Source organism: Methanosarcina sp. 1.H.T.1A.1 (genome assembly GCF_000979295.1).
Classification (GTDB): domain Archaea; phylum Halobacteriota; class Methanosarcinia; order Methanosarcinales; family Methanosarcinaceae; genus Methanosarcina.
Genome location: NZ_JJQY01000159.1, coordinates 1 through 57,671, shown reverse-complemented (window position 1 = coordinate 57,671; position 57,671 = coordinate 1). Strand labels below are relative to the sequence as shown.

At 41.8% G+C, this 57,671-nt stretch carries 32 protein-coding genes and 1 CRISPR repeat array (1 of these 33 running past the window's edge); of the genes, 18 read left to right on the top strand and 14 right to left on the bottom strand.

The genetic code is table 11. The features are described from left to right. Nucleotides 1-295, top strand: the 3' portion of a protein-coding gene (locus tag EO95_RS16440; protein ID WP_235283074.1) for a cytochrome B. It extends 500 nt beyond the left edge of the window; only the last 295 of its 795 coding nucleotides appear in the window; its start codon lies beyond the left edge, outside the window; its stop codon occupies nucleotides 293-295. 483 nt (nucleotides 296-778) lie between these two features. On the opposite strand, the gene EO95_RS16435 is transcribed toward EO95_RS16440, so the two are convergent. Continuing rightward, a complete protein-coding gene (locus tag EO95_RS16435) occupies nucleotides 779-3,253 on the bottom strand; it encodes a PAS domain S-box protein (protein ID WP_082106094.1) in 2,475 nt (824 codons plus the stop codon). A 248-nt stretch (nucleotides 3,254-3,501) separates the two neighbouring features. Here EO95_RS16435 and cgi121 point away from each other — a divergent pair, with 248 nt between their 5' ends. Continuing rightward, nucleotides 3,502-4,032: a KEOPS complex subunit Cgi121 gene (gene cgi121, locus EO95_RS16430; protein ID WP_235283073.1), complete on the top strand. Its 531-nt coding sequence runs from the start codon at nucleotides 3,502-3,504 to the stop codon at nucleotides 4,030-4,032. 110 nt (nucleotides 4,033-4,142) lie between these two features. On the opposite strand, the gene EO95_RS16425 is transcribed toward cgi121, so the two are convergent. Next, a complete protein-coding gene (locus tag EO95_RS16425; RefSeq protein ID WP_048136484.1) occupies nucleotides 4,143-4,871 on the bottom strand; it encodes a type 1 glutamine amidotransferase in 729 nt (242 codons plus the stop codon). Nucleotides 4,872-5,267: 396 nt separating this feature from the next. Here EO95_RS16425 and glpX point away from each other — a divergent pair, with 396 nt between their 5' ends. The 5 genes from glpX to EO95_RS16400 all read left to right on the top strand — a co-directional run bounded on the left by glpX (nucleotide 5,268) and on the right by EO95_RS16400 (nucleotide 16,586). Further along, nucleotides 5,268-6,356 (top strand): class II fructose-bisphosphatase, encoded by a 1,089-nt coding sequence (gene glpX, locus EO95_RS16420; RefSeq protein WP_048136483.1) that lies wholly within the window; start codon nucleotides 5,268-5,270, stop codon nucleotides 6,354-6,356. A 240-nt stretch (nucleotides 6,357-6,596) separates the two neighbouring features. Beyond that, nucleotides 6,597-7,904 carry a tRNA (N(6)-L-threonylcarbamoyladenosine(37)-C(2))-methylthiotransferase gene (locus EO95_RS16415; RefSeq protein ID WP_048136482.1) on the top strand — a complete coding sequence of 436 codons (1,308 nt, stop codon included), beginning with the start codon at nucleotides 6,597-6,599 and terminating at the stop codon, nucleotides 7,902-7,904. A gap of 873 nt (nucleotides 7,905-8,777) precedes the next feature. Continuing rightward, nucleotides 8,778-11,693 (top strand): Ig-like domain-containing protein, encoded by a 2,916-nt coding sequence (locus tag EO95_RS16410; protein WP_156164090.1) that lies wholly within the window; start codon nucleotides 8,778-8,780, stop codon nucleotides 11,691-11,693. A gap of 206 nt (nucleotides 11,694-11,899) precedes the next feature. Next, nucleotides 11,900-15,970 (top strand): hypothetical protein, encoded by a 4,071-nt coding sequence (locus EO95_RS16405; RefSeq protein ID WP_048136480.1) that lies wholly within the window; start codon nucleotides 11,900-11,902, stop codon nucleotides 15,968-15,970. Beyond that, the gene (locus EO95_RS16400; protein ID WP_327037178.1) at nucleotides 15,927-16,586 is read left to right on the top strand and encodes a sarcinarray family MAST domain-containing protein; all 660 of its coding nucleotides are present in this window, start codon (nucleotides 15,927-15,929) and stop codon (nucleotides 16,584-16,586) included. The genes EO95_RS16405 and EO95_RS16400 overlap by 44 nt, the downstream gene beginning before the upstream one ends. An 80-nt stretch (nucleotides 16,587-16,666) precedes the next feature. Here the strand turns inward: EO95_RS16400 and EO95_RS16395 are convergent, their stop codons facing one another. Beyond that, nucleotides 16,667-16,924: a ferritin family protein gene (locus EO95_RS16395; protein ID WP_235283072.1), complete on the bottom strand. Its 258-nt coding sequence runs from the start codon at nucleotides 16,922-16,924 to the stop codon at nucleotides 16,667-16,669. A 405-nt stretch (nucleotides 16,925-17,329) separates the two neighbouring features. Here EO95_RS16395 and EO95_RS16390 point away from each other — a divergent pair, with 405 nt between their 5' ends. The 6 genes from EO95_RS16390 to EO95_RS16365 all read left to right on the top strand — a co-directional run bounded on the left by EO95_RS16390 (nucleotide 17,330) and on the right by EO95_RS16365 (nucleotide 32,223). Beyond that, on the top strand, nucleotides 17,330-19,888 hold the full coding sequence (locus tag EO95_RS16390; RefSeq protein ID WP_048136479.1) for a CRISPR-associated helicase/endonuclease Cas3: 2,559 nt from the start codon (nucleotides 17,330-17,332) through the stop codon (nucleotides 19,886-19,888). Further along, entirely contained in the window at nucleotides 19,881-22,109 is a 2,229-nt protein-coding gene (gene csx17 / locus EO95_RS16385; protein ID WP_048136478.1) for a type I-U CRISPR-associated protein Csx17, read from the top strand. Before EO95_RS16390 ends, csx17 begins: the two co-directional genes overlap by 8 nt. Before the next feature lies 1 nt (nucleotide 22,110). Further along, on the top strand, nucleotides 22,111-23,157 hold the full coding sequence (gene cas7u / locus EO95_RS16380) for a type I-U CRISPR-associated RAMP protein Csb1/Cas7u (RefSeq protein WP_200895062.1): 1,047 nt from the start codon (nucleotides 22,111-22,113) through the stop codon (nucleotides 23,155-23,157). A 4-nt stretch (nucleotides 23,158-23,161) separates the two neighbouring features. After that, a complete protein-coding gene (gene csb2, locus EO95_RS16375) occupies nucleotides 23,162-24,796 on the top strand; it encodes a type I-U CRISPR-associated protein Csb2 (RefSeq protein WP_048136477.1) in 1,635 nt (544 codons plus the stop codon). A 183-nt stretch (nucleotides 24,797-24,979) separates the two neighbouring features. Beyond that, nucleotides 24,980-26,893: a CRISPR direct-repeat array (repeat unit 35 nt; unit sequence TTTCCACAATCGCAAGGTTGTGGCAGAATTGAAGC). Between the two features lie 162 nt (nucleotides 26,894-27,055). Beyond that, nucleotides 27,056-29,002 carry an exonuclease SbcCD subunit D gene (locus EO95_RS16370; protein WP_048136476.1) on the top strand — a complete coding sequence of 649 codons (1,947 nt, stop codon included), beginning with the start codon at nucleotides 27,056-27,058 and terminating at the stop codon, nucleotides 29,000-29,002. Continuing rightward, the gene (locus tag EO95_RS16365; protein ID WP_048136475.1) at nucleotides 28,999-32,223 is read left to right on the top strand and encodes a DNA double-strand break repair ATPase Rad50; all 3,225 of its coding nucleotides are present in this window, start codon (nucleotides 28,999-29,001) and stop codon (nucleotides 32,221-32,223) included. Before EO95_RS16370 ends, EO95_RS16365 begins: the two co-directional genes overlap by 4 nt. Before the next feature lie 7 nt (nucleotides 32,224-32,230). Here the strand turns inward: EO95_RS16365 and EO95_RS16360 are convergent, their stop codons facing one another. From EO95_RS16360 to EO95_RS16335, 6 genes are all read right to left on the bottom strand, one after another. After that, complete coding sequence (locus EO95_RS16360) at nucleotides 32,231-33,025, bottom strand: C15orf41 family protein (protein WP_048136497.1); 795 nt, start codon at nucleotides 33,023-33,025, stop codon at nucleotides 32,231-32,233. A gap of 496 nt (nucleotides 33,026-33,521) precedes the next feature. After that, the gene (locus tag EO95_RS16355; RefSeq protein WP_048136474.1) at nucleotides 33,522-34,274 is read right to left on the bottom strand and encodes a hypothetical protein; all 753 of its coding nucleotides are present in this window, start codon (nucleotides 34,272-34,274) and stop codon (nucleotides 33,522-33,524) included. Between the two features lie 60 nt (nucleotides 34,275-34,334). Then, complete coding sequence (locus tag EO95_RS16350) at nucleotides 34,335-35,186, bottom strand: ribose-phosphate diphosphokinase (protein WP_048136473.1); 852 nt, start codon at nucleotides 35,184-35,186, stop codon at nucleotides 34,335-34,337. Between the two features lie 97 nt (nucleotides 35,187-35,283). Beyond that, the gene (gene moaC, locus EO95_RS16345; RefSeq protein ID WP_048136472.1) at nucleotides 35,284-35,751 is read right to left on the bottom strand and encodes a cyclic pyranopterin monophosphate synthase MoaC; all 468 of its coding nucleotides are present in this window, start codon (nucleotides 35,749-35,751) and stop codon (nucleotides 35,284-35,286) included. Nucleotides 35,752-35,854: 103 nt separating this feature from the next. Continuing rightward, nucleotides 35,855-36,040, bottom strand: coding sequence for a hypothetical protein (locus tag EO95_RS16340; protein ID WP_048136471.1), 186 nt, complete (start codon nucleotides 36,038-36,040; stop codon nucleotides 35,855-35,857). A gap of 287 nt (nucleotides 36,041-36,327) precedes the next feature. After that, the gene (locus EO95_RS16335; protein WP_048136470.1) at nucleotides 36,328-37,830 is read right to left on the bottom strand and encodes a bifunctional ADP-dependent NAD(P)H-hydrate dehydratase/NAD(P)H-hydrate epimerase; all 1,503 of its coding nucleotides are present in this window, start codon (nucleotides 37,828-37,830) and stop codon (nucleotides 36,328-36,330) included. Nucleotides 37,831-38,839: 1,009 nt separating this feature from the next. Here EO95_RS16335 and EO95_RS16330 point away from each other — a divergent pair. Further along, nucleotides 38,840-40,306, top strand: a complete 1,467-nt coding sequence (locus EO95_RS16330; RefSeq protein WP_048136469.1) for a DHH family phosphoesterase — start codon at nucleotides 38,840-38,842, stop codon at nucleotides 40,304-40,306. 196 nt (nucleotides 40,307-40,502) lie between these two features. On the opposite strand, the gene EO95_RS16325 is transcribed toward EO95_RS16330, so the two are convergent. Continuing rightward, nucleotides 40,503-42,998 (bottom strand): oligosaccharyl transferase, archaeosortase A system-associated, encoded by a 2,496-nt coding sequence (locus EO95_RS16325; protein WP_235283071.1) that lies wholly within the window; start codon nucleotides 42,996-42,998, stop codon nucleotides 40,503-40,505. A gap of 762 nt (nucleotides 42,999-43,760) precedes the next feature. Here EO95_RS16325 and wecB point away from each other — a divergent pair. From wecB to EO95_RS16305, 4 genes are all read left to right on the top strand, one after another. Then, nucleotides 43,761-44,885 carry a non-hydrolyzing UDP-N-acetylglucosamine 2-epimerase gene (gene wecB, locus EO95_RS16320; protein WP_235283070.1) on the top strand — a complete coding sequence of 375 codons (1,125 nt, stop codon included), beginning with the start codon at nucleotides 43,761-43,763 and terminating at the stop codon, nucleotides 44,883-44,885. Then, entirely contained in the window at nucleotides 44,885-46,021 is a 1,137-nt protein-coding gene (locus EO95_RS16315; RefSeq protein ID WP_048136466.1) for a glycosyltransferase, read from the top strand. Before wecB ends, EO95_RS16315 begins: the two co-directional genes overlap by 1 nt. A 35-nt stretch (nucleotides 46,022-46,056) precedes the next feature. Then, complete coding sequence (locus tag EO95_RS16865) at nucleotides 46,057-51,555, top strand: glycosyltransferase (protein ID WP_156164089.1); 5,499 nt, start codon at nucleotides 46,057-46,059, stop codon at nucleotides 51,553-51,555. A gap of 431 nt (nucleotides 51,556-51,986) precedes the next feature. Then, nucleotides 51,987-53,417, top strand: a complete 1,431-nt coding sequence (locus EO95_RS16305; RefSeq protein ID WP_048136465.1) for a glycosyltransferase family 39 protein — start codon at nucleotides 51,987-51,989, stop codon at nucleotides 53,415-53,417. Between the two features lie 364 nt (nucleotides 53,418-53,781). On the opposite strand, the gene EO95_RS16300 is transcribed toward EO95_RS16305, so the two are convergent. Genes EO95_RS16300 through EO95_RS16285 form a run of 4 tightly spaced genes read right to left on the bottom strand, consistent with a single transcriptional unit; the run spans nucleotide 53,782 to nucleotide 57,513 of the window. Then, a complete protein-coding gene (locus EO95_RS16300; RefSeq protein WP_048136464.1) occupies nucleotides 53,782-54,510 on the bottom strand; it encodes an ABC transporter ATP-binding protein in 729 nt (242 codons plus the stop codon). A gap of 5 nt (nucleotides 54,511-54,515) precedes the next feature. Next, complete coding sequence (locus tag EO95_RS16295) at nucleotides 54,516-55,283, bottom strand: ABC transporter permease (protein ID WP_048136463.1); 768 nt, start codon at nucleotides 55,281-55,283, stop codon at nucleotides 54,516-54,518. Continuing rightward, nucleotides 55,280-56,356, bottom strand: a complete 1,077-nt coding sequence (locus EO95_RS16290; RefSeq protein WP_048136462.1) for a glycosyltransferase — start codon at nucleotides 56,354-56,356, stop codon at nucleotides 55,280-55,282. Before EO95_RS16290 ends, EO95_RS16295 begins: the two co-directional genes overlap by 4 nt. Further along, nucleotides 56,353-57,513: a glycosyltransferase family 4 protein gene (locus tag EO95_RS16285; RefSeq protein ID WP_048136461.1), complete on the bottom strand. Its 1,161-nt coding sequence runs from the start codon at nucleotides 57,511-57,513 to the stop codon at nucleotides 56,353-56,355. Before EO95_RS16285 ends, EO95_RS16290 begins: the two co-directional genes overlap by 4 nt. Nucleotides 57,514-57,671: the final 158 nt, after the last annotated feature.

Genomic DNA, 57,671 nt, shown 5'->3' with positions numbered 1-57,671 from the left:
TAACTGGTCTCTTTTAGGGCTTCCTGTAGCTCAGTGGATCATCTCCATTGCCGGATACTTCGCACCTTATCTGGGTGTATCTGCATTGGGCCTTATCCGTCTGGTTCACCTGGCTGCAACTTACTGGTTCCTGCTTGAACTAACGCTCCACGTTGGGATTCTCGAGTTTGACCCTAAAGTATGGAAATACCACAAAGCGATCTTCTGGTCCGGAAAAGAAGATCTCTCAGACAGGAATTTTGTCAGGGTAGTTGAAGAAAATGATACAAAATTATTCCTGAAAGATCAAAAATGATTACTGGAAGAGCATTAATGGTGGTAATAAGTAATAAATGGCTGATTAGTGTCAGAAATCAATTACAGTGCAGAGTAAATCGCTAAAAGAGTAAGAACCTGAAACTTCTTTTCTAACCGGATTTTCAGGCGCACCTATTTGGAAGTAGGGTAATTTCCATATGGTTATATACTGTCCCTTTCATATTTATATATGGGAATCCATATGCATGAACTGGCGGCAATCAGGACAAAAGTCGGCCAGATCATCCTCAACCTTTTTATTCTTTTTTTGGTGGTGATGCTAGGGTTAGTTGTGGTTGAGGTTGTTCTCAAATGTTTGGTAATTCGGAGCCCATAATGAAAACTTCGGCTTTTTTTATTTTTTTATTTTTTTTATTTTTCCTATTTTTCCTCTACCCTCTAATTCTATTCATTTTTCTCCGATTACCTTTAATTTTCTTTCTTCTCTAACTGTTTCTTTTTCCTTTTCAATTTCAGGGTTCTACAAGATCTGTAAAGGATTCGTGACTTCCTTTTCCGGGATTTTGTTTTCAGGTCTTTTTGGAATTCTGAAGGTGAAAGTACTGCCTTTCCCGGGGCTGGCTTTAACCCATACCTTTCCTCCGTGGAGTTCGACAAACTTTTTGACGAGTGCAAGCCCAAGCCCTACTCCTTCATATTTCTTGGATATGGACTCATCAATCTGTACGAAAGGCTGGAAAACTCTTTCATAATCATCTTCATTTATGCCGATACCATCATCCTTTACACTGATCTCAATCATGTCTTCCTTAAGCTCTGCAGTGATGTTTACTTTCCCGCCTTCGGATGAGAACTTAATTGCATTGTTCAAAATGTTGTAAAGGATCTGTTTGAGCTTTACCCTGTCAGCAATTGTGGTTTTCAGTCCCTGCTCAATATTATATTCTATGCTGATATTTTTCTCAGCTGAGATGGGATAAAGCACTCTCTGAACCTCTTCAATTACTCCGGATATGTTCACTGTTTCGTAATAAAGCTCAATATTTCCCAGCTCAAGCTTTGAGATATCCAGAACATTATTGATCACGTCAAGAAGATGTGCTCCACTGTTTGAAATATTTTCAGTATACCTCTTTTGTTTCTCGTTAAGGGGCCCGAAATTCTCACTTAAGAGGAGGTCTGAGAACCCTATAACCGCGTTTAGGGGAGTCCTCAGTTCGTGGCTCATGTTGACAATGAAAGTAGTTTTCGCTCTGTTTGCAGTTTCAGCAGCCATTTTTGCCTGAAGCAATTTTTCTTCGGCTTGCTTGCGTTCGGTTATGTCAATCATAATGCCGATGAGCACGGAGTCTTCCTCTATAAGGCCATTGAATACAAATTTGTTGATTATGACTTGATGCATTGAGCCGTCGGCAAATTTAAGAGAGGACTCGTAGACCTGATTTTTTCCTTGTTTTACCAGTGATTTATCCATAGGATGGTATTTTTCGGCAATTTCTATGGGGGCAAAATCATATAGTGACTTTCCAAGGATATCTATTTTTTCTAACCCAATAAAAGTTTTAAAAGCCCGATTACAGGCAACATAAATTCCGTTCTTATCCTTACAGAATACAGGCGTTGGGATTGAATCTATCATTTTTTTAAGGGCTTCACTCTGCTGAAGCCGTACAATTTCCAGCCTCTTTACCTCAGTCAGGTCTTCCACAAGAATAATGCCACCGTTAAATCTTGAATTTTCCGAAATAAGAGGCTTGTAGGTTATCTCACCAGGTATACTTTCGTTCTTAAGGCTGGAAATATATTTTATGTCGCAATGGAGAGGAACTTCGGGGAGGCATGTAAAGCTTTTTTCTTCCGGCTTCTTCTCTTCTGGAGGGTTCAACAAATTGAAAATAAGTTTTTCGTTCTCACTACTGCCTGTAAAGTTTACAAAGTTTTCGTTGCATACGATAATAGTTCCATACTTGTCGAACTGGGCGATTCCTCCGGGAAACTCTTCAAAAAGCATGCGATATTTTCTTTCGGAATCCTTCAGGGCTTTTTCGGCCCGTCTGCGTTGGCTAATATCCCTCCCTATGGATATTACGGCTGCTTCTCCTTCGTATTCAATTAGCCTGTTATTGATTTCCTGAGGGGTGACCGTGCCGTCCCTCCTCAGGGAATCCATTTCAAAAGTAAAATATCCTGTTTGCTTTAGCTTCTCTATCTGTTGTCCGAATTCAGTCAGGTGGATATTAGTCCTTAAATCTTTTATGTGCTTTCCGAGCATTTTACTGCGTGTATATCCGAAAAGTTCGCAGGCTATATGGTTTGCTTCCATGACCCTGCCTTTCATGTCATGTATCAGAATAGAGTCACTTGAACTCTCAAGTAATGTCTTAAATTTTTTGTCCGTACTTTCTTGCTTTATTCGAAGAAATTTCCATTTCCCATCTTTTTTGATCACCAATTTCTCCCCGGCTTCTATAAGGTCGAAGACCTCCCCTGAGGAAATATCTCCCTCTTTAATCATAAAGAGTGGCCTGATTTTCTTTTCAGGCATATTTTCAGCAAGGATACGTCTTAGTTCCTTAAGGGAGCTGGTAATTGACTTTCCGACGGGTTTAACTTCAAGATTGATGCGCAGGTATCGCCAGTTTCCTGTGTGAATAAACTTAATAATCTCTTTCTGGGGGGCCCCTGCTTTCCAATCAAAATAAATCCCTGAAGTTTCTGGCTGTTTGGCAGAAAGGGCTTCTGTTTCCTGCAGGGGAATTATCTTAAGCCTGGCTTTCGTTATGCAGCTTTCGACATCTAACTCTGAGTTTGAAAGCAAATCTTTTGCTAATTCTGCACTCTCGGGATCCGGGACAATCCAGATGCAGCGTTCTTTTTGTTGTAATCCTGCTTTAATATAAGCTGCTGTAAGTTCTGTCCTGTCTTCTGTTTCCTTATAGACTGCAGTAAGGCCATTGGGTGGAATAGCCGAACAGAAACAGAACTCAGACTTCATCTTTTTATTTATTATGTCTAACACCTTCCCGAAAACCCACAAACTCAGTTCTCTTGACTTCTTAAGTGCAAAATATTTTATGATATTTTATAATATATTTATAAGCACTTCATTCATTTTATTACTCACTAAGTCTATACATTGGAAGAATAAAAGCTTTTATATCAGGATCTGGAGTGCCTGCTCATTTTATCATACATTTTTCCCAACCGAAATCCTTATTGTAAAGCCCGGGATATGGCAGGAGTATGGAAATGCAAAGGGAAATCCAGGTTATTTGTGGAGCGGTGAGAATCCCCAACCTTCCCGGTTTTCTTAAAATAATAACCACAATCGCTTCCGAAAATAAAGTAACCATTCAGGGCTTGAATGCTGACCTGATCGCGGGCGAAAGGCATCTTCATTTTGCAGTAGGGAAGGCTCTCAGGGCTGTCGCAGCAGGCAGCAACGTAGCAAAAGATCCAGGCATCGAGATCATGCGTTATGCAGCCGGAGAGAGGCAGATTGAAAGGAGTTTTTCTATAGGGCTGCATGAAGGAGAAAATAATGCGATTTTCGTGCTGCTTGGGAAAATGGATGATGTAACTCTTGCTTTCTCCGAAATTCGGAAGCTCATTGAAGAAAAACCATGTTCCGAACTGCTTGCTTATTCCAGTTATAAACGAAAAGGAATTCTTTCTCTCTTCAGAATCACAGATGCAGAAATAGAAGCTTCAGGAGAAGAACGTATCCCGGAACTCGTGATCGAGAGGGTGGCGCTGGCAGATTTCTTAAAATGAGGGAGATTTCTTAAAATGAGCAGGATTTTAATTAATCTTCGGACCTGCCCAAATAATTTTAGCTCCTCATTAATAGCCAGCGGTTAGTTTATACTTCGACTTTTTCGCATTTACTTCCAACTTTCACACTTTTTCTCAAACCAGTCCATCAGGGAAAAAGCAAGATCATTTGAATCTTCAAAAAGGCTTTCCTGCCCATAGATTTCCTTTTCGGACTGGATGAACTTTCCTTCAACAAGCTCGTGCCCCGAATCATCGATAATATTTCTTATCCACCGCCTGTCAGCTTCAGGGTGAAACTGCAGCCCGATAATGTTTCCTTTGTAAATAAAACCCTGGTTCGGACAGGCTTCGCTTTCGAAAAGTCTTACTGCGCCTGGCGGGATTTCAAAAGTGTCTCCATGCCACATGAATGCGGTAAATTCGGGAAATAAGCCTGCTGGAAGCTCTGAGTTTATCCCTCTCCCATTGTTCAGGTTTTCTTCTGCCAGAGCTTTTACTCTGTGCCAGCCTATTTCCTTGAACCTGTTTCTGGTAACCTTTCCACCCAGAACCTCTGCGATCATCTGTGCTCCAAAACAGCTCCCAAGCACAGGTTTGCCTGTATCTATCACCTTTTTTACAAACTCTTTTTCAGGCCTTAGCCATGGGAACTCCTTCTCCTGATAAACACTCATCGTGCCCCCCATTATCAGGAGCATATCGAACTCTTCAGGCTCAGGAAAGACAGGTTTTTCATAAAGCATAGTTTTTGTAAGGCGGTGCCCTTTTAGAGCTGCCCAGGTCCCTATGTTTCCAAGGGTCTCGTTTTTAAGGTGCTGGAGGCAATGTATTTTCATGTTTTTTCACTTTAGTTATGAAGTGGAATCAGTGGTTGTCCTGTTTTAAATATAGAGGTTTTTCAGTAATCATAAGGTATTTTATATAAATCTAATTATATGGATTTTTTATTTGTCAGGAATAAGTACAGGTGTGATTTTGAAACTAGTTCAGTATGATTTTGAAACTAGTTCAGTGTGATTTTTAAATGAGTTCAATGGGATACGAGTTCAAGGAATTTTACCGACAGGGCTTGCTTCGATAAACATTTAATGAGATATTTGTATCTGGATTCTTCCAATAGATATTAATATACTATTGTGTTAACAGATCACATTAACAGATTAAGGGAATATTCAGAACAGGATTTTATTATCAGGATATTATCAGGAATCAGGAAATAAGAGTCGATTATCATGCCTCATCCAAAGACAGTAGAAGAAATGATTGAGTGCGCTGGGCCCATTGAATGTGAGTTACTTCCAAGGCTTATTCAGGTAACAGAAACTGCTGCCATTGCCGCAGCCTATCAGATGGGACGCGGGGACAAGCACTTTGCTGATCAGGTGGCAGTTGCCTCCATGCGAAGGATGCTGAATAAACTTGACATGAAGGGCATAATAAAAATAGGGGAAGGAGAAAGAGACGAAGCTCCTATGCTTTATATCGGGGAAGAGGTCGGGACAGGAATAGGAGACCTTGAGGTTGATATTGCAGTCGACCCCCTGGAAGGTACAAACCTCACCGCAGACGGCTTCCCGGGTTCGGTTGCAGTAATGGCAATGGCTGAAAGGGGAGGGATCTTCCACGGCCCGGATATTTATATGGACAAGATAGTTGTCGGTCCCGATGTCGTTCGTTATGAAAAGAACCATCCCGATGAAAGGATCGACCTTGATGCTCCTGTCAGGCACAACCTCGAAATTGTTGCAAAAGCGCTTGGAAGAAGCGTTGAAGAACTCGTTGTCGTAATCCTCGACCGCCCCAGGCATGTCCAGAAGATTACCGAAATTCGGGAAGCCGGAGCCCGTGTAAGGCTGGTTACTGACGGAGACCTCATGCCGGGCGTTGCAACTGCTATCCGCGGTTCAGGCATCCATATGGTCATGGGCGCAGGCGGCTCGGGAGAGGCTGTCCTGACAGCTGCTGCAATCAAGATCCTGGGTGGAAAAATCCTTGCAAGGCTTGTCCTGCCAACTGTTGCAAATGGGAAACCCAAGGACAAGATCGATGAAGAAATAGAGGAAAAAATGCCCCGGCTTGAAAAGATGGGGATCACCTTTGAGAAACTTAATGATGTCCTTGACACCAACAAACTTGTTCCAGGTAATGATGTCATTTTTTCCGCAACAGCCGTAACTCCGGGTCACTTCCTGCGTGAAGTCAACCTCTTCGGCAGTGGAGATGCCAGAGTACACACGGTTTCCATGGGTGCATCCGGAGCTGTCAGGTTCACAGACAGTATTTATATCAAGGATAAGCGGGAGACTCCTCTCTACCTGTAAATCCTTTTTTCATATTTTCATTTTTAATCCTTTTTTGAAACACGGACCAGTATTGATCAGGTATCTTCTGGTATAATCAGAAAATGCGGATTATGAATGTCAGTTCTAAATTTCAGTTCTAAATCTCAGGACAAACTGTAAAATTTCGAGTCGAAGTATTAATTCAAAGTTTTAAGTCAAATAATTCAAAATTTTAAGTCAAAGAATTCAAAGTATTAAATCAAAGCGTGAAGGCAGAGTATGAAGGTCTATCTTGAGAGTTTTGGTTGTTCTGCAAGCCAGGCATCAGCCGAGATTATGAAAGCAAGCGTGGAGAGGCTAGGGCACGAATTATTGAGCCCTGATGCTGCCGGCCAGGCAGAGGTCTATATATGCAACTCCTGTACGGTCAAGTACACAACAGAACAGAAGATTCTCTATAAGATCCGCAGTATGGGCGAGAAGGGTGTGCAGGTGATTGTTTCTGGCTGCATGCCCGAAGTCCAGCTTGAAGACATCCTGCATGCAAACCCCGAAGCCCATATTCTTGGAGTGAATGCGGTTTCTCGTCTGGGCGAGCTTCTCTCCTCAATCGAAAAGAGGAGAATGGGAGGGTTGACTGGGGGAGAGCATCTGGAACTGAGGACTTCCGAGCCTCTCGGCTTCCTTAATGTTCCGCGTGAACGCTCAAACCCAAATATCCATATCTGCCAGATCTCCCAGGGTTGCAATTTCGCCTGCTCTTACTGTATCGTAAAGCATGCAAGGGGCAAGCTCCGTTCTTTCCCACCTGAGGAAATTGTAAAAGACATTCGCTCCGCAGTTGCAGAGGGCTGCAGGGAAATCTGGCTCACCTCACAGGACGACAGCCAGTACGGTATGGATACAGGCGTCAAACTCCCTGAACTCCTGCGTATGATCTCGGAAATCCCCGGCGACTTTAAGGTGAGGGTCGGCATGATGAATCCATTTTCCGTCCTCCCCATCCTGGACGAGCTTGTGGATGCCTTCGACTCTGATAAGGTTTTCAAACTCCTCCATCTCCCGATCCAGTCCGCCTCTCACTCTGTCCTGAAAAATATGAACCGCCTGCATAAAATGGATGCCGTGGACACAATCATTACGAAATTCCGTGATCGCTTCGAGGACCTCTCCCTTTTTACCGACATAATTGTTGGCTTCTGTTATGAAACCGATGAGGATTCCGAAGAAACCATAGAATGGGTAAAAAAGTACCGCCCGGAAAAAATCAATATTTCCAGATACTCCCCCCGCCCGCACACTAAAGCCTTTTCTTTCCGGAACCTCGATTCCCGAATTTCCGCGCAACGTTCCCACGACCTGCACAAAGTATGCGAGCAGATAAAGCTTAAGTCCAAGCAGGAGATGATTGGCTGGAAAGGCAGAGCTTTTGTTTCAAAATACACGGAAATGGGGGATGTACTCACACGTACGGACGCTTATCGTCCTGTTGTGATTAGCGGATCTACTCTCAAGCCCGGTGAATACGCAAAAGTGGAAATTACGAGCGCGAAGCCCGGTTATTTCCTGGGAAGGATTATCAGGTAAGGGTGAAGTATATCCTCATCAGCAACTACAAATCTCAGCAACTAAAAATAGTTGATTTTGAATAAGCACATTCTATCAGGAGCGATGACACGAGCATACCCTGTTACTTGTAGCGGGGGGTGCCAGCGCAACTTTGATTTTTTTTTCCGTTTTTGATTTGTTCTTTACTTATTTTTTACTTGCTTATCTTTTATTACTACGGGAGTGCGGAGGGCCACGAATACCCCGTCCTTCAGAGGCAGTCCGAAAATTGCCTCATGTAACCATATAAGTCCTTATTTTTAGATTTAAAGGTTTTAGATGCATTATTCTTTATATGTTTTTGCCCTTAAATTGAATTATCGGACAGCCTGTTTAGGGTGGAGTGGCTGCACGCAATTTGATTTATTCAGAGTTCTTCAAAATTTTTCCATTAATTACGTTATCAATTGACCTTATTATGTGGGACAATTCGTAGCTGGTAGTTGATCTAAGATTTCATGATGAATATCTTTTTATACCCAGTCTGTCTAAATATTTTATAACACTTATGGAAGTTGCTCAAGTTCTCAGATAAAACTCCGTTAAATATTGTGGTCAGTATTGTTATTTCTCAGTACTGTTTCCATCTGATCTGGCGAACTTAATCTAAAAACAACATTTACTCTGATTATTTGAAACTTAATCAAAGCTAGGCAAGTATGCCGATTTTTGCACAAGGGTGAAATGGTGGACCGAAATATCGATGATCACTTAAAAAAGATGAAACCGAGATTACTAAGCATTATTTTTGCATTATTTCTGTTAATCTCCCTATTCTCATGCATGGTATCAGCTAAAAGCGTGAGTGTATCTGATGATGAAATTAATAATGAAGTCCGTGAATTAACTTCAATGGCAACGTCCCATGGTCCCGGAAATATACTACTGGTGCCGGAAAATAACCTTTTTTTGGTTGCAGAAACATCTGGGCTTGAGTCCCGGACTCTGGAGAGGGATAAAGTCGGAACCTCCGGTTCACAGCTGGATGTATTACTGGTAGGGGCAGATGACAGTGCTGATTCGCTTACATCCATTCTGACAGGATTCCCTGACATCGGAACGGTGAACTTCTTTAATGCCGCCTCAGGAACTCCGACTCTTGCCGAACTCCAGCAGTATGATGTTGCAATAATATGGTGTAATTACCCGTACGATGATAAAGTAGCACTCGGTAATGTACTGGCAGACTATGTTGATAGCGGAGGAAAAGTGATTCTCCAGGTAGCTTCCTGGTATGGACCTACCTGGAGTCTTCAGGGGAGGATAATATCAGAGGGATACAGCCCATTTGTGCAGGACGGGGATAATGGCAATCACTATTCAACTGCGTCTCTTGGCCTGTATGATGCATCTCATCCCATCATGAAAGGTGTGAATTCCGTGTCTGATTATTACCGGGATAGCGTGGTACTGACTTCCGGAGCGGAACTGGTAGCTAAATGGGACGATGGTGAGGAATTTATTGCTACAAAAGAATCGGTTGTCGGGATCAACTCATGGCCAGGTGATGGACATCCATGGACAGGAGATTACCCGACAATAATACACAATACCATTCTGTGGTTTAATCCAATAACGATACATTCACCAAAGGCTATTACAAATGACAGCACTCCTCTGTTAAATGCGACTTTTGACCCGGATTTTAACCCGGCGGCTCTGGCATGGTATGTGCTTGACGGGAATAACGGGACTGAACAGGCTAACACAAATAACCTGACCGTCACGTTACCGCAGCTTGATGATGGAATGCACAATATAACAGTTTATGCAAGGGACTCAGAAGGAAACACCAGTGAAAAGACGCTGGACTTCCTTGTGGACACAATTGTACCGGCAATAACCATCGACCCTGTGGCCTCCCCAACCGGCTTTAGCGTTCAGACCATCAACGGGACTTTTGTTGAAGAAGGGGCAGGAATCGAGTCAATAGTTGTTAACGGCATTAATGCGTCAGTAAACACCGAGGCTCATTCTTATTCGGCACTTAGCGTGCCTCTGAATGAAGGGAGCAACACTATAACCGTGGCAGCAACGGACAAAGCCGGGAACATCGAAACTAACACTACCCTGATAGTTCTGGATACGATTTTGCCCACAGCTACAATAAGTGCGCCTGTAAACAATGCCTGTATCAGAGGGGCTGTTGAGCTAATCGGAAATGCAACTGATGAAGCCAATTTCAACAATTATTCCGTAGAATGGTCGGATGTCGCCGGGGTCAACTGGACGGAAATATACAGTTCAACAACTGCATCTGAAGGGACCCTTGCTACCTGGGACACAATCGCTTTGACCGATGGAGAATACACCGTCCGGTTGATAGTTACCGATAAAGCGTCCAATACAAACACAAGTACTGTTGATGTCAAAGTTGATAACGAGCTTCCTATAGCAGAAATATCAGAGCCTGTAGAAGGTGCATATGTGTGCGGGAACATCAGCATTAATGGGTCCGCAGATGATGAGGATTTCAAAAACTACATGGTAGAATGGTGGAATGCTACCAGCCATTCGACAATATCCAGCTCATCCACCGGATTATCCGGGGAACTGGCTGAGTGGGACACAGGTGCTCTGGCAGATGGGGATTACACAGTCCTGTTGACAGTTATGGATATTGAAGACAATATGAGCACAGCAACAGTAAATGTTACAATTGACAATACCCTTCCTGTTTTGAATATCACAAAGCCTGCCAGGGACAGGACCTGGTTTGTTGACAATATTGTAAAAGGTACGGTATCGGATGCCAACCTCGAGTCAGCGGTCCTGGTCGTGAAGAATGAAAAAGGTGTCGCGGTAAGCCGGTACAACCTCAGTCTCCAGGATAACAGCTTTAGAGAGCTTGTGGAATACTGTCCTCTCCAGAACAATACGCTGGAGTTAATTGCACATGATCTGGCAGGTAACTCCAATATCGCCAGGAAGACAGTATACATTGAAACCGATACTGTACAGGAAAATGTACCCATCGTCAATGAAAGCGAAGCAGTAGAAATTGACGCTGTCAATGAAACTGACACCGGAATAGAATTTGTTTCCAGCGTCAATGCAACTGATGTTACTTTCAAAATAACCGCAATAACAAACAAAACAGAGATGGAAGACTTAAACAGTTCGGCATTCAGTGAACTTGCTGTAGGAAGAATGGTTGAGATAGAAGCTACTGGCGGCCTTGACGGTTCGAACGAATCCCAGGTCCAGTATGTGCTTATCTCCCTTTACTATAGTAAGGATGATCTCGACCTGGATGGGGATGGAGAGATCGGTCCGGGAGACCTCAATGAAGATGACCTTTCAGTTTACTGGTATAATGAGACAGGCGGCAGCTGGACGAAACTCTTAAAAGGCAATCCGGAATGGGTGCTTGATTCCGGAAGATCTCCGATTACAGAGGACAGGCCCGGATGTGTGTGGGTAAAGGTCAAACACTTAAGTTGCTATGCATTGATGGCATCCCTTATCCCGGAAACAGTGCCGTATGAGCCAGATAGCCACAATGGGGGGTCCGGTACAGGCCATGCCGTGATTATCCGCAACAGCGAAGATCCAACTGCAAACGGCCAGGATACTGGAGTCACAGTCGAAAAAGTATCCATCATGGAAATAACTCCTGAAAAACCGGAAAGTTCGGAAGAGGAAACTATGAGAGCGGAAGTTCCGGATGAAGGGAAGTCCGAAAGCTCTCCCAGCTTTGGATTAATATCTGCAACAGCAGGATTTGCTGTTTCAGCTGTTTACTTGAGGAGACAGATGCTTAAATAAAAAGCATTTCTTCCTTTTTTCTTCTCTTCTGTTCTTCTTTTCCTTTTTTCTCTTCTTTTTTCCTGTCTATCTATTTTTATCTTCCAAGTAAGTAAATTTATACACAAATATATCTTTTTCTACCCAAAAATAATTAAGGAAGAAAGCTGAATATTTTAACTTACTTTGTTAATTAATTCTCATTGTTTTTTGAGGGGAACGGGCATATGGGATGTATACCGTTAAGGAGAAATTCATCTTTCATTCGGAATACCGACGCCTATATTCCATATGCCATAATCGGAATTTTCATTGTCCTTGCTGCAACCTTTACCTCGGTCTACCTTTTGAAAATGGACAGCGAGGTTGCCGAAACAATCTATACTACAGAGAAAAGCGATCCCAGGCAGACGGCTATATCCCTTGCGGCATCTGACCTTGCTCGCTGCCTTAACTATGCCGGAACGGAAGCCCTGGAGTGGCAGGGAGAACATCCTGTGATCCTGCCCGATGGTACTCCGGTTGAAAGGTTCTCTGAAGATCATTTTATGGTAATTCCGCAAAACCAGAACCTTGAGAAGGTAGACACACTTCAAATCTCCATAAACCTGCCCTCAGATGTCTGGGGAAAAGTCGAATCACTATGGAAAAACAGGGACGTTGTTCTGGTCGTAAACGACTCTGCAGGACAGGAAATCAAACGTGTGAACTATGGGCAGGCTACTGGTTTTCTTCAAAAAGTTTCCTTTGAAGAATATCTGGAAATTCCGGAAACTGCAGAATCCGGGTATGCATCCATTGAACTCTATTATGGAGACGAACTCAAAGCCTCAGACTGGTTCCGGATTGAAGCAAGCCCCATAAAGGATATTGCGGCAGAGGCTTTTAACCGGCTGCTTTCGGCAAACTACCAGGGCAACAGCCACACTTTCATGGAATACGCCATTAATGTAGAACCTTACATAGAACCCGAGCAGATAAGGGTAAGGAAAGTTAACGGGACCCTGCAGCGGGAAATTTCTCCCTCTGGCAAAAACTATGCGATTTACTATATCTTCGAAATTCCTCTTTTGAACTACACCCTTGTAGATCTTGAATCCGGAGAAACGCTCAACATGAGTATGAACCTCTCCACCCTTATCACCTCAAGGGAACCTCTGCTCGAAGAACTTGTCAGGGAATATGAAACCGCACTTGGGACATCCTCAAGCCTGGATTCCACTTCCAATCTCGTACTCGGGGCAACAAACCTGAGGACTTTCATCTACGGCCCCTGGCAGCACTATGCACATGGCCCTCTCAATATTCTGACCAACCCTGCCCTTGCAAGTTCGGTTAACGGAGCCACTCTCTATACTCAAAAAAAGGTTTTTGACTCGGTTGACCCCCTGGCTCTTACATACACCACTTACTACAACGGAAAGGTCCTGTATGAAGACATCCGCGCTTCCAGCAATTCAAAAACCAGCCCGAGCCTTCTGAACTCAACCGGTTCGAATGCTTCCGGAATCTTCTATGAAGCAGACGAAGGCGTAAACCTTACGACTACCTACGCTTCCCTTGCAGCAAACAGGTCTTTTTCCCTGGATGTTGAGGGGGGCATAGAGCAGTCTCTTGAAGAGGTAAACACTTCCTATGAGGAGCTCTCCGAATATTCGGAAATAACAGTCTCAGCCTCGGACTACACAGAAGGAGTCATCGACGGCTGGGTCTTCAATGACCATGTGTGGGAAGAGGAAACCCCTGACCTTATCCATGATGTTGCAGACAGCGTTTACACGGCTCCGGTTCAGGGACAGATTTTAAGGGACGGTCTCAACTCTCCTGACCCTCTGGCTTCAACAATCACAGCGGATTTTGACCGGGATTCGGTTTCATACAGCGGGCATGCCGTTAGCTGGGACTCTGATTATCTTACATCGGGTACGCATGCAGGGTCACGTGTGCCCTCTTACTCCTGGAGTAACCCTGTTACAAACTCCTATTCGGAGACTATGGATCCTGAAATAGATCCTCCAAGAGGGAAGCTGAAAAGCTGGTATATTACGGATGCCTCTGTTAGATTGAGTTCCGTGGAAATAACCGACGTAAGAGTCGAGCCCCATTACGAGTACAGGGGTAATGACGTGCTTGTTGCCGAGTACAGGACCGACGACGGCTATCTCAGTAGAGAGGACCATATTTTTGATTGGGGCATCCGGTATGATATATATTATAACATCAGGACAACCTGGAAAATTAATTATGACTATACATACAAGTATGTCTGGCACACTATCGTCAAGCATAAGGATGGCACCAGCACCACAGAAGCACGTTATGCCATATCAAGCGGCTCGGATTTGGAATTTGTAAGCAAAACAGACCCCGAATCCCTTTTCCACACCGAAACAGAATCCGAAAATTTTACGATAATTTACCACCAGCGCCCTCCCACAGGAGGATACACGGGAATATCAACCTATACCGACCCAACAGAAAGGGAATACAGGAAAACAACCTTGTACACTGCCGGTGCAGAGAGGTTTGACCCCTGCTGTTCCGACGCCGCAGACAAGTACAGGGATGCTTATGTGAATATCAGGACGCTCGAAAGCGCTTTCTGGACTTACCCTGACGGGATGTATCTCGCACAGCGCGCCGTCAACTGCGATATCCCACCCTGGCTGCACAGGGTGATGGCTGAAGAAGTGCTGGCAATGCTTGATGCTGTTGAAAATGACAACCCCACCTTCAGCTACTCTCTCCTTGACTCTCCGGGCCAGGACCCTACAGACCTTCAGGTGGAAACTGCCGAAAAACTAATTTTTGACCTTGAAGCAAGCCGGGAAGCCTACGTAAATAAAGAGCAGCACCTCACCTCTTCCGGAGATATGTACGCATCCAGCGACTCCGCCCGTTACATTGCAAGAAACGAAGCCTACAACAGGTTGCTGGACGACATCGAGCAGAAGAACAAAAAACTGGATTCCGACCTTAACTCCTACATCCTTGATGCCCTTGAGGAAAAAGGCCTCAGTACCGGCGCGTTTGACAGTGTGACCTCAGGTCCAATGACCCTTTTTGATAACCCTGCAATGGATATGGCTGCCTCCGCGCTTGGGCAGGAAATGGGCATCATCTCCACAATGAAAGTCACAGGCCAGCCCGAAAGCAAATACAACTGGACTGAAAACCTGACCCTCATCGTTGACCAGAAGCCGAACTACCTCTACCACGACCCGGACTTCGACCTCAGGGGAGAATATGAGTGGGCTGATTCCATGGGTGGGAAAACAATCTACCCCCTCGGCGTCCGGAACACCTGCATTTTCACAACCAACATCTCCGAAGAAATTGCAGACGCCATATCCTCAAGCGGCGAATACGTAAAAACCGAAACCGCACAGCAGATCAGCCAGAGCATTTCCACCCTGAACACAGAAGTTTACCTGCTGGAGCAGAACCTCAGCGAACAGGAAATTTCCCTGGACACAGCCCGACTTAACACGGAAATCTACAACCTGAAACTTGTCTATGCCCGGGAAATGAGGTATCAGATTACTGAAGCGGTAGCTTCTGAAGTCAGTTCAAACCCTGTTATTTCCGGCTGGATCGAGGAAGACCGCGTCCGTGCAGTCACAGCTGGTTATCTTAACAGCCTCTCCGATGAAGAATTAATTGAAAAATCCACTACAGACCAGCTCGCAACCGAACTTGCAGCCATAGTAAAAACAGAAATTCAGAACTCAAACCCTTCGGTTGAACCCGATGAACTTGAAGCTACTTTGAACAGGGTCGACACAGACGTTAGAATGGGAGTTGCAAGCGGTATCTGTGCAGTCACAGAAAGCAAAGGTGAGGCTATTGACGTTCTTTTTGGGAAAATTGATGGTGAGCTGAAAAATATGGCAAATGAAACTGTGGATAGTTATTCGGGAGAGGTAGCAGACAAGATCACAAAAAGGCTGGACAGGACTATGGCAGCTGTTCCTTGCGGGCTGCCTGTATTGCCTCCGCACTGGGTTTTTACGGTTAATGTGTGGACGTATGAGATTGTGGGGAAATATCAAACGTTTACCGTTATTGATAATGATAATGAGGTGATTCCTAAACCTTACTTTGGGCATAAGGGGCAGAAGTATGTTAGAGAGCAGCAATCGATCACACTTAAAGGAGAATATCTAGGTGAAAACAAGCCAATTACTTTCAGATTCAATGGTTATGCTTCAACGATTGTTGGTTCTGGTCCTAAAGGTGTAGGAGACAAAGTGGATGGTACTACAGAAGAGTCTGCAGGTTATCAAGATCTATTATAATAAATGGTGGTTAATTGTGGATTTAAGAGTCATTATAGGTTCTGGACTTATTCTTTTACTGTTTGCAGGAGTTGCATCTGCAAGTAGTCAATATGGTTCGATTGATGTTTATTACAATGATGAGATATTACCTGGTAAAGAGGTTGCAAAACCAACACTCAAAATTGGAGAACCTTTCACAGTAAGAATTGAAATGAACCTTAATCAAACCAGTACTGTGTTTGTGAAAGTTTGTAGTTTGGGGGGAAACTTCTTTGAAGTTATAGAAGGTCCGTCGGAGTTTGAAAAAACAAAATATATGAAGTCTTTAGATCCTGGAAAACACGTTTTTGAATGGACACTTATACCTACTGATGAGTGGGCTGGAGGTTCGATTCCAATAAATTTCTGGTACCAGATTAACCTTATCGGAGAAGATGAACCTGCTGTAAAAGGAGAATTCACCGCCGCTTACTGTACTATTTCCGACGAACACTACAAAGGCGAAATTCCCACTTCTGAAAACCATCCAGTTTCAGAAACCGAACCTTCGTCCACATCTGCATCCACGCCAGCCTTTACACTCCTCGGCGCGATTTCAATTCTTGCATTGGCTTTTGCCCTGTTCCGAAGGTGAAAATCCTGCCTGGAAACTTATTTTTGGGCTTATCCTATTTACATTCTAAAAATACGAAATTCAAAAAAGTAAGTTTTGAGTTATAGGATAAGCTCGCCTTTTGGAAATTCTCTAAAAACTGTCATGCTGTTTGCGACAAAGCCCCCGTTGAGGTGTTTCAATGCTTTGTAATGGTCGCCTGCATGTACGTATTCGGCATGGGAGATTGCACGGAATAAGCGGGCTACGTTGGTGAATTTTTCTTTTTCAGCCTGGTTCCCAAAGTGCAAGTATCTCATGTGTGCCTGGCTTTCCCCCCCAAATGCATTGATCAGATGTTGTTCTGTCATTTTTTTCATTTATAAACCCCCTTTTCAACAAAATTCGCTAATTTACTAGTTTCAGACTTACGCGTTCATGCTGTTATTTTTCAGTTCAACTGTGTAATTCCTAGTTTGTCTCTTATTTGAGTTTAGAGCATAAAAGCCTTTTAGTTCGAAAAATGCCTTAAAGCAGTTGCTTTGGGTGGTGCTATTTGGGACCGTAAATTGAGGATTTGATGCTATTGATTTCTCAGTTCAACCACGTAAGTCCTACATAATATATTTTCTCCAATTGTAGAAATGGATCGAGTTGTAAAATCGTCTATAATTCTTAATTTTTACCCACGGAAATTCAAAAACGAACATTTAAATAGTAGAAATTTTTTATTTATTTTGGGAAGTATATTTATTTTTCAAATTAGTATCTTTTGAGGGACGAGCTTGAACCTCGATTATCAACAATTGTTTTACAAAGCCACAGGGCTTGAACCTTTTCCATATCAATGTAATCTAGCAATTCAAGAAGATTTTCCTGAGCTTATAAAAATTCCTACAGGCGCAGGAAAGACAGCTAGTGTTGTACTAGGATGGTTATGGAAAAGACGATTCGCAGAAGAGAGCATCCGTGCCCAAACACCAAGAAGACTCATATACTGTCTTCCAATGCGTGTTCTCGTTGAACAGACGTATGAAAATGTAATTTCATGGCTTGACAGACTTGGACTGCTTGCTGGCAGCGTGGATTGGAAATGTCCTGAAGAACAAACTGGACTTATCAGATATTTGCCTGAATCTGGGAAATCTTCAAATGATGGTGTAGAGCTAATTTCAGTGCACCTCTTGATGGGTGGAGAAGATGCAGGAACCTGGGACGAATATCCTGAAAGAGATTCAGTATTGATTGGAACTCAGGACATGTTAATTTCTCGGGCACTTAACAGGGGATATGCATCCAGCCGTTTTCGATGGCCTCTGGAATTTGGACTTCTCAACAACGACTGTTTGTGGGTAATGGATGAGGTTCAATTGATGGGTGCCGGACTCCCTACATCCACTCAAATGGAAGCTTTCAGGCGGGATTTTGGAACATTTGGTAATCACCATACTATCTGGATGAGTGCCACATGTGAACAGGAATGGATAAAAACAGTGGATTTCAAGAAGTCTGAACTTAATCAAATGAATCTAAGTGCTGAAGACGCTAAAGTTGAGAAGCTCCGTAAAAGGTTGACAGCTTTCAAAAAGCTCGAGAAAATTCCCATAGCTCTTACCAGCACGAAAAAAGAAGATTTCTCTAAGGAATATATAGACAAACTCAGTATACTAATTCAGGATCTATATCAAGAAACAGAGTCTGCTTCTTCTATGATTATTATACTCAATACTGTCAAGCGTGCCCAGGATCTTTATCAGAAATTAATCCGGGAATATCAAAGCAAATCGGGTACATATATTCCAGATATATTTTTACTACATGGAAGATTTAGACTTCCTGAAAAGACTCAAATATTTGACAGTTTCAAATCATCTGACAATAAAAGTAAAGGAAAAATTCTGATTTCTACACAGGTTATAGAAGCCGGAGTCGACATTTCAGCTCATACTCTAATAACTGAGCTTGCACCGTGGAGTAGTATCGTCCAGAGATTTGGTAGACTTAACAGGTATGGAGAATATAATGATTCCAGAGCTCTTTGGATTGATATAGACACCGAAAAAACAGACTCAGAGTCAAGAGCCCTTCCATATAGTACTCAGGATCTTAATATTGCACGCTCAATGCTAAATAAACTCAATGAGGTATCACCACAGACACTTGATAATATTACTCAGCCTCCAACGGATGTTCAAAGGCATGTAATCAGGCGTAAAGACCTTATTGATCTTTTTGATACTACAGCGGATCTGACAGGAAATGACATTGATATCTCTCGTTTCATTAGAGATTCGGAAGATAGAGATGTTTGGGTCTACTGGAGAAAATTGGAAGGAAATAAACCGCCAGAAGATTACCCTGGACCGTTAAAAGAAGAGTTATGTCCGGCTCCTTTTGTAGATTTTAAAGTCTTTTGCAAGGGTAAAAGAGAACATACGTGGTTATGGGATTATCTAGAAGGAAGATGGATTCATCCAGACCCCAACAAGATCTACCCAGGTCAGATTTTTTTGCTAAGTTCAGATGCTGGAGGATATGATCTCAACCTTGGGTGGTCAAAAGACTGTAAAGATTACGTGCTCCCAGTTCTTTCTATAACTCTTGCAGACCCCAATGATTCTACTGACAGGGATCAAGGGGCGTTTTCCCGAAAATGGGAAACCATTGCCAAACATGGAGACAATACTTTAAAACAGATGGAAAAACTGCTTTCTAATTTAGAACCAATAGCTTCGGAGCATGCAAATACTTTGAAAAATGCTGCGTACTATCACGATATAGGAAAAGCGCATGATGTGGTCCAGGAAGCTTTTCTGTCCAATGTTGGTGAGAATCGAAATGTTATGAAAAGAGAACTCTGGGCAAAATCAAACCAGCAGAAAAACATCAGATATGAGAGAAAACATTTCAGACATGAATTAGCCTCTGCCCTTCTCTTGCTTCAAAACGCAGATCTCATTGAAAAACTTGAGGTAAATAACAGTAACTTGTTTGTATATATTGTAGCTGCACATCATGGCAAAGTCAGATTATCCATAAGATCTGTTCCCGGAGAAACCATACCAGATAATTTGGAGACAACAAGATTTGCAAGGGGTATCTGGGAGGGAGATATTATTCCTGAAATTGATCTTGGGAACAATGTGAAAATACCTTCTACAATCCTGGATCTCTCCCCGATGGAGATTGGAATGGATGAGCACGAAAATCCATCATGGCTGGAGAGAATGTGCGAACTGCGTGATAGCAAAGATCTAGGTCCTTTCAGACTAGCATATCTTGAAGGCCTTGTGCGTATTGCTGACTGGAGAGCCAGCTCTCTTCAGGGGGAATCCGATGAATAACAGTATAGAACTGAAAGGCTGTTCCACAGATACTTTTACTGATTATCTCAAAGCTCTGGGAGTTTTCAAGATATTTTCGCAGCAGAAAGATGGGAGTGCAAGAGCGTATTGGAAAAACAACCGATTTGTCATTAACACAGCTTATGATTCTGACGCAATGGTTGACTTCTTCCTTCACGAATATGCTCCATCACCTTTATTCAGGCCATGGGGAGGTAGAAGTGGATTTTACAAAGGCTCTTCAGAAAAAAGTGCTCGAGATGCGTTACTTCCCTTAGTCAATTCAAAAGATAGTAGATTTGATCCATTTAAAAAAGTTTATTATGCTTTCCAAGAGTTTAGTGATTTAAAAGGTATTACTGAGAAGCCATCAGATGACGAGCTTATAACGTTTTTGGAGAATTTAAGGTCCCAATTGCCAGAAGATATTCTCGAATGGTTGGATACCTGTTATGTTCTAACAGGTGATAATAGAATATATTTGCCTTTATTAGGAACCGGGGGGAATGAAGGAAGTGGAAATTATTCTTCAAATTATTTGCAGGCATTGAATGAGGTTTTAATTAAGAAAAAAGAGAAAGAGGCAAATCAACTTCTAGAACATTGCCTTTTTTCAAAATATACTCCCAAACTTTCTAACCTCAGTATTGGCCAATTATCTCCAGGAGCGGTTGCAGAAGCAAATTCCACAGAGGGCTACAGAAGTAAAAGTAAGCTTGTAAATCCATGGGACGTTGTTTTCTCCATGGAAGGAGCTACTTTGTTTGCAGGCTCTGCAAGCAGACGTTTTGGAGGTAGTCGGGGTACTTCTGACCGTAATTTTGGCTCATTTCCGTTCACAGTATTACCATCAGTAGCTGGTATAAGCCATATTACGTTTAAAGACAACTTTAAAGATCCTAATAAAAAAAGCGATTACAAGACTTTTGAAAATGAATTCTGGCTTCCTTTATGGAATCGTCCAACTAGTTATAATGAAATTACATATCTCTTCCACGAAGGGAGAGCGCAAGTCGGGCGCAGACCAGCAAATAATGGGCTTGATTTTGTGCGTGCAATTTCCAGTTTAGGGGTTGATCGTGGAATTGATTCCTTTGTCAGGTATGCAAGATTAAAACGGCAGGGTAGTGGAAAAAATGCAAATGCTCTGGCAATACCTCTCGGAACTTTTAAAGTAAAGCAACAAAAAAATGTAAACTTAATTGAAGAGCTTGATAACTGGCTTAACATTCTCCGTAATAAGTGTTCTTCAAAGGAAAGCGTTGCTGCTCGATATAGCTCTAATCTGCGATCTATTGACGAAGCAATATTTTCTTTTAGCAAGTATGGAGACGTTTTACATTTTCAGAATCTTCTTATTGAACTTGGTAAAGCAGAGAGATCTTTTGCTTCGGCAGGTGCTAACAGGCCGATAAGACCCCTAAATGATCTTTCTCCTTCATGGATAACTGCGTGTGACGACGGAAGCGTAGAGTTCAGAATCGCCTGTGCGGTCGCATCGGTTTATGACAAAAAAGTTGGGTCTATAAGACGTCAGTTAGAACCTTCTGAAATAATAAAGGGTGGTAGACTCGAATGGAGTAATACCAGAACAAGTGTGGTATGGAGTAACAGTGACCTTTGCAGCAATATGAAAGCAATCTTGCAGCGCAGAGTTCTCGAAGGAAAAATGAAAGGCAGTAATTTTACTCCGATAGGTGGAAGAGTAGCAGTCAGTCTGTCGGATATAAGCAAGTTCATAAGAGGAGAAGTAAACGACCAGAAAATATCTGACCTAATGTGGGGGCTTTCCACTATAAAATGGAAATATTACGACAAAGAAAAGCACCGAGAGAGATGGAATAGTGGAATAGATGCAATGATTCCGAGAGCATATGCGTTCCTTAAACTGCTTTTTATTCCTGGAAACCTCATTTTTGAAAATGAAAGATGGGGACTTAGCTATGATGAAAAAAAAGGTATACATTTGCCTTCATCACCTGAAATCTTGAGGGTAATAGATAGTCAGCAGGATAAGGCATTTGAACTAGTTACCAGGCGACTGAAAGCTTCGGGGCTTACCCCACTAGGGGTTCGAAGGAACATTGGTACTGCTCCAGATTTCAATGTCGATACGGAAGATAAGGAAAGGATAATTGCTTCTTTATTGATCCCTGTCTGGCAATATAATCTACTTTTCAAATTAGTATTACACTCACCAATAGCTAAACAAGAAATCTAAAATGACAAAGAAAGGAGAGATAGATAAAATGACAGATATCAAGACAGTATTGGAAAATCTGAATGGCAAAACCAGGCTTCTTCTGGAAACTGATTTAGAACCTATTCAAAGCTACCGTTTCCAGCCGACAGGATTTCCTGATCTTGGAGCTGCTCAATATCAGGCACCTAATGGGGTCAACATGCTACTTGTGGAGTCATCCCAATCGATGGCCAATAGGATGGAACTTGTTTGCTGGGATGAGGCTAAGAAAGATCTTGTAGCGCCTCTGAAGGGCCTTCCGTATATTCGGGTAAAGCTTGATGAAGACGGCGCAACGACGACTTCTATAGAGGAAGCCCACCGAATGAACTCTGAGTATATAGCGAAAATTCCAACTTTTAAGAAAATTCTGGAAGATGAGTTAAAGATTCAGAAAGAAAAACCGATCAATTATCCTTTACTTTACAAGACACTGTTAAAATATGACCCCAATACACTCATACATGGCATATTCTTTGAGGAACTGGATGGCAGAATCAAGTTAGCCAGAACTCTGTCAGGATTTATAGAGGCTTCAGGAGTAAAAGCCGTTCAAAGCGGAGGAGTCAAATTCAGCCATGTGCAACCTGCCGTAAAAGGCGGAGAAGGAAATGTTCCTTATGCAAGAGTAGAGTACACCGCTGAAAACATCACAGCATATTTCAACCTTGATCTTTCAGCAATAAGAAGTCTCGGGCTCGATAATGATGCCGAAAAACTCTTGATCGTTCTGTCGCTCTACAAGATAAAGAAGTTCCTCGCTGAAGGTTTGAAGCTCAGGACAGCATGCGACCTCAAATTGAAGGGCGAAATAGAGTCAAATATTGAGAAGTTTACACTGCCTCCATTAAAAGATTTAGAAGTGGAAGTAATGGAATTAATTGAAAAGTGTACTGAGAAGAGCCTCTTCGCTAATCCATCAGTAACTGAACTGGTTTATGTAAAGGTATCGAAAACCGATAAAAAAGATGTGGAAGAAGATAAAGGAGAGATAAACGAAAATACAGAGGAAGAGAGCGAGGTATAATACGATGTTTGCTCTCTCGTTTCAGTTCCTTGCAGGAAGATATCACTCTACTCCCTGGGGAAGGCATGTAAACGAAGGGGTTCCAGAGTGGCCTCCATCTCCCTGGAGGATATTACGCACAATCATTGCTACATGGAAATTAAAGGTTGATGCTGAGGAGAAAGATGTCAGAGACCTCCTCCTGAATCTCCTCGAACCACCTGTATTTTATTTACCTGTAGCAACTGTTGGGCACACACGACATTATATGCCCTGGGACAAAGGAAACAAAGGGAACTGGCATGCTTCCAAAACTTTAGTTTTTGATACCTTTGTAGCCGTGCCAAAGAAAAGTCCAGTTATTGCAGTTTGGGAAAATGTGTCTCTGGATGATAAAGCTCTAAAACTTATAGGAGAGTTTGCAGAAAATATATCGTATCTTGGAAGAGCAGAATCCTGGTGTGAGGCTGAGATAATTGAGGGAGAGAAGCTAGTTAATATCCTTAAAGGGCTTGATAACTACTCAATTTCAAAGCCTCTGGCCGAAGACGGTATCCTAAGTAGCTCCGAAGAAATTGTCAATATCCTCTGTGCGGATGAGGGTATAAATCCAAAGATCTCTTTAGATGAGCTTGATAAGAAAGGCAACAGCAAGCATCCTCTTCTTATAAGGACGTCCACACTAAGAACCCAGATTAAAAACCTGAATCCACCTATGAGCAACTGGGTTCAATATACCAGGTCAGAGGACTGTTTTGAACCTTCTAAAACCAGCTATACAACAGTGAGAGAAGAAAAGAAAGTACATATAATCAGGTTTTTACTTGATTCAAATGCCCTTCCTCCAGTAACAGACAGCCTGAAAATTGCAGACATTGCCCGCAGTACAGCTATTTCAGCATATGGAAAAGGCCGCAAAAAAACCTCTATTCTTTCTGGAAAAGATGATGATGGGAATCCACTGCTTAGCAATATGCACACTTTCTACCTACCAAGTGATGAGGACCGAGATGGGAAACTGGATCATATAACACTGTACGCTTCTGGAGGCTATGATGAAGACCATCAGCGTGCTATTGCAAGGATGGAGAGGTTATATGGATACAATTTGAAGAACGATGTTAACCTTCTGTTGCTGGGCATGTTTGATTCAGACCAGTGGCCTGAAACCCAAAACAGTACCCTTTTATCGTCTTCTAGAATATGGAAGTCCTTCACACCATATATCTTGACTCGGCATCCAAAAGTTACCCGCACAGGTCAGTGGAAACTCAAAAACATTCCTGAAAACGTTGAGATAAAAATTCCTGAAAACCTTGCATATTATGCAACTAAAGAATACCTGATGCTTGAATATGGAATCCTTCCGGACCTGTCTGGAATGCAGATCGACGGTCCAGCCTCTCAGCTTCTTCTTTCAATAGATAAAATGGGATTGCCACAACCGTCTTCAATTGAGCCCATTCCAGCCTACGAAGAGAATGGAGCAATAAAGCAATGGCTTACCTTCAAGCGTTACAGGAGTGGTAAACATGCTCCTCCATCCGGAAATCCTTATGGGTTCCGCATTACTTTCCCAGAAGAAATAAAGGGTCCTGTAGCACTTGGGCATGGATGCCATTATGGGCTTGGCATTTTCATTCCTGATGACCAATTTTGATGATTTATTCATATATTCTTAAATCTGGGATAAGCAGCCCTTTTCCCGGGTCCATCTGAACCAGACAGATGGTAAAGTCAAATGGCGAATGAGATACAAACGACGCTGTGACTTGGGAATACCAGAGCTTATGCTATGGATTGGACTGATATACTCTGCATTATTTCATTAGATTTCGTTATGCTTCCACAATCGCACGGTTGTGGCAGAATTGAAGCCCGTTTGCGTTTAGTTCGGAGGTATATTTGATATCTCATTTCCACAATCGTAAGGTTGTGGCAGAATTGAAGCGTGTATTGCACCTTCGGCATTACATTTGCCGCTGGTTTTCCACAATCAAATGATTGTGGCTGAATTGAAGCAGCGGCATGTTATATGCAGGGACACCATCATCCGAAAGTTTTCCACAATCATAAGGTTGTGGCAGAATTGAAGCTAGGTCAGCCGGTGCTGGTTCTGGCTTGCCGGTGTATTTCCACAATCGCAAGGTTGTGGCAGAATTGAAGCGGGGATTTCTACTTTAGTCATTGTTAACCTCAGTATGTTGTTTCCACAATCGCAAGGTTGTGGCAGAATTGAAGCGCCCTCTACACATTCTAAAACAATGTCAGAAACAAATTTCCACAATCGCAAGGTTGTGGCAGAATTGAAGCAAACCCTGGCTGAAAGACCTGAGAGCTGACACAAAAGATTTCCACAATCGCAAGGTTGTGGCAGAATTGAAGCAACTGGATTGCATACGAAAAAAGCCTTGACATTACAATTTCCACAATCGCAAGGTTGTGGCAGAATTGAAGCAGGGACCCAGGTCGCAGCCAGCCCGGCAACCGGAATATTTCCACAATCGCAAGGTTGTGGCAGAATTGAAGCTGGGATTATGCCCTTTTTTGCGACCTGCACTTTATCATTTCCACAATCGCAAGGTTGTGGCAGAATTGAAGCGCGTTTTCCGAACGAGAAAAACTCACTGCTGTTAACATTTCCACAATCGCAAGGTTGTGGCAGAATTGAAGCCCCTCCTTCTCCGAATCGGACTTTCAAAACATCATCAAATTTCCACAATCGCAAGGTTGTGGCAGAATTGAAGCATGTAAGGCCCGGCAATTGAGGAAGTATCAGAAGATTTCCACAATCGCAAGGTTGTGGCAGAATTGAAGCGACCTGAGCAAAATGGACAGTATCACTAACATTAGAATATTTCCACAATCGCAAGGTTGTGGCAGAATTGAAGCCAGTTCGGGAAAGCTGAACATGCTTCAGGTGCGATATTTCCACAATCGCAAGGTTGTGGCAGAATTGAAGCTTAGATGTTCTTTCCAATACTTTTTATCAAGAGTGTGATTTCCACAATCGCAAGGTTGTGGCAGAATTGAAGCATCTCCTCGCTTTTCGGGTATGGCTGCAAAATATAAAATTTCCACAATCGCAAGGTTGTGGCAGAATTGAAGTGGGCCGATGTCTTTTCAAGCTCTACAGATACTCAACTTTCCCACAATATTATGTCTGTGGCAGAATTGAAGCGAATTTGATGCCGGACAATGGAGAATGCATTTAAGCAAATTTCCACAATCGAACGATTGTGGCAGAATTGAAGTTCGTCTAGGTTAGTATACCCAACTAGGGCCCCCGCCGTTTCCACAATCACAAGGTTGTGGCAGAATTGAAGCAACTTATAGAAAGTGACTAATGCAAATCCCTTACAAATTTCCACAATCGCAAGGTTGTGGCAGAATTGAAGCTTCACAGCTCAACGCGCAGCCAACCGGATAGAAGAATTTCCACAATCGCAAGGTTGTGGCAGAATTGAAGCTCAAAATTGCACCCGGGATGGTCTCTATACAGAGTATTTCCACAATCGCAAGGTTGTGGCAGAATTGAAGCTTCTTGCGAATGGGAATTCTGAGAGAGCAGGAAGCCCATTTCCACAATCGCAAGGTTGTGGCAGAATTGAAGTATACGTATTGGGGAAATTGGACTTTTAGGATTAGATTTTCCACAATCGCAAGGTTGTGGCAGAATTGAAGGTTGCCAGCTGCTAGCGGAATTCCGAGGGTTTGATTTGTTTCCATAATCATTTGATTGTGGCTGAATTGAAGCATGATAGTTATAAGCTATTACAACGGGAGGGTTATGCGAATGATCCAGGTTTCTAACGTTGGAGTGTTAAATTCACTTATTCGGCTGAAACGTGTTTCTGTAGAAATGAGTTAAATACTAATATACAAACTCTTATACCGTTAAAACCAGAGACTGATATTCATGGTTCAGGAAACAAGGATACTCCACACAGCAGACACGCACCTGGGATACCGGCAGTACCACAGCGAGGTACGGAGGCAGGACTTTTTTAAGGCTTTTGAGGTAGTCATTCAGGACGCGGTTGACATGCAGGTTGATGCTGTCGTGCATGCGGGGGACCTTTTTGATTCGAGGAACCCGACCCTTGAAGACCTCCTTGAGACGATGAACCTCCTGTTCCGGTTGAAGGCTGCGAACATACCTTTTTTTGGAATTGTAGGGAACCACGAGAGCAAGCAAACTACCCAGTGGCTGGACCTCTTTGAGGAAATGGGGCTTGCGGTAAGGCTCGGAAAAACACCCCAACTGGTAGGGGATACAGCAATATACGGGATAGACAGCGTCCCGAAGTCAAAGATTCCTCTTTACGATTATTCAGGGTTTGAAGTTCCGGAATCCCTGCCGGAAAACTGCAGGAACCTGCTTGTAATGCACCAGACCGTGCAGCCTTTTCCTTATGCGGACTGGGACTGCGCCGAGACGCTTGCAAACCTTCCTTTTAAGGTTGATGCGATTCTCCTCGGGGACTACCACAAGTACGAGAAAATAAAGGTGGGGGAAACCGAGACCTGGGCTACATACCCGGGCAGTACCGAACGCAACAGTGCATCCGAAAATGATCCCCGTTCTTACAATATTATCACTCTTTCCGGGGAGGGGTTGGAAATCAGCAGACGGACCATCCCTACCCGAAATTTCCTGTTCATTCCGGCAAAACTTGACGGGGAAGAAAAGCCTTATGAACAGATTTATTCTGCCGTTAACGAGCACCTCGAAGAGCTTCCGGACTCTGTTGTGTTCCTGGACATCTCAGGAGACTCAGGCCCAGTCCTTTCCTTCAGTGAGATTGAAGAATACCTGTTGAGCAAAGGAGTGCTGGTGGCAAGGGTCAAAGACCTCAGGATAAAAGAGGCCCTCCTCGATGAGGTTGTGAAAGTTGCATTTTCCGACCCTGACCATGCGGTTGCCGAAGAAATCAACAGGCTGAGCTTAAACGACGGCGGGCTGATAGTCGATGAGATTATCCGGAACCCGGGTGTGTCAAGGTCAAGGGTGGACGAAGAAACAGAGAGCCGGCTTTCGGGATTAATTGAAGCACTGGATTTCAAAGACCCTAATTTCAGGATAGAGATTCCTGTCAGCCCTGTAATCCCGGTCAGCTCTGCCAGCCCTGTTAGCCCTGTCAGGATTGGAGAGCCTGAAGAATTCAAACCGGGGGGTGCGGCTGAACCGGTTGAAAATCCAGAGTCCGCCGGAGGGGCTGAATTTGCGGCGGCAATTGCCGAAAAATCTAAATTCCTGAGGGCTTTTGCAAGAATTGAAAGCTCCGAATCTCTCAATAATAGTTTTGAAGATTCTGATGAGAGTCCTGAATCTCTTGATAAGGTCTGTGAATCTCCTGTTGAGGGTCATGAACTTCCTCATGTCCCCGTAATATGTGGAAATACTGAATCACTTGAATCCGCCGGTTCATGTGAAAATGCTGAATCTGTAGGGGCATCCGTAGAGATCGAAACGCCCAATACTGCTGCTAATTCTTTGGCTGAAGCCCCCTTCCCATCCGAGATTTCGCAGGAAACTCCCGGAACCCCTGTAGAAATCCCTCCAGTAATCCCTTCCGAAGGTGGAAAAAGAGCTGAGCTAGGGATAGATGCCGGATATAAAACCGAAGCAGAAGACGCAGAGGCTGGGAAGCTCCCCGGGTCCGGGAGAGAAACAAGTCCCGAAAAAGATGGAGAGGGCAAAACCGAAAAGCCTGCGGATGAAAAGCCTGCGGATGAAAAGTTCCCGGATGAAAAGCCAGCTCAGGCTCCGGATAGAGCCGGGAAACCGGTAAAACAAAGCCAGAAAAAAGGAAAAGAAAAGCCTGCTGTGCCCAAACAGTATAACCTTGGTGATTACCTGTGAAGCTGAAAAATCTGTACATAGAAAATATCCGGAGCTACAAAAAGCTGGACTTCACTTTCGAAGACGGAGTAACCGTAATTTCCGGGGTAAACGGGAGCGGGAAATCAAGCTTGCTCGAAGCCTGCTTCATGGGGCTTTTCGGAAGCAAGATCCTTTCAAAGGACTTTGTGCTTGCGGACATGATCTTTAAAGGGGCCGAGAATGCAAAAATCAACCTCGGCTTTGAACATATGGGGCGGGAATATCTTCTGGAGCAGGCTTTCAGGTACTCTTCGAAAAGTGAAAACGCTTCAAGCTCAAGGTGCGTGCTCTATGCTGACGGGGAGAATATTGTCGACCAGGCGACCCGCACCTATGATGAGGTCTGTTCCCTCCTGAACATGGATGAAGAGGCGTACAGGAACTGCGCTTACATCCGGCAGGGGGAAATTGATGTGCTTATCAATGCAAAGCCAAAGGACAGGCAGCGCATGATTGATGACCTGCTCCAGCTCGGAAAGCTTGAAGAGTACCGCGAAAGGGCAGGCTATGCGAAGACGGCTGTCAGAAGGCTTGAGAGGGATGCAAAAAACAGCCTTTTGGGCGTGAAAACCGAAATCGAAGGGCTTGAAGGCACGGAGCCTGTTGCAGCCCTTAACAGACTCAGGCAAAAAGTGAAAGAAACTGACACTGCCTTAAACGAGTTAAATGGAAAAAAAGAATTTGCGGCTTCACGTAAAGAAAAACTCGACCTTATGATTGCAGACTACAGGGAACGCCTGCAAGAAATTGAGGCTTTGAAACAGGCTATCCATAAGTCTCAGGAAGATAAGGCTGGCTGTTTCAGGGAAAAGGAAGCTTTTTCAGGGGAAGTGCAGGGACAAAGGCGTGTTTTGCTCGAACTCGGGGACGAAAATGCCGGTTTGAGAGACGAATACGGTTTTGGAGACCTCGAAATTGAAGCTCTGCTTTTGCGCCAGGAAAAAGAGGAGTCCTCTGCCAGGGAAAAAGTAAATGCCGCATCAAAAGAACTTGCCCTTCTCCTGAAAGAAGAAGAAACCGGCTTACAGGCATTAAGTGAGCTTGAAATAGAGAGAGTTGAGGCTGAGCGTACCCTGATTGATTGCAGGGCAAGTATCGGGGCTGCAAATAAGGAAATTGAAGGGCACAGGGAAAACATAAGGAAGCTCGAAGAGGAAAACAAAGGGCTGAGGGAAAAAGCAGGCTTTAAAGCAGGAGCCGGGGCTGCTGATGAAATCGTTTCAGTCATAAAGGAACTTGAAGAAAAGGAAAGTCTTCTCAGGGATCGGAAAAATGAGGTTTCGACAAAGCTTGGCTTCGCCTTTAAGGAAAAAGAAACCGGCAATCTGAACTTACTTGAGCTTGAAAAGGAACTGCAAAACAGCAGGGCTGCAGTCCTGAAAGGAAGTACGGAAATCGAGGTTCTTGAAAAGGAACTCAATAATAACTCAAAGGAAGTACTGGAAGTCCAGGAGCAGAAGTCCGGGGTTTTAGCGGGGCTGGAGGGGCTCGGCTTTACCGGAGACCAGCTCGAAAACCTGGAAGATTTCAGCGAGCTTCTGCTGGAAAACAAAAACAGGCTGCATGGGAAAGAAAAAGAGCTTGAGGCTACTTTAAGGGAACTTGAAAACAGCCTCCGTAAAAACCGGGAACTGCTTGCTGAGGGGAAGTGCCCTACCTGCGGGCAGGAACTTAAAGGGTCAGAAATCGCATGTACAACAGAAGAATGCGAACAGAAAAAAGAAAAGCTTGCCTCGGAACTTACGGATATAAAGCTCCAGAACGCTGAACTTGAGAAAAAACTCAACCGGCTCAAGGATGCAAAGAAGCTGGAGAAGCGAATCTCCGATTATGACATTGAAATTGAAAAGCTCCTGGAGAAGGCAAAAGCTTCCGGGAAACTGATAGAGACCCACAGAGCCCGGATAGAGGAGGACTCCCTGAAGCTTGAGAGCCTTGGTAAGCGAAAACAGGAACTTGAAGCCGCAATGAGTCAGCTCCTCCCTGACATTAAAGCTCTGCAAGATCAGGAAGAGACGGCTCAAACCGCGCACAGTGAAGGTGAAAAAGCTCTCCGTGAGGCAAAAGCTTTTGAAAGAAAGCTTGCCGAAAATGCCTCTGAAATTGAAGCCCTGAACGGAAAAATCCGGACATCTCTTGCGCTTATAGAAAATTACGGGCAGAGGCTTGGAGAACTCAATGAAAAATTAAAGGCATTTGCAGAAAAGGAAGCCCTGTCAAAAGAAAAACTCAAAGCTCTTGAACTTGCCCTTGAAGCTATGCGGAAAAAGGAAGATGAAGCAAAAAGAGCCCATGCCGAAAGTGAAAAGCTTCTCGGACAGGCCAAAAAGCTCCAGGCTAACCTGCTCCGCATGGAAAATCTCAAACATAAAATCTCCGAGCTTGAGACTGCCATAAGGAACCTGGCAGAAAAGGTGGGTTTCTTTGACCGCGAGATCATTGAACGCAGTGAGAGGATAAGGCAGCTGAAAGAAAAACTGGAAGGAAAAGAGCTTGAAAATCTTCAGCATGACCGCGCCCAGTTTGAACTTGCCCATACAAAAATTATAGAGAAAATCCGGGAAACAACCGCTGAAAAAGATGTCCTTCTTAAAGAAATCGGCATGATTGAAAACAGCTTAAAACGCCTCAGGGAACTCAAAGAAGAACTGAAGGCTCTTGAAAACAGGCGGCTGTACCTTGAAGCTGTATACAGCAATGCCGAAGAGCTTGAAAATACCTATCTGCGCGTCCGGGCTGATATGCGGGCAAGGAACATAGGTGCCCTTTCCGTCCTCTTAAATGAGATGTTTGGCTTCATGTATACAAACAATGCTTACTCCCATATCGAGCTTGACCCCGAGTACAATCTGACTGTCTACAGAAAAGACGGCACCCCCCTCGAGCCCAAACTCCTCAGCGGAGGTGAGCGTGCAATCTTCAACCTTGTCCTGCGCTGTGCCATCTACAGGCTCCTTGCCCTTGGTTTTGCCGGAGACCGTGCAGAAGGGCTTCCTCCTATGATCCTCGACGAACCCACCGTTTTTCTGGATCGCGGGCACATCCAGCAGCTTTTGAAACTCATAGACATGATGCGCAGCATCGGAGTAGGCCAGATCATAGTGGTCTCCCATGACGAGTCCCTGATCGATTCGGCAGACCATGTCTTCCAGGTAGAAAAAGATCCTCTTACCAATATGTCCTCAATTACAAGGCTCTGAAAAGTCCTTACCAGTACACAAGGTAGTTGAACAGTTCGTCAGTCTGCTCTTTATATTCCCCAAAAAAGCTATGGTCCTTTACAAGGTAACCTTCGCCTTCGGATGGAAGGTCTTCCAGGTAACCATACCAGTAGACAACCATGCCTTCTCCGAAAATATTGGCATACTCCCCGAACTGTTTCTTTGCGTAATGCTTATGCTCTAAGTCGTCCCCGAAGAGGGCTTTGCTTTCAATCCACCTGACCATACGGTCCTCTATGCGGATCGGGTCTGCAAGGACAAAATCCGGGGTCTTTCCGTCTCCCTGAGCCCTGATTTCAGCTTCAGTGCAGTAGGAAATCTCCCTGTCATCAAGCCATTTGCGGATAATCTCTTCTCCCATCTCACCTTTTTTGCACTGCATCTCATGGGCGCGGGGAGAAAAGAAATAGTCCGCATCAAGGGCTTTTCCAATCTCTTTTCTCAGGCGGCGGTTTTCGATGCAGTCGAGGTGCTTGAAGAGCCAGTTTATGCTTTTTCGGGACAGGTCACAGTTCTTGAGGATCAGGGAAGCCATGAGGGTCGGAGGGAAAAATGTATACTCTGCAAGTTCAAGAATAGACCGCCCCTGCTCCCACCTCAAAAAGAGTTCCTTTTCTCTGGAATAGATCCTCCTGTGCTTGAACCTTGTCATTTTCACTATTTTCTGGTTAAGAACGGTAGCAAGCATGCCTGCAGGTCTGGAATATTCCTCTGAGAGGCGAAAAACGTCTCCAAAGTTATTCAGTGAACTGTATATCTTCTGGTATGTCTGGCGGTCCATCCTCAATCATCATATTCCTGTTCTTGTTTTTAACATAGGAAATTAAATCGAATAACATGAATTGTTTTTAACATAGGAAATTAAATCAAATAACATAGAAGGCATAAAGCGGAATCAAGCCACAATCCCGAGAAGATATTCATAAAATCTCAGCAGGAAACCCGTAAATCTTTAGATTTAGCGGGTAATTGACCAGGTAGGCTCTGCAGGCCTGCTTGGAAACTCAGGAAACGAAGAAAGCATTTTCTCCTTTTTTCGGGCTCTAAACGTTTTTTCCGAAACTCCGGCCTGCGGCTCCATTATAAGTTCATTTGAATAATTCTGAGTAATAATAAGTTCACTCAATCAGTTCGGTTAACTTTACTCTAATCAATTCGGTTAACTCTAGTTAGCTCTGCTAACCATAAGTTTACCTGGAGTTACCCTAAATTAATTCTGCTCTTATAAGTTAATTTTGAGTTATTCTAAGTTATCTCTTTCCGCGACAGAGGATCTTTTAACTCCAGAACTCCTCTTCGTAATTCTCGGGAAGGTCTATTTCCATTACCTCATCAAGTTTTTTGCGTTTGTCCCTGTATTCAGTCGCTTTTACTGGTTTTTCTTCCCTGTCGGAAGGATAAATATTTTTCTTTTCTTCTTCGTCACAGGATACAAAGATTGTTGTATGCTTATCCCTGGAGAGTACTTTCTCCTGGGTTTTTGGTTTCTCCGGCGCCTTTGGCTGCGGCTTTGCGTATATAATCGGGTTTTCAATAGGGTTTTCTTCGACAGGATCTTTTTTCAGCCTGGCTTCCAGTCTAAGGGAAGCTGTCTCAGCCTCGCTGGAAACCTGTCTCCCTTGCAGCCTTTTCTCGGGACCTTCTTCAAAACATTTATCCGTTTTTGCATCCATGGGTGCTTCACGGCATCCGAAGAAATATTTGCCGTTTTCCGTAGTTTGAGAAGGCTTTTCTTCCCTTCTTTCAACAGGCTTTTCAGGGGGTATTTCAACTGGCCTGGTAGGAAACCAATCTCCTTTTTCCGAGACGTTTTTCATTCTGGGTAGGGGCTGTCTACCTAACTTGCGGAATGTGTCTTCAGCATAGGTATCTTTTTTACGGCCGTCATTGCCGGACCTGATTTTACTTGTTACATTGTAACCTATAAGGCAGGTAGGTTCCCTTGTTCTCCATTCCAGACAGAAGAGATGGCATTCCAGCCCTTTACATGTCTGGTTTTCATCAAGTGGACAAATTTCTGGAAGGGTCATACTACTAAGAATACACAGACTGTAAAAAATAGTTAACGGTAATGAAACTGGAGTAAATGATTAAAGCCCGGAAAGGGCTTCTGCAATAAGAGGGGCAACACTCAGCCTGCTTTCGGCTTTCTCGAGGGTGTCGGTTGCGATTATATCTTTTACTCCTGCATTGAACAACCTTAAAGTTGCATTTCTTGTAAGGACAGGGTGCACGCAGGCAAGGTGGACATCAATTGCTCCCTGTGCTTTAAGCATCCTAATTGACTCCGCCATTGTCCCCCCGGTCGCAATCATGTCATCTACAAGGACAACGTGCCTGCCGGTTACATCAAGGTTTTTTGTCTTGATCACAACGGTATCTCCGCTGAGCCTTGTTTTCTGAAGATGGTCATGATCAAAACCATTCTCTGAAGACACATTCTTTACAAGCCCCTGAGCCCCTTCATCGGGAGCAACCAGCATTGGGTTTTCAAGGCCAAAGCCAGCGATGTATGCACCCAGCAGGTTTGCCGCATCAAGATTTCTGGCAGGGCAGGGGAAATACTCAAGTACACTCTTTTCATGAATGTTTACTGTAAAAACCCGGTCAGCGTTAATGCAGCGGGCAATAGCGCGGGAACTTATGGGTTCGCCTGGCTTGAACTTCTTGTCCTGCCTGGCATAGCCCATGTAGGGGATCACAACATTGATTTCAGCTGCCCCCTCACAGGCATCAATAAGCTGGAGCAGAGCAACAAGATCGGAGTCCGTGGGCGTGCTCTGGATAATGGTCACTTTTTCGTTTTCCGTTTCTTCTGCGATTCTAAGGTAAAGTTCCCCGTCAGGGAAACAATTAAATTCGCAGAGTACAGGCTCTGTCCCGAGCGCCCTGGCCGTGCGGCTGGCAAGTAACTGTGATGCTGGTCCACCTATGATCTTCAAAATACATACCTCAGTTTGCCGTCTTGATATATCCCATCCTTTAAAAAGCTTATTTTAAATGGACCCTTATTTTTCCGGTTTTTACCTCTTCGAACCTTTACCCTTTGAGCTTTTCAAGCACCCTGATATTTCGTATCAGTGTATGCGGGTAATTTCCTGTCTCATCCTTCTCGGCAGATTTTACCATATCCCAGACAGTAAGCAGCGCAACCGAAACTCCTGTCAGAGCTTCCATTTCAACTCCTGTTTTCCCGACAGTCCGGACCTCCACAATTGCAGAAACCGCATCATCTCCTACCTCCAAATCCACATCTATCCCCGTTATCGGAATCTGGTGGCACATGGGAATTGTTTCCGGGGTCTTCTTTACAGCAAGCACGGCTGCAACCCTTGCAGTTGCAAACACACTTCCTTTCTCAACGGTCCCTGTCCTTATTTTCTCCAGGGTTTCTGCGGAAAGTACGATTTCTCCTGCAGCCCGTGCCAGCCTGGAAACATTATTTTTTTCGCTTATATCGACCATTCGCGCTCTGCCGTCTTCAATATGAGTAAATGTCTTTCCCACAAAATCACCGCGTTTTTCGTATCTATCTGGAATTCCATATAACTTTTAATTTTTTTAATTTCTAATCTTTTTGCCCGCAATCCCCGGTCTCTTAATTTCCGGTTCAGTCAATCCGGATTTGTTTTCGCTGTGAGTAATCCTCAATCGCCTGTTCCAGTTTTTCTGCAAGTTCCTCGGCTTCTTCAAGGTTAAGCTTTACAACTTCTTCGTCTTCCCCGTGAAAAACCGTGATCCTGATCCTTGTCCTTTCGATTTCCACATCTATTTTCCTCTCAAAATCACGTACCATATTCTGTTACCCCCTTCCCTGTATACAGTTTTATATTATTTACAATACAGGACTACTGTTGCAATAGTCCAGGTTTTCAGGTATTGCTTGAATTTTCTGGATATTATCTGATTAATGAGCGGTTATTATTTGAATATTGTTTGATTATTATTTGAGTATTATCTGAACATTGTTTCATCTGAACATTGTTTCATCTGAACATTGTTTCATCTGAACATTGTTTCATCTGAACATTGTTTCTACATCAGTTTGCCCTTTTTTGAGCTGTTTTTGTGGCTATAACTCTTTCACCCTATTTCTGCCTCTTTGATTATTTCAGGAATCTTCTTAATAACGTCAGTTGCAAGCAGTGCATTTCCCGCTTTCTCGAACGCCAGGTCGCCGGCTGCCCCATTAATGTAAGCTGCACAGGCTGCGGCAAGAAATGCAGGGTTTTTTGAAAACAGAGATCCTGTCACACCTGCCAGGACATCTCCAGTGCCTCCTACAGTCATGCCTGGGTTTCCTGTCCTGTTCAGAAGGGTCTGTTTCCCGTCTGAAATGATGTCGATCTTTCCCTTCAGGAGTGTTACCACTCCCTTTTCCTCTGAAAATTCCCTGACAGCTTTTTCACGGGTTTCCGGGGTATCGGGGATTTCCATATCCCTCAGGCGTGCAAATTCTCCTGAATGCGGGGTTACTATTATTTCACAGTTCCCCGCAAGGGTTTCAAAGAGAGTGCCTGACAGGGCTGAAAGGGCGTCGGCATCAAGGACTGCTTTCCTGCAGAAGGGCAGGATCTTTCTGACAGCTTCAAGGGTCTCTGCTGCTCTCCCAAGCCCCATCCCCATTACAACCACATCATGAGAATTGATAAGGTCAGGGAGGATGGACAGGTCTTCGGGGCAGAGCACGCTTGAGGAAAGTTTTCGGACAATGAGGTCAGGAGAGTAAGAAGCTACAATCCCGGCTACAGATTCAGGCACTGCTGCTGTTACCAGGTCTGCTCCTGCCCTGAGGGCTGCAAGCGCTGCAAGCGCCGGAGCTCCGGAGTAAGGTCCGCCCCCTATGATAAGGACCCTTCCGGCATTTCCTTTATGCGCTTCAGGTGTCCTTTTCTGAAGCATCTGCAGATCACCGGGACCTACATAGTGTTCAGCATCCGCGCAGACTCCGATATCTGCAACCTTTACCGTGCCTGTATACTTTTTTGCCTGCTCACCCAGGAGCCCTGTTTTCATGCGGTGGAAGGTTACTGTAAGGTCTGCGTATACGGCTTTTTCAAAGCCTCCCCCATCAGGGTCAAGCCCGGAAGGGATATCTACGGCAATTACGGTTTTTCCGGCTTTTCCTTCGCTGTTTATAAGGTCAATTGCAGTTGATTCGAGCTCCTTTATGTTTCCCTTAATGCCTGTGCCAAAGATGGCATCCACCAGTATGTCGGCTTCTGAAAACCATCCCGAGGCTGCAAGTTGGCTTGAATCTCTGATCTCAAGTGTCTGAACCCTGCTGAACCTCAACAGGGAGAAATTGTGAAATGCTTCTTCAGTCCCTATATCCCTGTCTTTTCCGAGCAGAATCATCCTTACATTGTATCCGGGAATGCCGGCAAGGTGCCTGGCAGCAACAAAAGCATCGCCTCCGTTATTTCCCCTGCCTGCCACAAACAGTACCTTTCCGCTGCCAAGCTTTTCCTTTACATTCTGTGCAATAGCCGCGCCCGCATTTTCCATTAACTGAAGCGGGAACAGTCCCAAATATAAACAGTTGGCATCGATCGCCTTCATCCGTAAAGAACTGATATACTTCATGCTAATAGCCTGCATGTCTTTTTTTTATTGAGGTTATTCAATATTTTTATTGAGGTTATTCAATAATCTGTATAATTCTATTTAATTCACTTATCTTTTTACGAAATTCCGTATTCCAATAGAACCGGGTGTTTTCACGGATTTCTGTGTTTTCATGGCGCACGGTGTTTTTATGGACATGGTATTTTTACGTGGCTCGTTGCTAATCGGTTGATATTATTACAGGGCAACCTGAATACTATCTTTCAGTTTCTCTGTCCCGAGCAAAGCGCTGTTTGAGCCGGAGTGGCTTCCAGTAATTTAAAATGCAATCTTCAGTCGCGCTCAAAAAATAGAGCATCAAAATATCAACTGCTTAATAATAAAAGACCTATTTTTATGGAACTGGAAAGTATTTAATGCCGGTCCTGAATTATCCATATAATCTGAACTATCGATATAATTTGAACTATCGATATAATCTGAACTTATTTGCTGCTTTTATACTGAGATTATTTCTACTGAGGAAAACTCATCTAGTGTCATTAACTATATACGCTATATTCCAATATAACATGTATACCGGCAGAATTCAGGTTAAAACCTTAAGAACCCAGGCTATGCCGTAAGAATCCGGGCTATGCCGTAAGAAACAGGTTTATAATGGAAATTAAGGCAAGTTTGTTGCCTGGAATGTTAATTCCGTAATAAGTAACTTCATAAATAGTGACAAATGTAAAGTAAGAGGAGTTAATAGCTAAAGTTAGCATATTTGAGAATTACATGTTAATATTGCATTTAAATTGTAAAAACGAAGATGAATCTGATTTAATATTATATTATAAAGCAGATTCAGTATTGAAATAATCTTAAATAGCCTTATGTCTAACAATGTAATGTTTTTACCTTATTCCTTTATTGAGATTTAAATAGAGAAAAAAGTAAAAAATTGTAAGCAGGCAGGAATCTGATTAAATGTTTGCTTTCCTTTGCACGTGTCTGGACTTACATAAGAATAGGAGGATGACTTTTGTCAAATTCTTCAAAAGATGCGGATAGCAGCCTTAAGAGCACAGTTAAATCCAGGTATCTTATCCTGGGCAGCGGTAGTATTGGTTTTGCGCTTGCAAAAGAGCTCAGGGAAAGCAATAAGCTTGTAGTCATTGTAGATAACGACGAAGCTAAGGTTGAGACTCTCAGAGAAGAAGGCTTTGAAACTATTCTCGGAGATATCTCTGACCCTGAGCTCATTAATAATATTGATCTTAAAAATGTCGTTGCAATACTCTTCCTGAGTTCCAACAATGAGGCAAACAGGAAAGGAATTGAAAACTTTAAGAAAATCGTAAACCCGGATATCCAGATATTTTCCCGTGCCTCGGATATCATCAATAAAGAAAAGATGGAAGATCTGGGGTCTGATTACGTTTTTATGCCCTCCAAGCTGGTCGCAAGCTCCCTTTCCCGTTCCCTTGAGAGAGCTGAGTCTGTCCACAGGGGCAACAGGCTCGCCAGGTGGCTGAAAGGAATAAGGGATAAAAAACTTGCTATCGTAATCCACGATAATCCTGACCCGGATGCGATATCCAGCGGGCTTGCATTAAAGGAAATCGCAAAAAGCCTTGGAGTTGAAGCAAATATCCTCTACCACGGAAGGATAGGGCATCAGGAAAACAAGGCTTTCGTAAACCTTCTCGGGATTGACCTCAGCAAGATGGAAGATCACGACCCTGATAACTTTGACGAAATTGCCCTGATAGACTGCTCACTCCCCGGTGTTAATAATATGGTTCCTCCGAATTCATATGTAGGCATTGTGATAGACCATCACCCACCCGGAGAAACCGAGATAAAGGCTGAATATATAGACATCCGGCCCAACTTTGGGGCAACAGCCACTATCATGACAAAGTACCTGCAGCAGCTAAATATCAATATATCGAAGACCCTGGCAACGGCTCTACTTTACGGGATCAGGACTGACACACAGGACTTCAAGCGGAAAACCGACCCTGCAGACCTCTCAGCTGCTTCGTACCTCTATCCCCTTTCAAATCACGGGATCCTGGACCAGCTCGAGCAGCCTTCAATGGCTATTGAAACCCTTGAAGTGCTCGGGGAAGCTATCCGGAACCGGCAGGTACTCGGGAGTTACCTTCTCTCAAATGTCGGGAACATCCGGGATAGGGATACTCTTCCTCAGGCTGCGGATTACCTCCTGAGCCTTGAAAGAATCTCCACAACTGTTGTCTTTGGGGTCACCGATGACCGCATCTATATCTCGGGCCGCAGCAATGATATCAGGGTCAACCTTGGAGAGATTATGCGCCAGGCCTTCGGAGAAGACGCGGGAGGGCATGCAAATGCAGCAGGTGCCCAGATACCTCTCGGAGTTTTCAGTGCCACAAAAGACAGGCAGACACTCTTAAGGCTCGTTAACGAAGCAGTCGTCAAGAGATTCCTGAGTGCCGTCGGAGTTGAAAGTACAGGAGAATAAGCTATCGGAAAAAAGGCAGGCGTTTTCAGTAGAACCGCCACCATTGAATTTTCTAAAAGAGAAAAGAAGGAGGGATTTATTCCTCTCCCTCATTTTTTTTCAGATTTCTTTTTTATTTCAGTCGAATACCCCGCTAGCTTGCTGCGGGGTGTGCCACTGCAACTTTGATTTCCCGATTTTTCACTTCTAACGCTTATTATACGTTTTCTGCTTCAGTAAAGGGAAAGTTTGACTCTATTCTATTTCCGTTCAAAATGTCGCTCTCAGTTACCTGAATTCCTGCAATAGTTGAGTTTTTTCCTGTGGTCAGTGAATAAACAGAGGTTGCATGAACTCCTTTTCCTGTGTTTTCGGTCGAATAGGGCACGGTTATCTCAAATATACCGTTCTCATCTGCCACGTCACCTTTCTGATATGTGAATTTCCTGCCTGTATTTGAGCTGAGCTCAAGTGTTGCCATCACGGACTGGTTAGGGCTTGCAGTGCCTGAAATCGTGGCTCCCTTGACATATTCGAATACCTTCACAGTATTTTCTTTACTATTCTTATTCTCTGTGGAATTTATAGTACTTTCATGGATCAGCCTGTAATTCCCCAGGGAGGTTCCATCAAGTTTATGTAGCTTATATACCTGGGTTTGCAGGAGAGCATGTTTAGGAGTTGCAACGGTTTTGAGGCCTGCATTTTCTTTCGCGGTTTTGACTTCGTAATAGTCTCCGATATTTTTTCCTGCTATCGTGGTAATAGCACTAAACTTACCTTCTGCCATCAATGTGTCAGTTATTACGTATTTTACATTGAGTTTTTCAATTATTGTTTTTGCTTCCTTTTCGGAATCCGTTATAAAGAAGCGTGCAGAATCTTCTATACCTGTCTGGAAGTTATTGGAGACTGCAGGCCGTTTTCCCACATATACAATCCAGTTTCCGTAGTCCCACCAGCTAAGAACCCCGTACTCAGGGGTTTCTGAAGGCTCAAGATAATAAGAAGTTGCAGGTGTTGAGGCTTCAAGCCATTCGAGGGAGTCCTGCCATTCAGGATCAATTGAGACTGCATCCTTTGCAAAAGTAGCACCTAACCATACGGAGGGCACAAAGATCAGGCCTATCAGTGCCACCCCTGAAGCAAGTTTGAAGTAGTCAGGTCCGGCATCCGTAATCTTTGGCTCTGCTGCATGTCTGGTTTTTGATTTTGAGTTCGTTTTTGATACTGACCTTTTACCCGTTTGAAAGGCAGATTCCAGATCCTTCTCCGTTACCTTTCCGGATTTTGCCAGCTTATTTACTTCTTTTCCGAAATCAAGGGATTCCAGCAAAATCCAGAGAATATATGCGGTAAGGATTGAGATATTTACCGCAAAAAGATAGGAAAACCGCCTCTGGGAAAAGGTGAGGTATGCATAAAAAAGTGTCCATACAAGGAAAAATACTCCTTCTGGCTTTGACTTTTCGCCTTTCAACTCAAGGCCGAACAGGAAAAATCCTGCCAGTGCCGCCAGGAAGGAAAGCCCAAAACTTCCTAATGTCGGGGCGAAAGTAAGTTTTCCCTGTGAAGTCAAAAAGAGGGGCACTGCTTCTACAACTGTGCCTATATATTCACCTTTTCCAGAAAAGAACCTCAGTCCTTCAATAATGAAAGCGTAGTATTCGACGGAAAATATCCGGAGGAAAAGAAGTCCTGAGCCGAATACGAGTATTAACACGCCAGGATAGTACTTCCAGTCCATTCCTTTCTTTGAGATATATGCTGAAAAACCCCATAAAAGGAATATTCCGGTGAGCAGGATCAGTACAAAGACCACCTGGAACCAGGAAAGATACATTGCACTCATTTCAAGTCCCTGACGGGCTGCTCCTGCTGAGAGAGGGATGGTAAACAAGAGTGTTGCAAACAGAGCTGCAGTTGAGCACATGAAGAGGTAATCTGACTCTTTCCCTGCTTTAAGATCGAGTGTTGCCTGAACCAATGCATAAAGGACAACAAAGCCGATAAGGGCAGGAGCTCCTACCCATGTAAAGATAAGGAGTGAAAAAAAGAGTCCTGAAGCCGCTGCAAGAAGCAGGGGATTTATGAGTTTCTTATCTGAGGATATGTTTTTGAGTGAACTTAATGAAAGTTTTCTCTCCCCTGCTAGCTTTATGGCAAGTATGAAAAATGCATAGGCTGCCGTTGAGAGGAGTACTTCAGCTACGTGATGGTCAACTGCCCCAAAACGGGATGTGTATACATGGGCAGGTATAACCGCAAAAATGAAAGCTCCAAGAAGCCCTATTTTTTTGTCAAAGACTGAAGCCGCTACCACATAAACCGGAATTACTGTAAGGACTCCGAGCAGTACCGGTAAAAGAGCCCCTGCAAATTCGACAGTATGCGTGTCAGGCTGTCCTCCTCCCAGAATTATTGCAAGCATGGCGCCTAACAGGTCAAAGAATGGCGGCCACCCAATCTCAAAACCATAAGGATAGTTAAGATAGGTATCAAAGTTAAGAAAATGAGGGAAACTGGAGGCCGTATATAGAATGCGCCGCATATGATAAAACTCATCAAATCCCGTAAAGGTTATGCCACCGTCTGCAGTGAGTGAAGCATAGGAGAGCATGCGCATGAGAAAAGCAACTGCTATTACAGCGATAAGTGAAATGATTTTAAATCTTGAACTATAAGTTGATGGTTTTGACTCCAGATGCCTCATGTTTTTATTCATAGCGACCACTTCATTGTATTTTTTGATTTTTTCAATAGTTCCATCTTTTTTACTACTTCTTAAAGGAGAGAGTGCGTAAAAATAGTCCTTTTACTTTCGTTTGATTTTTTAATATTCTCTTATTTAATCCAACACCTTGTTATCTTAGTGATATAATTGTTACGTTCACGGCTTTCCGCTAATTCATACTTTTTATTGTGATGTCTGCTTAATTCAATACGCAAACAATTAATACTTTAATTTTTATGGGCATATTCACTCTATGTAGTCTATTTTCGGCAGTGTCACGAATTTGCTGTAAATTCAAAGTCAATTTTTTGCCTATTGTATAAAATTTGGTTCTTCGGATGTGGGATATCCTATTCATTTACTTCTTGAAATCTGTGATTGTAATGAAAAATCGACACACAGCCTACTCCTGGCTGTTTGAATTACTTCTAGATTATCAAATTACAAGTACCGCTATAAATCAATATTTATATTGTTTGTCGTAGAAAGGATTATACACATGTTTCTATGATTATTAAAAAATTATTAGTTTTATGTTAATTTTTTGAGTAGAACTTGTCATATTTGTCATTATACATTGGTTAAAAATATACTCATGAGTTCACTTAAATTAAAACTTTTGCGTGTAGATCTCTCTCCAGATCGGGATCATCAGATTGGGATTTGAGTTGTAAAATACATACCATTAAATCAATTTAATGATTTTGATATCTCGTACATAAGCTCTAAAAAGTCCAAACTTTGATAAAATCAATTTTAGTCCAATATTATTCTTTAAATGGAGACCTTAAAATGAAGCTCTCAATAATCTTAGGCACAAGACCAGAAATTATTAAAATGTCTCCTCTGATAAGAGAATGTGAAAAAAGGAACCTTGATTATTTCGTTCTGCACACTGGCCAACACTACTCCTATGAGATGGATAGGGCTTTCTTCGATGATCTTGAGTTGCCGAAACCAGCCTATAATCTCGATGTAGGTTCCGGAAGCCATGCAGAGCAAACAGGTAAAATCATGGAGGGTATCGAGAAAGTCCTTCTTGAAGAAAAGCCAGACGTGGTTTTAGTTCAGGGTGATACAAATACTGTACTTGCAGGCACTCTTGCTGCTTCTAAAGTACATCTAAAAGTAGGGCATGTGGAAGCCGGCCTTAGAAGTTATGACCGCAGCATGCCCGAAGAAATAAATCGAGTTGTAGCAGATCATGTTTCGGATTATCTCTTTGCACCCACTGAGCTTTCAAAGCAAAATCTACTGAAAGAGGGTATTGAAGAAAGCAAAATATTTGTAACTGGTAATACAATTGTTGACGCAGTTTTTCAAAATTTAGAGATTTCTAACAAGAAAGTAGATGTCTTGAATGATTTGAACTTGAAGTCTAAAGAATACTTCCTTCTCACTTCCCATAGGGCAGAGAACGTCGATAATCGGGAACAGTTGGGCAAATTATTGAAAGGTATTTCCACGATCCAAAAAGAATATTCGCTACCTGTTGTTTTCCCTATACACCCGAGAACAGAAAAAAGAATCAAGGAATTCGGTTTTTCATTGGAAGGGATCAGGCCTATAAAGCCTGTAGGTTTTCTGGAGTTCCTGCAGCTTGAAGCGAATGCCAGACTTGTATTTACTGATTCAGGCGGAGTTCAGGAAGAAACCTGCATTCTGGGGACCCCCTGTGTAACACTGAGAGATAATACAGAAAGACCTGAAACACTGGAAGTCGGCTCTAATGTCCTGGCAGGTGTTGAACCGGATCGTATTATCCAATCAGCTATCAATATGATGAGCGAAAAAAGGACCTGGATCAATCCTTTTGGAGATGGAAGGGCTGCAGAAAAAATAATTGATACTCTGAGGACCGAATAATGGAGTCTTCAGCAGAGAGCGTCCCATTGGATATTGTCTGTTTCTCTGATATTTTCTGGGACGCACTCTGGCAGAGGCATCAGCAATTATTTACAAGATTTCCTTCTAACTGGAGAATTCTATTTATTGAACCCACGTCAATTCCTGTTCTCCTTAAGCAGCCTAAGCGGTTGTTCACAAGAAAACATCTAAATATAGAGATTGTTTCGTTACCATCGATTCCCTTGATAGACAGATCAGAGAATTTAAGGTGGATTAATGATTCTTTAATCTCTTTCTGGCTTCGTTTCATTTTAAAACAGAAGAATATGAAAGAGCCGGTTCTTTTCTACTATGAGCCCAGATATTCGACTTTAATAGGGAAGCTACAGGAAAAAATGGTTGTTTTGGATTATATTGATGATAAACTTGCATTCTCTAATGTTCCATCCTGGATGAAAAAGTATCTGGATAACTTAATCGAGAAAGCAAATCTTGTTTTCGTAGCTTCTTCATATTTACATAATAATATCCTGAAGACTAGAAAGAATGATGTGTATCTGATTGGTAATGGGGTTGATGTGGATCATTTCAAGAAGGCAATGACAGATATCCCAATTCCTGAAGATATAGCACACATAAAAACACCGATTGTAGGATACGTTGGTGCTCTGAGTGACTGGGTAGATTTTGATATCATTAGAGCAATTAGCAAGGAATATCCGGATTTTTCTGTTGTGCTGGTAGGGCCGGAATTTCCCAGCGTAAAAAACGAAATTGATTCCTTAAAGCAATATCCAAATATATTTATACTTGGGGTGAAGCCTTATGAATTACTCCCGAATTACATTAAAGCTTTTGATGTTTGCATAATTCCTTTTAAAATTAATGAGTTAACATTGAGTTCGAATCCTCTCAAATTTTATGAATATATTTCAAGTGGGAAAAATGTAATTTCGACCAATTTACCTGAAGTAAAACAGTTTGATCACGCAATATATGTCGCAAATAATTTAGATGAATTCCTGCAGTTTGTCCCCGTTTCTCTCAATACAAAAGTGAATGTTGAAGAGGTTCTTAAGATTACAGAAGAAAACACCTGGGGTCGAAAGTCGGAAAAGATGATTAAGTTGATAATTCAAAAATTGGAACATTAAACAAATCGGGCATTTTAATTGTTAATTCTTAAAGAGTGAGTGATATTGTGTTTGCTGAGATAAACTCCAAAGAATGGTGGGAAGAATATTTTAAAATTAAATGGGAAATAAACAAAGGAAGAGAACAAACCGAATATTTTATGCAGTTGATTATTGAAAATTTGCCTGTAAGTATCAAAAAATATATTGATAATCCAGAAATCACTATTCTTGATTGGGGATGTGCTTTAGGTCAGGGTGTTAACCTTTTACAAAATAAATTTCCCAGTGCTAAAGTTAAAGGACTGGATATTTCAGAGAACGCTATTGAAAAAGCAAAAAATGAATACAAGAATCTCAGTTTTGTATCCGGAAGTTTGTCAGAGTTGAACGAAGAATTCTCCGTAATTGTTTGTTCGAATTGTCTTGAACATTTTGCAGATCCGAAACCATACTTTCAGGAACATTTAGCTCACACAAAAGATCTATACATCGCTCTTGTGCCATATAGGGAAGAAAATCGCATTAAGGATCATGAGATTTCTTTGAGTGAATATTTTTTCCCCGATAAAACCGAATCCTTCCAAAAAATTTATTCTAAAATCCTGGATACCCGATCATCTGTTTTTTGGTATGGCTATCAATTGCTAGTAATCTACGCAAATAAATCTCTAAATTTTGATACTATGAAAAGAAATGATGACACATTGATTAATTCTCAATCCCCCCAATTATGGGATAATGTAGCAGAAACTTACTCTGAAACTGCAAATATTGCGGAAATCAAATTAGGTCAAGAGATTGAACAATTATTTTTAGGTTTGGGGATTGAGCCTGGTGCGTCCTTACTTGAAGTTGGGTGTGGAAGCGGGCATTTGTCTGGATATCTTGCAGGTAAAGGTTTTCATACCACACTTATTGATTTCAGTAAAGTAGCTCTGGAAAAAGCAAAAGAGCATTATGAACAAAATAATCTTGTAGGAAATTATATTCATGCAAACATGTTCGACCTATCTGTCGACCTGGTCGAACCTCATGATGTTGTCTGGAATTCCGGAGTACTTGAGCATTTTGATGCCTGGGATGTTATCGAAACTTTAAAGAGAATGGGACAGGTTGCCAGAAAATATGTTCTTGTCCTCGTGCCAAATGCAAAAAGTATCCCTTATTTACTATTCCGCCAGCAGGCAATGGAAAAAGGTGAATGGATATGGGGGAGGGAACTGCTCCGCGACTCTATGAAACATCTTGCAGAAGCTGCAGGTCTTGAAGTTATTGAGGAGCAACATATAGGAAAGCATTTTTCTTATGATCAGTTTACTTATGTTAACCCCGAAATAGGAACAAAATATCAGGATATAGATCAACAGCTTCTCCCAAGGGAACAAAACTATTTAATCGCATTAATTGCCAGACCAAAAGCAGGTAATGTTTCAATAATTTCGGAAGATCTCCTGAATAATGTGATTAAAATTGAATCGAATGTCGAAAGAGCTACCTATTCTTTCGATCATTCTGCTTCTAATCATTCTATAAAAATTTATATGAGACAGATCTCTGAGCTTTCTTCAAAGATAAATGACCTCAATAATAAGATTTTATCAGACGAGCTCAGTAATCAGACTTTATTATATAACTTAAATAGAGACTACAAATCTCAGATAGAGATTAAGGATCATGAGATTCTCAATAAGGACGATGAGATTCTCAACTTGCAAAAAACGATTGAAGATTTGAGACTGGAAGTCAATAGAATAAATAACGAAGCTTCAACGTTGAAATCTACTAATGAAAAATTAAAGCTGGAGATAAGTAACAAAGATTTCTCTATAGATAGTTTATCTAGAGTTCTCCAGGATCGTGAAAATTCCCTTTCCTGGAGATTTAGCCAGTATTATGGCAAGTATTTTGAAATAAACTCTCCAATTACCAGATTTTTATCTTCCTCTCTCAACAAATTTGTAGGAGCGGCTGAAAAGCCTCAGAATATATCAGAGACCTCGCCATATGAAAGGGAGCTTGAGAAAATTCTGGGAGATCATAAAGGGAAAATAAAAGGAATTATTGTTTATCCCCCTACGGTTGACTGGAATATTCCTTTATTTCAACGTCCTCAGCAACTTGCTCTTGCTTTCTCCAAGCTTGGATATTTATTCTTCTATTCGGTCGGGGACAATAAGCTAGATAAGGTCGATGGGTTTCAGAAGATCCAAGAAAGTCTTTATTTAACAAACAAGTATGATTTACTGGTCAGTTCTTTATCAGAACTCATTCTGTTACTTTCATGTACAAATCCAAATGTCATGATTTCAGATATAATGGATATTAAAAGAAAAGGAGGCCTGGTTATCTATGATTATATTGATGAGATCAGTCAGGATATTATTGGCCCAATATTACTTGATGACATTCTCCACAGGCACCAGTACATGCTGAAATCAGCCGATATTTTTGCTGCAACTGCAGATAAACTTGTGGATAATGTTGCAAATCAGGGTGAAAAGGACATTCACCTGATTCCAAATGGAGTAGATTATAACCATTTTGGTACTCTATCGGCTTCTATCCCGATTCCAAAAGACTTAAAAAATATTGTTGATTTACAAAAACCCATTATCGGATACTATGGCGCTCTTTCAATATGGTTTGATTTTGATCTAATTGAGAAATTAGCTGAATCGCGGCCTCAGTATGAAATCGTACTTATTGGTATGATTTATGACGAATCCATAAAAAAAGCGGAGCTAAATAAACATTCAAATATTCATTATTTAGGGTCAAAAGATTACTCTATACTTCCCGAATACGCAAAATTCTTTGATGTTGCAACGATTCCATTTGTTTTAAATGAGATTACGGAATCGACGAATCCTATAAAACTTTTTGAATATATGGCACTTGAAAAGCCAATAGTCTCCACAAATATAAGGGAATGCCGTAAATATCGTTCTGTCCTGATTGGGAAGGATAAAGAGGACTTTATTAACAAAGTTGACCAGGCTTTGCAATTAATAGGCAACAATGAATATTTAAAGTTGTTATCTAAAGAGGCAAAAGAAAATACTTGGGATGCAAGGGCAAAAGAATTTGATCAATTGATTACCGAAATAAGATGTGATAAACTTGACAATAATGAAGCCATGGAAAGAGGGTACATTAACAGTTCATTGTATTTTGGTCAGGAACAGGATAAGGTAAGTGTGATCTTGCCTGTTTACAATCAGGCAGATCTTCTGGATGAGTCAATTCAGAGCGTTCTAAACCAGACATACCAGAATTTTGAATTGATTATTGTTAATGACGGTTCTAGGGATGGTGTGGAAAGAGTTCTGAATAAATATGTAGACAACCCAAAAATTAGGGTATTGTCCCAGCAAAACCAAAAATTGCCTAAGGCCCTTAACAATGGATTTTTTTATGCAAAGGGGGAGTTCTTTACATGGACTTCAGCTGACAATATCATGGATTCAAAGCAGCTGGAAGTGCAGGTTAATTTTTTAAAGAATAATAATGATGCTGACATGGTTTATTGCGATTACGAAATCATTGATGATCGAGGAGAACCTTTAACAGATAGCAATTTTAGGGTTCAAAATCAAAAACCTCAGGGGTCCAGTTTTATTCATCTTCCAAAGACTACCGAGCATCTCAACGAAGAAAAGGATAATTTTATTGGCGCTTGTTTTATGTACAGAGGTCTGGTTGGTAAGGTTATTGGAGATTACGACCCTTTCACCTTTGGATGCGAAGATTATGATTATTGGATGCGAATTAACAGTTTATTCAATATTCAACATCTAGGCAGTGAGGACATTCTTTATCGATATCGTGTCCATGATAATACATTAAATGCAAAGGCTGAAGAACTGGGTATTTATGAGCGGGTAAATGACCTTATGGAATATGATAAGGAAAGAAGAGCGTTTTATAAAAAACCATTTGAGATCTTATTTGCAGGTTCCTCTGCTGAATTTGAGAATATGAGCCGTTACTATAAAGCAGAAGGTAATTTTATCTTGGAAAGTCTTCAGGATATTGAAAGTATTTCTGAAAAAGGCCTACTCTTTTGTAAACTCTCCGAAGTAAACTCCGCGCTGCAAACTATATCTGAAAACCCGAAAATTTATAAAATACTTGTCATCGATCAGGATATTGATGAGACTACGGTTGATGAAAGTACAATAAAGGCTTTTGACTGGGTTCTTTGCTTTAAACTTGAATCCTTTAATATCTTACACCATGATCATAACGAAAAGATTTTCTATATCCCTGATTTCAGCGGCACCAATCTGAAGATAATCCTTAAACTGGCAAATGACGCTATATTCTATCGAAACACGAGAGCCACTTATGATAAAAAACTGCCTGAAATTTACATTCACAGGAAATTAAATGTATTGCTCTTGGCTCCAAGTCTCAATAAGGGTGGGCTGGAGCAAGTAGTATATGATTTATCAACAAATCTTGATAGAAATAAATTCAATGTTTATGTTGCCTATGTGCAAGCCGGAGGATACATTTCAGATAAGTGCCTTAGTGAGGGAGTCTCTGTAATTCCTATCAATAACAGCAAGGAGAAATTTGCTGAGATTCTTAAAAATTATAATATAGATATAATAAACACGCATTATTCCAATTTCGGGCTGGAGACTGCAAAGAGAATGAACATTCCTGTAGTCTCAACAATACATAATAATTATGTCTGGTTTCAGGAGCATGAAATCTCTGCATATTTAAATGAAAACAAGTACATCTCGTCTTATATCGCGGTTTCAAAAAACGTTAAGAAGTATTCAAGACATTATTTCAAGATAGATCCTGATAAAATCAATGTAATTCCTAATGGTGTTAATTTTAAGACTTATTCCACACCTGAGTCGAAGATTCAGGAGATGAAGGCCAGACTTGGTCTTCTGGAAAACGACTACGTGTTTCTTGTCGTTGCAGGCTATTCGGGTTTAAAATCACATATTAACGTAATCAGTGCGATGAAAGATCTCATAAATAGCTATGCAAATATGAAGATTATTTTTGTGGGTCCTGTTCTTGAGGAGGATTATTATAAGGCTATTGAAAAGAAAATCCGCGAATATGGTCTTCAATCAAATATCATTCAACTTAAATTCGTTTCTGATGAGGATATGCATTGTCTTTATCAGATAGCAAATGCTTTTTTGCTACCTTCGCTGATAGAGGGTTGGAGTATTTCCGTAATGGAGGCCATGCATTATGGTCTTCCTTTGATCCTGACAGATGTTGGAAGTGCGCGCGAAGTTATCAAGAACAGTGACATTGGGATTATAATTCCTAATGCTTATGGTGATATTACTAATCTAAATATTTCAAATGTGTTTGACTATAAGATGAATGAAAACTTGCCAAACCTTGAAATTCTCAAAAAATCAATGATTGATTTTTACACTAATAACGATAAATGGAATGTTTCAGGGAAAATGGGAATCAAAAGAGTCAATCAAGAATATAATCTCGATGCTATGGTCCGAAAATATGAAAAATTGTATTTAGAGGTGTATGTGAAAAATAATACACTGTAAATATAATTTCAGGTATCCAATCTAAAAGTTGGAATCAAAAACTTATATGTTTTGGAAAGTATTTGCTGCCGATATAAGATCCGACCTTCTGCAGATGTCTTCAAAAAGATAACATTTCTCATGTTATCGTTTTTGAAGATTTTTTATAAAATCTGCAGTTATCATCTCAACTAAAGCCCGGGAAATGGGTTCTGGAAATTTTCAACGAAAGCAAAAAATAGAAATTTGTGGGATATTTCAAAAACACGTGTTTGAGTAACCAGGGCAGTTTTCAGAAAAAACGATAGCATGAAAAGTGGTGATGACTGAAAGGACATCTGTGGCAAGTGGGTAAGATAGATTATTTTAAATTTTTGTAATTACTTGCTAGGAACAGATTACAAATCAATATTTAGAAGCTATAAGTCAAAATCAATATTTAGGAGCTATAAATGAAAATCAATAATACGTGGTCAACATATCGAATTGATCACGTTCTTGTTTACATTATCGGATATGTTTTTTTTATTAGTTCAATTTTGTCTATTCAAAACTATTATTTAATTAACATCCCCAAATATTGGATATTTGTTTTTGGGTTCATAGGCTGTTGTTTTTATTATATTCTCTCTGATACTGACAGTTTTATTCAAAAGGGATCAACAAAGCATTTTTTGATTATTAGCGTCTTTGTAATTATTTTACTGCGTTTAATTTGGATACTAGCAGTACCAACCATACCTTTTTCAGATTTTGAAGTCTATAATAATTTTGGAATACTCATTTCCGAACAGTTTCCAGCCCATTTATTATCTATAGATTATGATGGTAGAGGCTTTGGATATTCTTTTGTGCTGGGAATCATTTATAAAATTTTTGGTGTAAATCTTTTTGTAGCAAAATTACTAAACGTTTTTCTTAGTGCATTGACAGGAATTCTGCTTTATTTGATTGCGGGACATTTATTTGATGAATGTATTGCAAGGATAACTACGGTACTATATTTAATCTGGCCTGCTCAAATTATGTATAGCAGTGTCCTGGCTTCAGAGCATTTGTTTATTTTTGTTCTTTTTCTCGGAATAGCTCTGTTTATCGGAGCTATTAAAGTGACACCAGATAATGCATATACAAATATTTTTTTAGCGGGCGTTGTCTTTGGATTAGCTTATACCGTTCGTTTTCTATCTCTAATCGTTGTTGCCACAGGCTTTATGACGTTACTATTTGTTCAAGAAGAATCTTTTAAAAAAAAGGTCAAATCATCTCTTTTTTTAATATCTGGTTTTGTTATTGTTTGGATCTTTGTGACTGGTCTAGGTTTACTCGTTGATACCCCTTCTGACCCGAGTACAGGAATACAACATTCATTGCTTGTGGGCACAAATCCTGAGTACAAAGGGCAGTGGAATCCGGTTGACAGTCAAATATGGAACGATTATAGTCCAGAAGAAGCGAAAAAAATTGCTTTTCAGACTGGTTTATCTCGTATAACTGAAAATCCCGGAGGATTTACTAAACTAATATTCGAAAAATTTAATATAATGTGGGGCGACGAATCATTTGGAACTTATTGGAGTATCCAGAATATGGATACAACCAAATCAACTGTTTTTATACTCCATAATCAATTGCTAATGCTTGCAGTCTCCCAATTCTTCTATTTTGGGATATTATTTTTTAGTTTATTGGGTTGCTATAAATTAAAGAACACAAATCTTAACATTGGAATTCAGTTTCTTTTCATGATCTTTTTTATTTTTGTGCTACTTCACAGTTTCCTTGAAGTGCAATCTCGATATCATTATCCTTGGGAATTAATATTCTTAATATTGGGAGGATACGGAATAGCACGTAAACCAGTCATTCCATGTAATCCTTAAATTTATTATTTCGGGAGTACAGAAGGTCACGAATCTCGACCTTCAGGCTGTCCGACAATTCAATTTCAGGGCAAAAATATGTAAAAAAAGTATATAATGCCTTTAAATAGAAAAAGAATGAATTAAATTATTACTGGTGGTAATTGTCAGGCCGCCTGTTTAGGGTGGGGCGGCCGCACGCAATTTCATCTAATAGTTGGCTATTGATTGCGTTTCTCTATTTATCATCAGTAGTAATCATATCTCTCTGTGTCGTCAAAATCACTCTCAATAAACTGGTTTTTGTATGCTGAATAATTACCATTTATTTATCATACTGGAAAATTCCGGAATATCTTCTTTTGATTGTAAATTCTCAGGATGTTTATGCGATAGATTGATATATACTTATCATTTCTTCTGCAGTTCCGATTCCAATCTGTTCTCCATGATTCAATAGAAGCACCTTATCACAAAAACGCTGTACTGTACTCAAATCATGGCTGACATAAACAACCGTTTTGTCCATTTCCCTATATCTGTCGAAAACTTCAAAACATTTTTTCTGAAAATCGAAGTCGCCTACTGCAAGAACTTCATCCAGAAGAAGAATTTCCGGTTCGATTTGAACTGCAGTTGAGAACGCCAGCCTTACAATCATTCCACTGGAAAAGTTCTTGATTTTTGTATCCTTGAAACGGGTTAATCCTCCAAATTCAAGAATACCATCTATTCGGTCCTCTATCTCAGTGTCTGAGAGTCCCATTATGGCGCCATAAATTTTTATGTTTTCTTTTGCGGTTAAATCCGGTTGAAAACCTATTCCTAACTCCAAAAATGAAGTTATTTTGCCGTTTACCGTTATTTTGCCTTTTGTAGGACGAATCGTATTAGCTATGACCTTTAGAAGAGTGCTTTTTCCACATCCATTATGGCCTATGACTCCAAGCCACTCTCCTTTTTTGACTGTGAAATTTATATCTTTTAATGCAGTGAATGATTCATATCCCATTTTACTATCCATCAGCCCATATAATGATTCAAATAACGTATTTCTTTTTTCGTGCGGGATCTTGTAGTTTTTCCATACGTTTCTTGCTTCGATAATGTCCATTATAATTAAACCTCCTCTGCAAATCCAGGCTCAAGCTTCATAAAGATAAGATACCCAACAAGTAACATCACAAGGGATGAAGCAAAGCAGAAGACAAGATCCCAGGAAGATACGGCTGTATTATACAGCAACGACTCTCTAGATATTAAGATTATTCTTGCCATTGGATTCAAAAGTAACAATCCTTTAATATCACTCTCGTAAGTTGAGAAGTCAAAGAAAACGCCACTTGCAAAAAAACCAGCCTGAAGAATGACTGCCCAGATGTACTGGACATCCCTATAGTATGTATTGAGTGCGCCTAATGCAAGGGATGTACCAAATACGAGTATAAATATGATCATGAATATAATGGGGAAATAAATAGCAGTTGATGTTGGCACCACCCCTGAAATTACCATGAAAATACCAAATACCCCAATTTCAAGCACTGCCATCATAAGAGCGGTAAGAGATGAACTAAATATCAATATCTCTCTTGGGATATAGACCTGTCTTACCATGCCCGGTTTGCTGATTATGGCTTGCAGGCCCATTGAAGTACCTTTTGTAAAAAAATCCCACAGAGCAATGCCAAGAAGGAGGAATAAATGGTAGTTTTTCTGAGTACTTGGAAATACATCTACAAATACCACATATAACACCAATAGCATCAGTAGTGGTTCTAATAATGACCAGAAAAAGCCCAGGACTGAGTTTTTATATCGTACCTTGAAATCGCTAATTGCCAGTCTTTTTATAAGATGACGATATTTCCATAAATTTTTGCTCATCTACTGATTACCTCTTTCGTTTTTTTAATAAATTCTGATGTATCAAAAAGTTTTGCTCTTTGAAGGCACGAATCCTTAAATTTTTCCGGATTTTCCGAGACGATTCTTATTGCCTTAACAATACTTTCTACATTTGCTTCAACCAGCAGTCCTGTTTTGCCATCTTTCATGCTTTCGAGGAATCCGCCTTCTTTGACTGCCACTACAGGTTTTCCTGCGGCCATGGCTTCAATAGGTGTCATCCCAAAATCCTCATCCATTGCCGTTGTGATATGTCCTCTACAGGTGGTATATAATTCAAGTAGTTTTTCCTCTGAAACACTGCCAATCAACATTACATTTTCTGGAAGTCCAGTCATTAATCTGGATGCATATCCTGATGCATGATCTCCTGCTGCATAACCTCCGACGATAAGCAATTTTTGATCTGGCATTTCTCTGAAAGCTTCAATTTGCAGTTCCACTCTCTTTTCAGGATACAGCCGATTTACGGATAGCCAGAAATCTCCATATTCCTTGAATTTAAATCTTGAAGTGTCAACCGGAGGATAAATTACTTCTGAATCCCTATTTAAGTACTTTCTTATTCGATTTTTAGTATTTACGGAGTTAGTCACAATCTTACATACATGAGATAAGTAGTACTCAGAAACTTTCCTGTGCAACTGTACCCACACCATAAATGGTACCGAAACAAAAATTGACTGGTTTTTACGGTACACATCGTAAAGATCATAGAAAGCTCTTGTTGGTGTGTGACAGTAGTAAAGATTTGGTTTGTGTTTTTTCGCTGCAAAGAGTGCCCAGTTCCCGGAAAAAACAAAAAAATCATATTTTTTCGAAAAATCACAGGTTGCAAATTTAAAAGAGGCATCTATCTGTTTTAAGGGTGGCATCTTTAAGGTGTTCCCAAGGCTTATGATTTTCACGGCCTCAAAACCCATTTTTTTTACGGAATCCATATCTACATCTGTAGTAATCACGTCTGCTCCCAGTCCCTTTGCAAGGGTAAGAACCAGTTTTTCTCCTCCGCCGATTGCTCCGATGTAATCATGGAAAATAGCAATTTTCATGCAAGTTCCTCATAACTATTTTCTAGTTTCACTAATGCTTCATCCCAATCATATTTTTCAGCTTTGTTAAATGCAGCTTCTGAAACTTTTCTGTTTCCTGAGCTCTTCTCAATCATTTTTTCCACGGCTTTTGCAATCTCCCTCTCTTCCAGTTCCACAACAAGCCCGTCCACTCCATCTTCAACAAGTCCCTGCGCTGCATTGTACTTCTCCCTTACTGTCACTACAGGCACCCCGCAGGCAAAAGCCTCGATTACAACCATCCCGAAGCCTTCCCTGCTTGAAGGCAGCACGAGCACCTTTGAAGCCTTGACTTTTCCGATTAATGCCCTGTACTCCTGAAAGCCTGCAAACTTGACATTTTCAGAAACTTCCAGCTTCCTTGCAAGCTCCACAAGCGCTGCCTTTTCAGGTCCATCCCCAACAATACAGCACCTGATGTCTGGAAAATCAGCTTTAAGGAGAGCCACTGCTTTTATCAAAACATCAACATTTTTTTCTTTTATGAGCCTGCCTGCGAAGATTATGTCGTAAATTTTCTCCTCAAGTCCTGCAGAATTCAGGCCACCTTCCGGTTCAATCCCGGAAATCCTTTTAAAATCGATCCCGTTAGGGATGACCATTATATTATTTTCAGGGGTCCCAAGGGCTTCAAGCCTCTTCTTCGTCCAGTCCGAAACCGCTATATTATTATCCGATATTTTAGAAACCGCTTTTTCGATCACTTTTCCGAAAAAGCCTGCTTTTCCCATGTATTCATACCAGTAGTCATCCCAGACTTCATGCCATGTAAAGATTGCAGGACTACTTTTTAAAACTGAGACAAGCTTTACGGTAAAACAGGAAAAATAGGGAAATACGCTTACGTCAATAAGGTCGAATTTCTCTTTCATTAGTGCTGGAAACAATTTCACTGAGAATAAAAGTGCTTCGGAAATTGACCTTCTGCCAGCCACATAGAGTTCCCTTGCTTTGCAAACGCCGTGGAGGGTCATGCCTTCATATTCAATAACGTCTCCGCCTTCCCACCATTTAATCCCGAAAAGGTGCACATCGTGCCCCTGTGAAGAAAGCCGCATCCCCAGTTCATGAATGCGCATTTCTGCGCCCCCTTTGACCCAGGGATATACAGCATCGTATACGAAGGCTATTTTCATTGCATCACCTTACCAGTCTGTATCAACTTCTAGGAGCATTACGCTTACAAAGACTGCAGAAAAAATCAGCTGGAGCCCAACTGCTGCAAGCACCATTGAAATAACTGCGGATTCTATTTCTTCAAGAGAGCCATATCCTGAACTGATCCATGTGTAGG

Excerpts from the sequence above, each read along its gene's own strand:
- EO95_RS16305 (WP_048136465.1), top strand. The coding sequence starts at position 51,987 with ATGAAAATCAATAATACGTGGTCAACATATCGAATTGATCACGTTCTT.
- EO95_RS16370 (WP_048136476.1), top strand. The coding sequence starts at position 27,056 with ATGGTTCAGGAAACAAGGATACTCCACACAGCAGACACGCACCTGGGA.
- EO95_RS16300 (WP_048136464.1), bottom strand. The coding sequence starts at position 54,510 with ATGGACATTATCGAAGCAAGAAACGTATGGAAAAACTACAAGATCCCG.
- EO95_RS16295 (WP_048136463.1), bottom strand. The coding sequence starts at position 55,283 with ATGAGCAAAAATTTATGGAAATATCGTCATCTTATAAAAAGACTGGCA.
- EO95_RS16290 (WP_048136462.1), bottom strand. The coding sequence starts at position 56,356 with ATGAAAATTGCTATTTTCCATGATTACATCGGAGCAATCGGCGGAGGA.
- csx17 (WP_048136478.1), top strand. The coding sequence starts at position 19,881 with ATGAATAACAGTATAGAACTGAAAGGCTGTTCCACAGATACTTTTACT.
- EO95_RS16355 (WP_048136474.1), bottom strand. The coding sequence starts at position 34,274 with ATGACCCTTCCAGAAATTTGTCCACTTGATGAAAACCAGACATGTAAA.
- glpX (WP_048136483.1), top strand. The coding sequence starts at position 5,268 with ATGCCTCATCCAAAGACAGTAGAAGAAATGATTGAGTGCGCTGGGCCC.
- EO95_RS16325 (WP_235283071.1), bottom strand. The coding sequence starts at position 42,998 with ATGAGGCATCTGGAGTCAAAACCATCAACTTATAGTTCAAGATTTAAA.
- EO95_RS16285 (WP_048136461.1), bottom strand. The coding sequence starts at position 57,513 with ATGAAAATAGCCTTCGTATACGATGCTGTATATCCCTGGGTCAAAGGG.
- EO95_RS16405 (WP_048136480.1), top strand. The coding sequence starts at position 11,900 with ATGGGATGTATACCGTTAAGGAGAAATTCATCTTTCATTCGGAATACC.
- EO95_RS16315 (WP_048136466.1), top strand. The coding sequence starts at position 44,885 with ATGGAGTCTTCAGCAGAGAGCGTCCCATTGGATATTGTCTGTTTCTCT.
- EO95_RS16400 (WP_327037178.1), top strand. The coding sequence starts at position 15,927 with ATGGTACTACAGAAGAGTCTGCAGGTTATCAAGATCTATTATAATAAA.
- cas7u (WP_200895062.1), top strand. The coding sequence starts at position 22,111 with ATGACAAAGAAAGGAGAGATAGATAAAATGACAGATATCAAGACAGTA.
- EO95_RS16425 (WP_048136484.1), bottom strand. The coding sequence starts at position 4,871 with ATGAAAATACATTGCCTCCAGCACCTTAAAAACGAGACCCTTGGAAAC.
- EO95_RS16435 (WP_082106094.1), bottom strand. The coding sequence starts at position 3,253 with ATGAAGTCTGAGTTCTGTTTCTGTTCGGCTATTCCACCCAATGGCCTT.
- EO95_RS16410 (WP_156164090.1), top strand. The coding sequence starts at position 8,778 with ATGGCAACGTCCCATGGTCCCGGAAATATACTACTGGTGCCGGAAAAT.
- EO95_RS16340 (WP_048136471.1), bottom strand. The coding sequence starts at position 36,040 with ATGGTACGTGATTTTGAGAGGAAAATAGATGTGGAAATCGAAAGGACA.
- EO95_RS16395 (WP_235283072.1), bottom strand. The coding sequence starts at position 16,924 with ATGAAAAAAATGACAGAACAACATCTGATCAATGCATTTGGGGGGGAA.
- EO95_RS16335 (WP_048136470.1), bottom strand. The coding sequence starts at position 37,830 with ATGAAGTATATCAGTTCTTTACGGATGAAGGCGATCGATGCCAACTGT.
- cgi121 (WP_235283073.1), top strand. The coding sequence starts at position 3,502 with ATGGAAATGCAAAGGGAAATCCAGGTTATTTGTGGAGCGGTGAGAATC.
- csb2 (WP_048136477.1), top strand. The coding sequence starts at position 23,162 with ATGTTTGCTCTCTCGTTTCAGTTCCTTGCAGGAAGATATCACTCTACT.
- EO95_RS16360 (WP_048136497.1), bottom strand. The coding sequence starts at position 33,025 with ATGGACCGCCAGACATACCAGAAGATATACAGTTCACTGAATAACTTT.
- EO95_RS16415 (WP_048136482.1), top strand. The coding sequence starts at position 6,597 with ATGAAGGTCTATCTTGAGAGTTTTGGTTGTTCTGCAAGCCAGGCATCA.